The organism is Niveibacterium umoris (genome assembly GCF_014197015.1).
In the GTDB taxonomy this organism is placed as follows: domain Bacteria; phylum Pseudomonadota; class Gammaproteobacteria; order Burkholderiales; family Rhodocyclaceae; genus Niveibacterium; species Niveibacterium umoris.
Genome location: NZ_JACIET010000002.1, coordinates 1,022,036 through 1,076,286, shown reverse-complemented (window position 1 = coordinate 1,076,286; position 54,251 = coordinate 1,022,036). Strand labels below are relative to the sequence as shown.

At 66.6% G+C, this 54,251-nt stretch carries 59 protein-coding genes (1 of these 59 cut by a window edge); 37 read left to right on the top strand and 22 right to left on the bottom strand.

What is annotated here, in order from left to right:
* From GGR36_RS16960 to GGR36_RS16950, 3 genes are all read right to left on the bottom strand, one after another.
* A protein-coding gene (locus tag GGR36_RS16960; protein WP_183635965.1) for an MFS transporter crosses the window boundary here: on the bottom strand, nt 1-650 show its 5' portion. It extends 574 nt beyond the left edge of the window; only the first 650 of its 1,224 coding nucleotides appear in the window; the start codon lies at nt 648-650; its stop codon lies off the left edge, out of view.
* Between the two features lie 134 nt (nt 651-784).
* The gene (gene leuA / locus GGR36_RS16955; protein WP_183635964.1) at nt 785-2,467 is read right to left on the bottom strand and encodes a 2-isopropylmalate synthase; all 1,683 of its coding nucleotides are present in this window, start codon (nt 2,465-2,467) and stop codon (nt 785-787) included.
* Nucleotides 2,461-2,619, bottom strand: a complete 159-nt coding sequence (locus GGR36_RS16950) for a hypothetical protein (protein ID WP_183635963.1) — start codon at nt 2,617-2,619, stop codon at nt 2,461-2,463. Before GGR36_RS16950 ends, leuA begins: the two co-directional genes overlap by 7 nt.
* Nucleotides 2,620-3,016: 397 nt before the next feature.
* On the opposite strand from GGR36_RS16950, the gene GGR36_RS16945 reads away from it, so the two are divergent.
* Nucleotides 3,017-3,331 carry a c-type cytochrome gene (locus GGR36_RS16945; protein WP_183635962.1) on the top strand — a complete coding sequence of 105 codons (315 nt, stop codon included), beginning with the start codon at nt 3,017-3,019 and terminating at the stop codon, nt 3,329-3,331.
* Between the two features lie 61 nt (nt 3,332-3,392).
* Here GGR36_RS16945 and GGR36_RS16940 read toward each other — a convergent pair whose 3' ends face one another.
* Genes GGR36_RS16940 through GGR36_RS16930 form a run of 3 tightly spaced genes read right to left on the bottom strand, consistent with a single transcriptional unit; the run spans nt 3,393 to nt 5,800 of the window.
* On the bottom strand, nt 3,393-3,614 hold the full coding sequence (locus GGR36_RS16940) for a zinc ribbon domain-containing protein (RefSeq protein ID WP_183635961.1): 222 nt from the start codon (nt 3,612-3,614) through the stop codon (nt 3,393-3,395).
* Between the two features lie 11 nt (nt 3,615-3,625).
* Nucleotides 3,626-4,765 (bottom strand): EAL and HDOD domain-containing protein, encoded by a 1,140-nt coding sequence (locus GGR36_RS16935; protein ID WP_183635960.1) that lies wholly within the window; start codon nt 4,763-4,765, stop codon nt 3,626-3,628.
* A 12-nt stretch (nt 4,766-4,777) separates the two neighbouring features.
* Nucleotides 4,778-5,800, bottom strand: coding sequence for a CDP-6-deoxy-delta-3,4-glucoseen reductase (locus GGR36_RS16930; RefSeq protein WP_183635959.1), 1,023 nt, complete (start codon nt 5,798-5,800; stop codon nt 4,778-4,780).
* A 38-nt stretch (nt 5,801-5,838) separates the two neighbouring features.
* Between GGR36_RS16930 and GGR36_RS16925 the strand changes: the two genes are divergently transcribed.
* From GGR36_RS16925 to GGR36_RS16915, 3 genes are read left to right on the top strand one after another with little or no spacing between them, the layout of a single operon-like run.
* The gene (locus GGR36_RS16925) at nt 5,839-6,810 is read left to right on the top strand and encodes an NAD-dependent epimerase/dehydratase family protein (protein WP_183635958.1); all 972 of its coding nucleotides are present in this window, start codon (nt 5,839-5,841) and stop codon (nt 6,808-6,810) included.
* Nucleotides 6,807-7,250 carry a CopD family protein gene (locus GGR36_RS16920; protein WP_183635957.1) on the top strand — a complete coding sequence of 148 codons (444 nt, stop codon included), beginning with the start codon at nt 6,807-6,809 and terminating at the stop codon, nt 7,248-7,250. The genes GGR36_RS16925 and GGR36_RS16920 overlap by 4 nt, the downstream gene beginning before the upstream one ends.
* 10 nt (nt 7,251-7,260) lie before the next feature.
* Nucleotides 7,261-8,517 (top strand): THUMP domain-containing class I SAM-dependent RNA methyltransferase, encoded by a 1,257-nt coding sequence (locus GGR36_RS16915; protein ID WP_183635956.1) that lies wholly within the window; start codon nt 7,261-7,263, stop codon nt 8,515-8,517.
* A 6-nt stretch (nt 8,518-8,523) separates the two neighbouring features.
* Here GGR36_RS16915 and GGR36_RS16910 read toward each other — a convergent pair whose 3' ends face one another.
* Together GGR36_RS16910 and ilvA are read right to left on the bottom strand one after the other, a co-directional pair.
* Nucleotides 8,524-9,069 carry a hypothetical protein gene (locus GGR36_RS16910; RefSeq protein ID WP_183635955.1) on the bottom strand — a complete coding sequence of 182 codons (546 nt, stop codon included), beginning with the start codon at nt 9,067-9,069 and terminating at the stop codon, nt 8,524-8,526.
* 30 nt (nt 9,070-9,099) lie between these two features.
* Nucleotides 9,100-10,359 carry a threonine ammonia-lyase gene (gene ilvA / locus GGR36_RS16905; RefSeq protein WP_183635954.1) on the bottom strand — a complete coding sequence of 420 codons (1,260 nt, stop codon included), beginning with the start codon at nt 10,357-10,359 and terminating at the stop codon, nt 9,100-9,102.
* A 167-nt stretch (nt 10,360-10,526) separates the two neighbouring features.
* On the opposite strand from ilvA, the gene GGR36_RS16900 reads away from it, so the two are divergent.
* Together GGR36_RS16900 and GGR36_RS16895 are read left to right on the top strand one after the other, a co-directional pair.
* Nucleotides 10,527-13,016: a PAS domain S-box protein gene (locus GGR36_RS16900; RefSeq protein WP_183635953.1), complete on the top strand. Its 2,490-nt coding sequence runs from the start codon at nt 10,527-10,529 to the stop codon at nt 13,014-13,016.
* 100 nt (nt 13,017-13,116) lie between these two features.
* Nucleotides 13,117-13,722 carry a 1-acyl-sn-glycerol-3-phosphate acyltransferase gene (locus GGR36_RS16895; protein ID WP_207064480.1) on the top strand — a complete coding sequence of 202 codons (606 nt, stop codon included), beginning with the start codon at nt 13,117-13,119 and terminating at the stop codon, nt 13,720-13,722.
* Here the strand turns inward: GGR36_RS16895 and GGR36_RS16890 are convergent, their stop codons facing one another.
* Nucleotides 13,723-17,235 carry a transporter substrate-binding domain-containing protein gene (locus GGR36_RS16890; protein WP_183635952.1) on the bottom strand — a complete coding sequence of 1,171 codons (3,513 nt, stop codon included), beginning with the start codon at nt 17,233-17,235 and terminating at the stop codon, nt 13,723-13,725.
* 143 nt (nt 17,236-17,378) lie between these two features.
* Between GGR36_RS16890 and GGR36_RS16885 the strand changes: the two genes are divergently transcribed.
* The 15 genes from GGR36_RS16885 to GGR36_RS16815 all read left to right on the top strand — a co-directional run bounded on the left by GGR36_RS16885 (nt 17,379) and on the right by GGR36_RS16815 (nt 30,330).
* Nucleotides 17,379-17,996 carry a riboflavin synthase gene (locus GGR36_RS16885; protein WP_183635951.1) on the top strand — a complete coding sequence of 206 codons (618 nt, stop codon included), beginning with the start codon at nt 17,379-17,381 and terminating at the stop codon, nt 17,994-17,996.
* Nucleotides 17,993-19,090, top strand: a complete 1,098-nt coding sequence (gene ribBA, locus GGR36_RS16880; protein WP_183635950.1) for a bifunctional 3,4-dihydroxy-2-butanone-4-phosphate synthase/GTP cyclohydrolase II — start codon at nt 17,993-17,995, stop codon at nt 19,088-19,090. The genes GGR36_RS16885 and ribBA overlap by 4 nt, the downstream gene beginning before the upstream one ends.
* 39 nt (nt 19,091-19,129) lie before the next feature.
* Nucleotides 19,130-19,603: a 6,7-dimethyl-8-ribityllumazine synthase gene (gene ribH / locus GGR36_RS16875; RefSeq protein ID WP_183635949.1), complete on the top strand. Its 474-nt coding sequence runs from the start codon at nt 19,130-19,132 to the stop codon at nt 19,601-19,603.
* Complete coding sequence (gene nusB, locus GGR36_RS16870) at nt 19,600-20,076, top strand: transcription antitermination factor NusB (RefSeq protein ID WP_183635948.1); 477 nt, start codon at nt 19,600-19,602, stop codon at nt 20,074-20,076. Before ribH ends, nusB begins: the two co-directional genes overlap by 4 nt.
* The gene (locus tag GGR36_RS16865; RefSeq protein WP_183635947.1) at nt 20,073-20,648 is read left to right on the top strand and encodes a GNAT family N-acetyltransferase; all 576 of its coding nucleotides are present in this window, start codon (nt 20,073-20,075) and stop codon (nt 20,646-20,648) included. Before nusB ends, GGR36_RS16865 begins: the two co-directional genes overlap by 4 nt.
* A gap of 241 nt (nt 20,649-20,889) precedes the next feature.
* Nucleotides 20,890-21,504 carry a PEP-CTERM sorting domain-containing protein gene (locus tag GGR36_RS16860; protein WP_183635946.1) on the top strand — a complete coding sequence of 205 codons (615 nt, stop codon included), beginning with the start codon at nt 20,890-20,892 and terminating at the stop codon, nt 21,502-21,504.
* A gap of 132 nt (nt 21,505-21,636) precedes the next feature.
* Nucleotides 21,637-22,548, top strand: coding sequence for an ABC transporter permease subunit (locus GGR36_RS16855; RefSeq protein WP_183635945.1), 912 nt, complete (start codon nt 21,637-21,639; stop codon nt 22,546-22,548).
* Between the two features lie 4 nt (nt 22,549-22,552).
* Entirely contained in the window at nt 22,553-24,139 is a 1,587-nt protein-coding gene (gene malF, locus GGR36_RS16850) for a maltose ABC transporter permease MalF (RefSeq protein ID WP_207064479.1), read from the top strand.
* 137 nt (nt 24,140-24,276) lie between these two features.
* Nucleotides 24,277-24,819, top strand: coding sequence for a hypothetical protein (locus GGR36_RS16845; protein ID WP_183635944.1), 543 nt, complete (start codon nt 24,277-24,279; stop codon nt 24,817-24,819).
* On the top strand, nt 24,816-25,508 hold the full coding sequence (locus GGR36_RS16840) for an ABC transporter ATP-binding protein (protein WP_183635943.1): 693 nt from the start codon (nt 24,816-24,818) through the stop codon (nt 25,506-25,508). Before GGR36_RS16845 ends, GGR36_RS16840 begins: the two co-directional genes overlap by 4 nt.
* Nucleotides 25,505-26,734: an ABC transporter permease gene (locus tag GGR36_RS16835; RefSeq protein ID WP_221229596.1), complete on the top strand. Its 1,230-nt coding sequence runs from the start codon at nt 25,505-25,507 to the stop codon at nt 26,732-26,734. The genes GGR36_RS16840 and GGR36_RS16835 overlap by 4 nt, the downstream gene beginning before the upstream one ends.
* On the top strand, nt 26,727-27,476 hold the full coding sequence (locus tag GGR36_RS16830) for an outer membrane lipoprotein-sorting protein (protein ID WP_183635942.1): 750 nt from the start codon (nt 26,727-26,729) through the stop codon (nt 27,474-27,476). Before GGR36_RS16835 ends, GGR36_RS16830 begins: the two co-directional genes overlap by 8 nt.
* Nucleotides 27,473-28,693 (top strand): hypothetical protein, encoded by a 1,221-nt coding sequence (locus GGR36_RS16825; RefSeq protein WP_183635941.1) that lies wholly within the window; start codon nt 27,473-27,475, stop codon nt 28,691-28,693. Before GGR36_RS16830 ends, GGR36_RS16825 begins: the two co-directional genes overlap by 4 nt.
* Nucleotides 28,694-28,779: 86 nt before the next feature.
* Entirely contained in the window at nt 28,780-29,373 is a 594-nt protein-coding gene (locus tag GGR36_RS16820; protein ID WP_183635940.1) for a hypothetical protein, read from the top strand.
* A gap of 63 nt (nt 29,374-29,436) precedes the next feature.
* A complete protein-coding gene (locus GGR36_RS16815) occupies nt 29,437-30,330 on the top strand; it encodes a 3'-5' exoribonuclease (RefSeq protein ID WP_207064478.1) in 894 nt (297 codons plus the stop codon).
* A 182-nt stretch (nt 30,331-30,512) separates the two neighbouring features.
* On the opposite strand, the gene GGR36_RS16810 is transcribed toward GGR36_RS16815, so the two are convergent.
* A complete protein-coding gene (locus GGR36_RS16810) occupies nt 30,513-30,956 on the bottom strand; it encodes an Lcl domain-containing protein (protein ID WP_183635938.1) in 444 nt (147 codons plus the stop codon).
* A gap of 6 nt (nt 30,957-30,962) precedes the next feature.
* Nucleotides 30,963-31,778, bottom strand: a complete 816-nt coding sequence (locus GGR36_RS16805) for an outer membrane beta-barrel protein (RefSeq protein WP_183635937.1) — start codon at nt 31,776-31,778, stop codon at nt 30,963-30,965.
* On the opposite strand from GGR36_RS16805, the gene GGR36_RS16800 reads away from it, so the two are divergent.
* From GGR36_RS16800 to GGR36_RS16780, 5 genes are all read left to right on the top strand, one after another.
* Nucleotides 31,747-32,085 carry a hypothetical protein gene (locus GGR36_RS16800; RefSeq protein WP_183635936.1) on the top strand — a complete coding sequence of 113 codons (339 nt, stop codon included), beginning with the start codon at nt 31,747-31,749 and terminating at the stop codon, nt 32,083-32,085. The two genes, GGR36_RS16805 and GGR36_RS16800, sit on opposite strands and share 32 nt — an antisense overlap.
* Nucleotides 32,086-32,105: 20 nt before the next feature.
* Nucleotides 32,106-32,357 carry a hypothetical protein gene (locus GGR36_RS16795; protein WP_183635935.1) on the top strand — a complete coding sequence of 84 codons (252 nt, stop codon included), beginning with the start codon at nt 32,106-32,108 and terminating at the stop codon, nt 32,355-32,357.
* A 37-nt stretch (nt 32,358-32,394) separates the two neighbouring features.
* Entirely contained in the window at nt 32,395-33,084 is a 690-nt protein-coding gene (locus tag GGR36_RS16790) for a glutathione S-transferase family protein (protein WP_183635934.1), read from the top strand.
* 178 nt (nt 33,085-33,262) lie between these two features.
* A complete protein-coding gene (locus GGR36_RS16785; RefSeq protein WP_183635933.1) occupies nt 33,263-33,985 on the top strand; it encodes a phosphate signaling complex PhoU family protein in 723 nt (240 codons plus the stop codon).
* A gap of 49 nt (nt 33,986-34,034) precedes the next feature.
* Complete coding sequence (locus tag GGR36_RS16780) at nt 34,035-35,120, top strand: threonine aldolase family protein (RefSeq protein WP_183635932.1); 1,086 nt, start codon at nt 34,035-34,037, stop codon at nt 35,118-35,120.
* Nucleotides 35,121-35,129: 9 nt separating this feature from the next.
* Here GGR36_RS16780 and rlmF read toward each other — a convergent pair whose 3' ends face one another.
* The 4 genes from rlmF to GGR36_RS16760 all read right to left on the bottom strand — a co-directional run bounded on the left by rlmF (nt 35,130) and on the right by GGR36_RS16760 (nt 37,325).
* Nucleotides 35,130-36,089 carry a 23S rRNA (adenine(1618)-N(6))-methyltransferase RlmF gene (rlmF, locus tag GGR36_RS16775; protein ID WP_183635931.1) on the bottom strand — a complete coding sequence of 320 codons (960 nt, stop codon included), beginning with the start codon at nt 36,087-36,089 and terminating at the stop codon, nt 35,130-35,132.
* Between the two features lie 87 nt (nt 36,090-36,176).
* Entirely contained in the window at nt 36,177-36,560 is a 384-nt protein-coding gene (locus GGR36_RS16770) for a diacylglycerol kinase (protein WP_183635930.1), read from the bottom strand.
* Nucleotides 36,561-36,593: 33 nt separating this feature from the next.
* On the bottom strand, nt 36,594-36,842 hold the full coding sequence (locus tag GGR36_RS16765) for a hypothetical protein (RefSeq protein WP_183635929.1): 249 nt from the start codon (nt 36,840-36,842) through the stop codon (nt 36,594-36,596).
* Between the two features lie 21 nt (nt 36,843-36,863).
* Nucleotides 36,864-37,325 (bottom strand): hypothetical protein, encoded by a 462-nt coding sequence (locus tag GGR36_RS16760; protein WP_183635928.1) that lies wholly within the window; start codon nt 37,323-37,325, stop codon nt 36,864-36,866.
* 132 nt (nt 37,326-37,457) lie between these two features.
* Between GGR36_RS16760 and GGR36_RS16755 the strand changes: the two genes are divergently transcribed.
* Complete coding sequence (locus tag GGR36_RS16755; RefSeq protein ID WP_183635927.1) at nt 37,458-38,378, top strand: LysR substrate-binding domain-containing protein; 921 nt, start codon at nt 37,458-37,460, stop codon at nt 38,376-38,378.
* A 4-nt stretch (nt 38,379-38,382) separates the two neighbouring features.
* Here GGR36_RS16755 and GGR36_RS16750 read toward each other — a convergent pair whose 3' ends face one another.
* Together GGR36_RS16750 and GGR36_RS16745 are read right to left on the bottom strand one after the other, a co-directional pair.
* The gene (locus GGR36_RS16750) at nt 38,383-40,230 is read right to left on the bottom strand and encodes a glycoside hydrolase family 31 protein (protein WP_183635926.1); all 1,848 of its coding nucleotides are present in this window, start codon (nt 40,228-40,230) and stop codon (nt 38,383-38,385) included.
* A gap of 23 nt (nt 40,231-40,253) precedes the next feature.
* On the bottom strand, nt 40,254-40,724 hold the full coding sequence (locus tag GGR36_RS16745; protein ID WP_183635925.1) for a c-type cytochrome: 471 nt from the start codon (nt 40,722-40,724) through the stop codon (nt 40,254-40,256).
* A gap of 49 nt (nt 40,725-40,773) precedes the next feature.
* Between GGR36_RS16745 and GGR36_RS16740 the strand changes: the two genes are divergently transcribed.
* The 7 genes from GGR36_RS16740 (at nt 40,774) to GGR36_RS16710 (ending at nt 48,292) form a co-directional block, all read left to right on the top strand.
* Nucleotides 40,774-41,445 (top strand): DUF4337 domain-containing protein, encoded by a 672-nt coding sequence (locus GGR36_RS16740; RefSeq protein ID WP_242533282.1) that lies wholly within the window; start codon nt 40,774-40,776, stop codon nt 41,443-41,445.
* Between the two features lie 161 nt (nt 41,446-41,606).
* Nucleotides 41,607-41,762: a hypothetical protein gene (locus tag GGR36_RS16735; protein ID WP_183635924.1), complete on the top strand. Its 156-nt coding sequence runs from the start codon at nt 41,607-41,609 to the stop codon at nt 41,760-41,762.
* A gap of 19 nt (nt 41,763-41,781) precedes the next feature.
* The gene (locus GGR36_RS16730; protein WP_183635923.1) at nt 41,782-43,743 is read left to right on the top strand and encodes a sensor histidine kinase; all 1,962 of its coding nucleotides are present in this window, start codon (nt 41,782-41,784) and stop codon (nt 43,741-43,743) included.
* 46 nt (nt 43,744-43,789) lie between these two features.
* Nucleotides 43,790-44,287 (top strand): GNAT family N-acetyltransferase, encoded by a 498-nt coding sequence (locus tag GGR36_RS16725; RefSeq protein WP_207064477.1) that lies wholly within the window; start codon nt 43,790-43,792, stop codon nt 44,285-44,287.
* A gap of 57 nt (nt 44,288-44,344) precedes the next feature.
* A complete protein-coding gene (locus GGR36_RS16720) occupies nt 44,345-45,097 on the top strand; it encodes a LytR/AlgR family response regulator transcription factor (protein WP_183635921.1) in 753 nt (250 codons plus the stop codon).
* 87 nt (nt 45,098-45,184) lie between these two features.
* Nucleotides 45,185-46,399 carry a PQQ-dependent sugar dehydrogenase gene (locus GGR36_RS16715; RefSeq protein WP_183635920.1) on the top strand — a complete coding sequence of 405 codons (1,215 nt, stop codon included), beginning with the start codon at nt 45,185-45,187 and terminating at the stop codon, nt 46,397-46,399.
* A gap of 84 nt (nt 46,400-46,483) precedes the next feature.
* Nucleotides 46,484-48,292, top strand: a complete 1,809-nt coding sequence (locus GGR36_RS16710; RefSeq protein ID WP_183635919.1) for a sulfatase family protein — start codon at nt 46,484-46,486, stop codon at nt 48,290-48,292.
* A 181-nt stretch (nt 48,293-48,473) separates the two neighbouring features.
* Here the strand turns inward: GGR36_RS16710 and GGR36_RS16705 are convergent, their stop codons facing one another.
* From GGR36_RS16705 to GGR36_RS16695, 3 genes are all read right to left on the bottom strand, one after another.
* Nucleotides 48,474-49,934: an ATP-binding protein gene (locus tag GGR36_RS16705; RefSeq protein ID WP_183635918.1), complete on the bottom strand. Its 1,461-nt coding sequence runs from the start codon at nt 49,932-49,934 to the stop codon at nt 48,474-48,476.
* Nucleotides 49,931-50,659, bottom strand: coding sequence for a response regulator (locus GGR36_RS16700; RefSeq protein WP_183635917.1), 729 nt, complete (start codon nt 50,657-50,659; stop codon nt 49,931-49,933). The genes GGR36_RS16705 and GGR36_RS16700 overlap by 4 nt, the downstream gene beginning before the upstream one ends.
* A gap of 68 nt (nt 50,660-50,727) precedes the next feature.
* Nucleotides 50,728-51,117 carry an RNA-binding S4 domain-containing protein gene (locus GGR36_RS16695; RefSeq protein WP_183635916.1) on the bottom strand — a complete coding sequence of 130 codons (390 nt, stop codon included), beginning with the start codon at nt 51,115-51,117 and terminating at the stop codon, nt 50,728-50,730.
* Nucleotides 51,118-51,203: 86 nt separating this feature from the next.
* Here GGR36_RS16695 and GGR36_RS16690 point away from each other — a divergent pair, with 86 nt between their 5' ends.
* Together GGR36_RS16690 and GGR36_RS16685 are read left to right on the top strand one after the other, a co-directional pair.
* Nucleotides 51,204-51,659, top strand: coding sequence for a copper chaperone PCu(A)C (locus GGR36_RS16690; protein WP_183635915.1), 456 nt, complete (start codon nt 51,204-51,206; stop codon nt 51,657-51,659).
* Nucleotides 51,660-51,670: 11 nt separating this feature from the next.
* Nucleotides 51,671-52,186 carry a GNAT family N-acetyltransferase gene (locus GGR36_RS16685; RefSeq protein ID WP_183635914.1) on the top strand — a complete coding sequence of 172 codons (516 nt, stop codon included), beginning with the start codon at nt 51,671-51,673 and terminating at the stop codon, nt 52,184-52,186.
* Between the two features lie 11 nt (nt 52,187-52,197).
* Here GGR36_RS16685 and GGR36_RS16680 read toward each other — a convergent pair whose 3' ends face one another.
* Together GGR36_RS16680 and GGR36_RS16675 are read right to left on the bottom strand one after the other, a co-directional pair.
* Complete coding sequence (locus tag GGR36_RS16680; protein ID WP_183635913.1) at nt 52,198-52,548, bottom strand: RidA family protein; 351 nt, start codon at nt 52,546-52,548, stop codon at nt 52,198-52,200.
* A 19-nt stretch (nt 52,549-52,567) separates the two neighbouring features.
* Nucleotides 52,568-53,464 carry a PhzF family phenazine biosynthesis protein gene (locus GGR36_RS16675; protein WP_183635912.1) on the bottom strand — a complete coding sequence of 299 codons (897 nt, stop codon included), beginning with the start codon at nt 53,462-53,464 and terminating at the stop codon, nt 52,568-52,570.
* 173 nt (nt 53,465-53,637) lie between these two features.
* Between GGR36_RS16675 and GGR36_RS16670 the strand changes: the two genes are divergently transcribed.
* Complete coding sequence (locus GGR36_RS16670; protein WP_207064475.1) at nt 53,638-54,246, top strand: OmpW/AlkL family protein; 609 nt, start codon at nt 53,638-53,640, stop codon at nt 54,244-54,246.
* Nucleotides 54,247-54,251: the final 5 nt, after the last annotated feature.

Below are 54,251 nucleotides of genomic sequence, written 5' to 3'. Positions count from 1 at the left end.
CGCAGCGCATGCTGCTCGCGCGCAAAGGTGATCCAGCCGCGACCGCTCAGGTCGACCTTGGCACCGGTATTCGGCACCAGCCAGGCGAGCAGTGTCAGTGCCGGCAGCATCATCGCCGCCGCCACGACGAAGGGCACCCAGCCGCCGAAGGGCATCAGGAATCCGCCCAGCAAGGGGCCGACCAGCCAGCCGATGTAGAGCGCCGCATTGACCATCGAGAAGGAACGCGTCTTGTCGATTTGCGGGTGCAGGTCTGCGGCAATCGCCCGCGCGATCGCGGCATTACCCTCGCACAGACCGGTCGCGAAACGGGCCAGCGCGAAGAGCGGGTAGTTTTCGCCGAACAGGGCCAGCGCGCTCAGCGCATAGCCGGCGATCGCAAGCGTCAGCGTACCGAGCATGATGCGGCGGCGGCCGTAGCGGTCGGACATCGGCCCCAGCACGACGCTGCCGAGCAGGATGCCGAGCGGGTTGAGCGCGATCGCAATGCCGAGCAGCAGCTTCGGGTCCAGCCCCAGCCAGTGGGTAAAACCATTGACCGGGCCGTCGATGAAGAGCGGCGAGAGGATCGGATACGGCAGCGCGACGCCCACGGTGGACATCAGGGCAACGCTGCAAACCGCAAAAAGGACGAGGCGCGGGTGACGCATGAATGAAAAGCGCCACTTGTGGTGGCGCAGACTCAAGAATTGTTGAGTATTTTACTCAACAATTGCCGGTTTGGCGAGCCGGCCGGCGCCGCGCTTGTGGCGCGGGCACCGCCGTAAGTCCGGCACGCGGCGGATCACACCGGCGCCGGGACAGGTTGGTCGAAGGTGGAAAGTCTTTGCCGTGCGCGGGCGACCGCGCTGACCAGTGCGAGAATCGCCGCCGTCGTGACATTGCCGTGCAGACCGGCGCCAAAGGCGCTGCCGGCAACCCCATCCATGACGATTTCGACGAAAGCGACCGCTCGCGCATCCGAACCGGCCGACAGCGAGCGCTCTTCAAAGGACACGACGCGCACCGGCAGGCCCAACGCATGCACCGCGGCGTCGAGCGGGCCATTGCCGCGCCCTTCCCGCACCTGCTCGCCGGCCACGTCGCGGGTGGTAATACGGATGCCCTGCTGCTCGCCGGCCTCGAAGAGGTGGTGTTCGACGTAGGCCGGTGCGCCGCGCTCCAGATACGTCTCGCAGAAGATGCGCCAGAGTTCCTGCGCGCTGACCTCACGACCGACATCGTCGAGATGGCGCTGTACCTCGGCGGCGAACTCCACCTGCATGCGGCGCGGCATCGCAACGCCGTAGTGCTCTTCGAGCAGGTAGGCGATGCCGCCCTTGCCCGACTGGCTGTTCACACGGATCACCGATTCGTAGCTGCGGCCGAGGTCCTTCGGATCGACCGGAAGATACGGCACCTCCCAGATCGCGTTGGGGTCCTGCACCGCGAGACCCTTCTTGATCGCATCCTGGTGCGATCCGGAGAAGGCGGTGAACACAAGGTCGCCCACATACGGGTGGCGCGGGTGGATCGGCAGCTGCGTCACCTCTTCCGCCACGCGCGCGACGGCGTTGATGTCAGAGAAGTCGAGCTTCGGGTCGACGCCCTGGGTGTAGAGGTTGAGCGCAAGCGTCACGAGGTCGACGTTGCCGGTGCGCTCGCCGTTGCCGAAGAGGCAGCCTTCGATGCGGTCGGCACCCGCCATCACCGCGAGTTCGGCCGCCGCCACCGCGCAACCGCGGTCGTTGTGCGGATGCACGCTGAGGATGATGCCGTCGCGGCGTGCGAGCTTGCGATGCATCCACTCGATCTGGTCGGCGTACACATTCGGCGTGGCGCCCTCCACCGTCGCGGGCAGGTTGATGATCACGCGCTTGGCCGGCGTCGGCGCCCACACGGCGGTCACGGCGTCGACGATTTCCTTGGCGAATTCGAGCTCGGTGCCGGAGAACACTTCCGGGCTGTACTGGAAGGTCCAGTCCGTTTCCGGCCGTTCGGCGGCGAGTTGCTGGACGAGTTGCGCACTTTCTACGGCAATCGCCTTGGTGCCTTCGCGATCGGTGTTGAACACGATGCGGCGGAAGTTCGGCGCGGTGGCGTTGTAGAAGTGCACGATCGCGCGGCGCGCGCCGGCGAGCGACTCGAAGGTACGGCGGATGAGGTGCTCGCGCGCCTGGGTCAGCACGCCGATCGTCACGTCGTCCGGGATGTGGTCGCCTTCGATGAGCGTGCGGACGAAGTCGAAATCGGTCTGCGAGGCGGAAGGGAACGCGACTTCGATTTCCTTGAAGCCAACCGCGACGAGGGTCTTGAAGAGTTTGAGCTTGGCGGCGCCGGACATCGGCTCGAACAGCGCCTGGTTGCCGTCGCGCAAGTCGGTCGAGAGCCAGATCGGCGCCTCGGTGATCACCTTGTCCGGCCAGCGGCGGTCGGCAAGGCGGACAGGTTCAAATGCTCGGTACTTGGTGGCGGGCTGCTTCAACATCGTTTTCTCCTGGATGCGCTTTCGATACGTGGGTTTCGAGTCGCGGCGCGGGCCCCGATCAGGGACTCCCGGACTGCCAGGCTGCCGCTGTGCACGGCCCGGCAGTCGGTCAGCAGTCGTAGCGCAGAGAACAGGTGAATCAGGGTCAGCATGGGAGTCTCCTCGGGATCGGGGAAGCCGCCGGCGGACGCGCGAAGACGCACGAATCCCGCAAGGCGGACGGGCAAAACTCAACAGGAGGGGTTGGGATTTAGATGCGCGCGGGGCGCAGCAGTCGGCCCAGACCCAGGAACAGGGTCAGGGAGGTCAGGCTCAGCAGGAGCGAGAGGGCCGATTGCGGGAACATGGCTTCACCTTAACCGCCCTCGCTCGGGTGCGTCAACCGGGCCGAAGCGGTCAACGTGGCGCCTCGGGCCGGCGTTATGGTCTGCAGGGGTACGAAGATCGATGATTGACGATCGGCAGCCGCACCCCGGCCGGTAGTCATCCGTGCAGCGCTTGCGCTAGACTGCCCCGGCTGCTCCAACCATCGATGAGAGGACAAGGAACATGAAGCGAATCATGACTGCAGTTGCCGCGGTCGGTCTGCTTGGCGCGGGCGCTGCGTTTGCCGACGCGGGTGCGGATCTGGCCAAGGCCAAGAACTGCCTGGCCTGCCATGCGGTCGACAAGAAGGTCGTGGGCCCTGCCTACAAGGACGTGGCCGCCAAGTACAAGGGCGACAAGACGGCCGAGGCCAAACTGATCGAGAAGGTCAAGAAGGGTGGTTCGGGAGTTTGGGGCAACGTGCCGATGCCACCGAACCCGCAAGTGAACGACGCCGAACTCAAGCAGTTGGTGCAGTGGGTGCTGAGCCAGAAGTAATCCGGGCTCACGCTGATCGCAAGAAGGCCGACGCGAAGTCGGCCTTTTTCGTTTTCCGATGTCAGGCCGCGACCAGTTCCGTCTTGACCTTGGACTTGGATTTGAGCTCGTTGCAGCGATTGCACCACCAGTTGCTGGCGCCGCAGGCGGCGATCTTTTCCAGTTCCGAACCGCAATCGGCGCATTCGCCGCGCACCCGGTAGTTGGCGGCGCAGGTTTCGCAGTGCCACAGTTTCCCGCGTGATTCCATCGGCGTGGCATGGACCGGACAAAGGCGTTCCATCGCGATGCCCCTCAACCGAACTGCAGGCTGTCGGCAAATGCGACCGCCGACACCAATGCCTTGCTGACGTCTTCGGCACGCAGCTTGAGTTTGGCGATCTGCTCGGAGAGCGCACTCGGATCGAGCCGTTCGCAGGCAATCGCCAGATCGAGGAAGGGGCGATAGATCCCCTCGCCCCGCAGCAGCGCATCAATGATCGGTTCGGGCAGGGTCATCTCGCCCAGGACCGCTTCCGGCGTGGTGCCGAGCAGCACATGAATCAACGAGAAAGCGCCGGTGATAAAGAGGTTGTCGACTTCACGCTTCTCTACGAACGCCGCGCCGATCAGTTCCATGAAACGACCACGCGCGATCGCCGCCTGCATCAGTGCCGGCGCAAGCGGATCCTTGCTGGCCGAAACAAGCAATAGCGACAGCCACTTGTTCAGCTTGTCCATCCCGAGGATCGTCACTGCATGGCGGAAGGACTGCACTTCCACCATCAGTCCGAATGCCGGTGAGTTGATGTACCGCAGCAGCTTATACGACAGGGCGACGTCCAGTTTCAGTGCGGCCTCGATCTCTTTCACCTCGGCTTCGTTGCGCACCAGATTCAGAAGCCGGACGATCTGCGCGTGCGACGGCGCCAATTCCTTGGCCGCCTTGACGCCCTTGAAGAAGAACCAACCCGAGGCACCGTCATAGCCGTTCTTGACGGCGGTCGCGAAACCATCCAGATCAGCAAGCCCGGTTGCAATCGAGATTCCGGGAAAGCCGGCCGGGGTCGGCAGCTTGTTGGCGTCTGCCAGCACAAAGCGGAACTCCGCGCCTTCCGGCAATTGCATGCCAGGCTGGTACCAGGACAAGCACAGGTTGATGCCCGCCTCCTGCAGTTGCGGGATCAGCGCCTTGGTCTGCTCGTATGCCAGGGCAGGCGCCGGAATTTCGACCATCGTATTGGCGGGCATCTGCCAGCCCATCAGTTCGGCGGTCGGCACCAGCCGGCCGAGACTGACGAATACCGTGTGGTTGGCCGGCCAGTTTTCGGCCAGCGCATTGAGCGCCGCCACCGCGACCGGCACGCTGGGTGCGTGCACGACCAGGCGGTTGGCGGTAATCGACCGCTGTTTGTTGACGACCGGTTCGCGGGTGATCAGGACGGCTTGGCTCATGGCGGCGGTGTGTCAGGTTGGTGTGCTGTCGGAAGAAAAACTGAAGGCGTCGGCGTAGAACTCGTCCGCCGGCAACCCGCAGCGCCCGGTGAAATCAGCCCGCGCGGCGTCGATCATCGGCGGCGCACCGCAAGCATAGACCTGCACGCCGCTCATGTCCGGAAAGTCCGCCATCGCGGTCTGGTGCACCAGACCGACGCGGCCGTCCCAGCCATCCGGCAAATTATCGGATATGACGGGGACAAACTTGAATCCGGGCAGGCGGCTTTCCCAGGACCGGGCCAGTTCGTAGTGATACAAGCCGGCACGATCGCGCGAGCCCCAGTACAAGGTGACCGGGCGGTGATTGCCGGTGGCGATCATGTGCTCGATCAAGCCCTTCATCGGCGCAAATCCGGTGCCGCCGGCGACCATCACGATCGGCTTGGGGCTCTCGCGCAGATAGAAACTGCCAAGCGGGCCTTCGAAGCGCAGGATGTCGCGCTCCTTCATGGTGTTGAAGACATGCGTCGTGAAGCTGCCACCTTCGACCAGACGGATGTGCAACTCCATCTCGCCTTCATGCTCCGGTGCGTTGGCGATCGAGAAACTGCGGCGCTTGCCACCGGCGAGCAGGAAGTCGATGTACTGCCCGGCCAGGAAGCGGAAGCTGTCGTTGGCGGGCAGTTTGAGCGTCAGCACGATCACATCGTCCGCAGCCCGCACGATGCTTTGCACCCGGCAGGGCAGCTTCTTGATCGGGATGTCGGTGATACGGCGCACGTCGCGCACTTCCAGCAGCAGGTCGGACGTCGGCCGCGCGCAGCAGAAGAGCGCGAAACCGGTCTCGCGCTCGGCCACCGGAAGGGTCGACTCGGGCGACTTGCCGTGGTCGACCGTGCCTTCCAGCACACGCCCCTTGCAGGAACCACAGGCGCCATCGCGACAGCCATAAGGCAGCATCAGCCCGGCATCGAGCGCGGACTGCAGCACCGAAGTGTCGGGGTTGGCGGAAAAATCGAGACCGGAAGGTTGCAGCTTGACCTGATAAGACATGGAATTCGTTGGGTGCGAGGCAATGCGATAATCCGGGGATGGTAGCCCAACGCAACCCGAAACGCCGCCCCGCCCGTCCGCCCGCCGCCCGGCGCCCGTCGGGCCGCATTGCGCGGCAGCGGGTATTGATCATCGGCAGCGGCGACGTGGCCGCACGCGTGATTCCACTATTGGCGCCGCACGCAAAAGTGTTCGCGCTGGTGCGCCGCGCGGAGGCCGCGCCAGCGCTGCGCGCGCTGGGCGCCACACCGATCAGGGGCGATCTCGACGATCGGCGCAGCTTGCGCCGCCTGGCAGGCATCGCACCGCGCATCCTGCACTTTGCACCGCCGCCCGATCGGGGCGAGGGCGATCCGCGCAGCGGCAGGCTGGTCGCTGCGCTGGCGCGCCGCAGCCTGCCGACGCGCTTGGTGTACATCAGCACCACCGGCGTGTACGGCGATTGCCAGGGCAACTCGGTGCCGGAAACCCGCCCGCTGCGTGCCGGCACCGCCCGCGCCCGGCGCCGCGTCGCCGCCGAACGTACGCTGCGCGCCTTCGCCCGCCGCAGCGGCTGTCGTCTCGCGATCCTGCGCGCGCCGGGCATCTATGCGGCCGAAAGACTGTCACTCGCGCGGCTTCAGCGCGGCGACCCGGTGCTGCGCGCCGAAGAGGACGTATTCACCAATCACATCCACGCCGACGACCTCGCGCGGCTATCGGTCGCTGCGCTGACCCGCGGCGGCAACTGCCGCGCCTGGAATGCCAGCGATGACTCCGACCTGCGCATGGGCGAGTGGTACGACCGCATGGCGGACACCTTCGGCCTGCCCCGCCCGCCGCGTGCCAGCCGCCGCGAGATCGAACGCGTGCTGAGCCCGATGATGCTGTCCTTCATGTCCGAGTCACGCCGGCTCGACAACACCCGCCTGCACCGGGAACTCCGCGTGCGGCTCCGCTATCCCAACGTCGACGCCGGACTCGCGCAGGCGCGCGCCTGGTTCGACCTCCACAAGGAAAACTCCCGATGATGTACATGTGGCTCAAGGCGATTCACGTCTTCTTCGTCGTCAGCTGGTTCGCCGGCCTGTTCTACCTGCCACGCATCTTCGTCAATCTCGCGATGGTGCCGGCCGACAGTCACGCGGAGCGCGATCGCCTGTTGCTGATGGCAAGAAAGCTCAAGCGCTTCATGCTGCCGCTGATGATCGGCACCTGGGCCTTCGGCCTCTCGATGATCTTCTTCGGCGGCCTCGAAGCGGCCCATGCCTGGATGACGCAAGGCTGGCTGCACGCCAAGCTGTTCATCGTGCTGCTGCTGACCGGCTACGACGGTTACTGCGGCCGTTTGCTGCGCGACTTTGCCGCCGGCCGCAACACCAAGAGCCATGTGTGGTTCCGCGTCTTCAACGAAGTGCCGGCGGTCGCGCTGCTGTTCGTCGTGATCCTCGTGATCGTCAAACCCTTCTGAGCGCGCGCCGATGAGCGAGACCTTCTTCTCCCCCTGCCCGCGCGGGCTCGAGCCCCTGCTCGCCGACGAGCTGACCGCCCTCGGCGCGCAGTATGTGAAGCCGGTGCATGGTGGCGTTTCCTTCGCCGGCGACTGGGCGCTGTGCTGGCGGGTGAATCTGGACAGCCGCATCGCCACCCGCGTGATGTGGCGCGTCGCCGAACGCGGCTACCGCAGCGAAGACGACGTCTATGCGCTGGCGCGCGAGCAGGCCTGGGAGAAGTACTTCGCCGTCGAGCGCACGCTGCGGATCTACGTCACTGCGATCCGCTCGCCGCTGCGCAGCCTCAACTTCGTCACGCTGCGGGTGAAGGACGCCATCTGCGACCGCTTCCGCGACCTGCGCGGCCAGCGCCCGTCGATCGACACCGAGGCGCCGGACGTGCGGGTGTATGCCTTCCTGACAGCGGAAACCTGCACGTTGTACCTCGACACGTCGGGCGAAGCACTGACGCGGCGTGGTTTCAAGCGCGCCAAGCACGAGGCGCCGCTGAAGGAAAACCTCGCCGCCGGCATCCTGCATCTCACCGGCTGGCAGCCGGATCAGGCCCTGCTCGATCCGATGTGCGGCAGCGGCACCTTCCTGATCGAAGCCGGCCTGATGGCGCTCGATATTCCGCCCGGCGCCGAACGCAGCTTCGGTTTCGAAAAACTCGCCAGCTACGATCCGGTCGCGTGGAAGCGCCAACGCACGCTTGCCTTGCAACGCCGCCGCCCGGCAAGCGACGTACGCCTCTATGGCGCCGACATTGATATGCGCGCAGTAGATGCCGCGCGCTACAACCTGCGCGAAGCGGGGCTCGACGATCTGGCGCAGTTCCGCACCAGCGACATCCTGCAACTCGAGGCGCCGGAGGACCACGGCGTGCTGCTTTGCAACCCGCCCTACGGCGTGCGCCTGACGGCGCCACGCGCGGCAGCCGGGCGCCGTTCCGCCCCGCCGGGCGGCTATCGCGATGAGCCTGCGCCCGAAGCGGACGGCGCCGAAAGCGAACTCGCGGCCTGGTACCCGAAGCTGGGCGACCACCTCAAGCAGGCCTTCGCGGGCTGGCGCTGCCACTTCTTCAGCGGGGACCCGGCGCTGCCGAAGAAGATCGGCCTCAAGGCGAGCCGACGCACGCCACTGATGAATGGCGACATCGAATGCCGCCTGTTTGCCTACGAGGTCGTTGCCGGATCGAACCGGCGCCCGCGCGGGGCGTCGGCGGAGCACGAAGCCGAAGACTGAGGCGCTTCAGCCCGGTGCGGCCTCACGCGCCACCAGCGCCACCGAGGCCGCAGCCAGGCGCTCCGCGAGCGTGCGCCGACGGCGTACCGGCAAATGCTCATAGAGCAGCAATTCCGCCGGTTTCCACATCGCCACCCAGGCGAAGATGGTGAGGCTCTCGCGCACCGCGCGCCAGAAGCGTGACACGGTCTCGGGGTCGATCGAATTGGCGCCGCCCAGCAGCACGACCACCACCAGCAGGCCGGTCACCGTCGCGATGCGGCCGGCGCGAAAAATGCGCGCCCGTTCGCGGTCGGCGAGCAGCGCCAGGTCTTCGAAGTGGCTGCGCACGGCCGCGCTGACCCGCGCCAGATCGTCAGGAGCAACCCGATCGACGACAAACTCGATGCGCGGCGCCCCACCGATGCGCCGATGATCGGCCTCGCCGATCAGGCGTTCCGCAACATCCGGGTGCAAGCCTGGGCGCGCAAAAGGGGCGTCGTCTTGCGCCAGCAGCGCGTCGACCGAGCGCAGGTCCAGCCTCAGGATTTCCTGTGCAGCCACTTCAGTCATGCCAGCCTCCGGTACGGCGGTCAGAACGGGTCAGTCGGCCATCAGGTTGCGTACATGCAAGCCTTCGCCGGAAAAGGTCGCGATCAACTCGGCCTGGTGGGCGAAGTCGCGCGTTTCCATCTGCAGGATCACCTCGGTCTTGCCCACCGGCACATGCAGTTCGCCGCGCCGATGCTCCACATGGCGAACATTGATCCCGAGCGCGGCGACCGTCTTGAGCAGGCTCAAGAGGCGGCCGGGGCTGTCCGGAATCGTCACCGCCACGCTCATCAGCCGGCCGCTGGAAGCGAGGCCGTAATCGATGGAACGGCCGACCAGGGTCATATCGACGTTGCCGCCGGAAATCACGACAACCGCGCGATCCTGCGGCGCCAGTCTGACCTTGCCCGCCATCAGCGCCGCCAGACCCACCGCCCCCGCGCCTTCGGCGATGGTGCGGGTGCGTTCCAGCGTCGCAACGATTGCTTCGGCGATGGTGTTGTCATCGACGGTAACAATCTCGTCGACGTAACGCGCAATCACCGCCGAGGTGCAGACGCCCGGCGCCTTGACCTTGATGCCGTCGGCAATCGTGTGTGCGCCGGGGGCGCAGGTCTCGAAGCTGCCATCGAGCAGGAAATGGCGATAGGGCGCGACGGTCTCGGTCTGCACGCCGATGATGCGGATCTCCGGCCGCTGCAGTTTCAAGGCCAGTGCGATGCCCGAGAGCAATCCGCCGCCGCCCAGCGGCACCACCGCCACGGTCATGTCCGGGCAGTCTTCGAGCATCTCAAGCCCGCACGAGGCCTGGCCCGCGATCACGTCCCAGTCGTCATACGGATGCATGAAGGCGAGGTCTTGTTCGGCCGCAACGCGGTCGGCCAGTTCGCGCGCCTGTTCGAGGTTCTCGCCGTGCAGCAGGATCGTCGCACCCATGCGGCGGCAGGACTGGATCTTGGTGATCGGCGCGTTCTCGGGCATCACCACGGTCGCCGACACGCCGGCCGCCGCGGCCGCGCGCGCCACGCCCTGCGCATGGTTGCCCGCCGACACCGCGACAACGCCGCGCAGATCGGACCGCGCCGCCAGCAGGCGTCGCATCTTGTGCGTCGCGCCGCGGATCTTGAAGGAACCGGTGCGCTGCAGGTTCTCCATCTTGAGCCAGACCGGCGCGCCGAACTCCTCGGTGAGCTGGTCGTTCTGCCATTGCAGGGTCCGCAACACGGCGTCGGAAATCTCGCGGGCGACGGCCTGCAGGCGGGCGAGGTCGGGGCATTCGGGCGGCAGTGCGGGGTGCGCGTTTCGGCTCATGGCGGCTCGCGATGTGGGCGAGGGCACCGGGTAGGCGCCCCCTGAAGCGGCGGATTCTCGGCCTGCCGGCACGCACTCGGCAAGTCGTTCGTCCGCGCCGGCCGGTCACCCCGCCGCCAGTCATCGCAGATTAGAATGGCCGCATCCCCTCCCTCGAAGGCGCCTGAATGCAAGTCTGGCTGCTCGTCGCAATCCTGCTCGTGGCGCTCGCATTGACGCTGCATGCGCTGCAACGGACACGCCGGCAGCTCGAAGGCCTCAGCGGGGAAGAGGCCATGAGCGCGCGCGAGCTCGAACGCCTGCGCGACCTTTCCGCCTTTACCTCCGACTGGCAGTGGGAGCAGGACGCAGACCTGCGCTTCACCCGCTTCTTCGGCGGCACGATTTCGCGCCATCAGGTGCCGGTGGAGCACCTGATCGGGCACCGGCGCTGGGAAGTCCCCGGCCTCGTCTGCGACGCCGCGGCGATGGCCGAACACCGTGCCCAGGTAGAAGCGCACCAGCCGTATTACGACTTCGAGTACGGCGTGCGCAAGCCCGACGGCGACTTCCGCTGGTATGTCAGCAGCGGCACGCCGGAATTCGATGCGGATGGCACCTTCACCGGTTACTTCGGTTACGCACGAGACGAAACCCGACGCAAGCTTGCCGAACTTGCGGTGCAGGAGAGCGAACGCCGGCTTGCCGAGGTGATCGACGCCCTGCCGGTAGCGCTGGTGGTGCTCGGTGCCGATGGCCGGGTACAGCTCTGGAACAGCGCTGCGCAGCAACTCTTCGGCGTGCGCCGTGAAGACATCCTCGGCCGCACCGACGCGCGCGACAGCGCCAGCGCGCTGGCTGCGGCAGTGCTGCGCGAACGCCTGCTCGATCCGGTCGATGCCGGCAGCGCGGTGCCGCGCAGCGAGGAAATCCGCTGTGAAACGATCCGCGGCCAGTCGCTGTGGCTGCATGTGCTGACCGTGACCCTGCGCGATGAGGCGCAGCAGGTGAGCGGCACGATCCGGGTGGTGCAGGACATTACCGCGCGACGCATCGCGGAAGAAAAGGCACGGCGCGAACACGCCGATCTGGACGAAGCGCAGCGTGTCGCATCGCTGGGCTCCATGCGCTGGGTGCCCGGCGCGCGCCTTGCGCACTGTTCAAGCCAGTTGCTGAGCTTGCTCGACCTGCCACCGGGCGAAGTCGATCAGCCGATCCGCAGACTGCTCGGACGCATCGATCGCAGGTGTCGCCATGAGCTCATGGCGCAATGGCGGGCGCTGCAATCGAACGGCGTTGCGGTCGAAACGCGCTGCGCGGTGCAAAGCCAGCAGGGGCGCCACCTTTTGCTGCGCGGGCATCTGGAAATCACGCCGGAACAAGAACCGTTGTTGCGGGTCACCGCCACCGACGTGAGTGACCTCGAACAGGCCCGCGCCGCGGCCAACGCCGCGCGGACCCTGTTCGAAACGCTGTTCGAACACAGCCCGATCGCGCTCAGCCTGTCGGACATGGACCGCCGCACGCTGGTCAAGGTGAATTCGGCCTGGCGCACGCTGTTCGGCGTCGACGCCGACGAGGCGCAGGGCCGGTCGACCGAGGCGCTTGGGCTATGGAGCGACCCCGACGAGCAGAAGCGCGTACTCGACCTGATCGAACGTGAAGGTCGCGTGGTCGGGATGGAGGTACATGGCCAGCCGCGCAGCGGGCCGCCGATCATCTGCGAGTTGTCGGGCGTATCGCTGGAGATGGACGGTCGCAAGCTGTTCCTGTCCTCGGTCGTCGATGTCAGCACCCAGCGCGCGCTGCAGCACGAAGTCGAGACGATGAATCGCGAACTCGAATTGCGCGTCGCACGGCGCAGCGAAGAGCTGCGCGAGAAGCACGCCGAACTGGGTCTGGCGATGCAGCAACTGGTGCAGTCTGAAAAGCTCGCCGCACTGGGTGGCCTGGTCGCGGGCGTCGCACACGAACTCAACACCCCGCTTGGCAACACGCTGACGCTGGCGAGCAGCCTGCGCCAGCGCGTCACCAGCTTCGAGCGGACCTTGCAGGAAGGCAGCCTGCGCAAATCCGCGCTGGAAGCCTTCACCCGCGACGCGGCCGAAGTCGCCGCGCTGATCGAACACAGCGCCGGGCGCGCGTCGGAACTGATGAGCAACTTCAAGCAGGTTGCCGCCGACCAGACCAGCGAACGGCGTCGACGCTTCAATCTCAAGGACACCGTCGAAGGGGTGATCGCCGCGATGCGCCCGCGCCTTGCCCATGTGCCGCACACGCTCGAACTGGCGCTGCCGGATAACATCGAGCTGGACAGCTACCCGGGGCCGCTCGAACAAGTCATCACCAACTTCGTCAATAACGCCCTGCTGCATGCCTTCGACGATCGCGAGCACGGCCGCATGACGCTGTCGGCGAGTGCGCCCGACGCCGAGCATGTGCGCATCGTTTTCGAGGACGACGGCAGCGGCATGACGGCCGAGACCATGCAACGCGCGTTCGAGCCCTTCTTCAGCACCCGCGTCGGACACGGCGGTACCGGGCTGGGCCTGTACATCGTGCGCAATCTGGTCGAATCCACGCTGGGCGGAACGCTGCACCTGGAATCAAGCCCGGGCGCCGGCACCCGCCTGACGGTGGACCTGCCGCGCATGGCGCCTCAGGCCGAACGCAGCTGAACCGCTGCGCGACGCGACACGCTGGCTCGCTGCAGCGCAGCGTGGACGCTGGCGACACAAGCTGGGATAGTCGCGCACCCGAAGCAAGGAAGTCCCTGTCTTGAGCACCTTTTCACTCCCGTCGCCGCACCCCGCCGCACGTCCGCGCCGCTGGGCCCTGGCACTGTTGCGCATGGTCGGCTGGCGCATCGATCTGCCGCCGCCCTCCGATCCGAAAGTCCTGCTGATCGTGTATCCGCATACCTCGAACTGGGACTTCCCGATCGGGCTGCTGGCACGCTGGGCGTCCGGCTGGCCGGTACGCTGGCTCGGCAAGCACACGATCTTCGTCGGCCCCTTCGACCGCCTGCTGCGCAGCTGGGGCGGCATCCCGGTCAATCGTTCCGCGGCTGGTGGCTTCATCGACGCACTCGCGGCGGACATCCGCAACCGCGACGCACTGATCCTGGCGATGGCGCCGGAAGGCACGCGCCGCCGGCTCGACTACTGGAAGTCCGGTTTCCTGCGCCTGGCGCACGCCGCCGACATGGTGCTGGGGCTGGCCTACATCGATTTCGCCACCCGCACGCTGGGCATCCGCGAATACATCCGGCTCAGCGGCGACGAGGCCGCCGACATGGCCCGCATCGCGCGCGCCTATGAGGGCGTGGTCGGGCATCGGCCGGAACTGGCGAGCCCGATCCGGCTCAAGCCTCCGGTGGCCTGATCAGGCCGGCGGGTCGAGCGCGTCGAGCCGGGCCTTGAGCCGCTCGAGCGCCCGCCCCAGAGGCACGGTGAGCCGCCGGCTGGCGGCCGCATCGCCCCCCTTGGCGGCTACCTCGAGCGCCGCGGCCGCTTCGCCGACGCGCTCGAAGCCAGCGTTGCGCGCACCGCCCTTGATGCGATGGGCAAGAAAGCGCACTGCTTCGAGGTCCTCGATCTCCAGCTTCTCGCGCAGCGCCCGCAGATCTTCGGCGGATGCGGTGACGAAGCCGATCGCGATGCCGTGCGCACGCTCTGCCGAGCCGAGCAGCGCCGCCAGATGCGCCAGCGGGTTGCTGTCCTCGTCGGGAAGCGTCTCGGTCACCAGGCCCTGCGGCGGCATCGCCGGCGCGCAGCCCAGTTGCGTCAGCGCGGCGTGCAGGGTCTCCAGCGTCAGCGGTTTCAGCACCACTGCATCCATGCCCGCAGCGCGGCAGGCGCTCGCAGTGGTTTCGCTGCCATCGGCGGTGACCGCAGCGATCGGCGTGGCGTCGAGACCGCGATGGCGTTCGCGCATCCGCATGCGGCTGGCGAGGCTGATGCCGTCTTCGCCCGGCATGCGGTAATCCAGCAGCACCGCGGCAAAGCGCCGGCTGCAGAAGGCCTCGAAACCCGCCTGCGACTCGCCGGCGAGTTCGGCATCGAAACCCATCAGCGCCAGCAGTTCCTTCGCGACGCGCAGATTGAGGGGTTCGTCGTCCACCACCAGCACAACCCGGCTCGGTGCCGCTTGCCCCGCCTCAGCCACGGCCATCGGTGCCTCGACCGGCGTCGGGTCGAGTGCCTTGCTCAGGGCCTGGTGCAGCCGTGAGGGCAGCAAGGGTTCGGCCGCGAGCACCACGCGCCCGCCTTTGCCGCCGCGGACGCTGCCGCCCGGATCGCGCTGCAGCGTGACGCAGGGCTGGCCGGGCAGCGGCGGCGCGCCGTCGGACAGCGTGAGCTGGCTGAACTCGCGCGCGTCCGGCCCCACCGGGTGCGCGCCCCAGTTGCGCAGCCAGGCCTCGCACTCGGCGCGCCAGAACGGGTCGGCAATGACCACGCGCACGCAAATGCCGACAAAGGCGCGTTCGTCGCTGGAAGCGAGCAAGGCCGAATCGGCTTCGAGTGCGAACTCGAAGCGGCTACCCCCGTTTTCGCCGCGGGCGTACTCCAGCGTGCCCCCCATCGCGTCGGCGAGCGCACGACAAATCGCGAGGCCGAGCCCGGTGCCGGGCGATCCCGGGCCGCCGAGGGCTTCGAAGGGCTGGAACAGCCGATAGCGTTCAGACTCCGGAATGCCACGCCCACTGTCTTCGACTTCCAGTCTCAAGCGCCAGCGGCGGGTGGTCAGCGGCGCCCCGTCGAGCTTGATGCGGACGCTGCCGCGTTCGGTGTAGCGGATCGCGTTGGAGACCAGATTCGCGATCACCTGCCGCACCCGCAGGCCGTCGAGCACCAGCGGTGGCAGTTGCGGCGCACACGACAACTGCAAGGCCAGACCGCGTTCAGCCGCCATCGGTGCGAACAGCGCGGCGACGTCCTCGGCCAGCGCGCGCACGTCGGACGGTTTCTGGTCGAGCGCGAATCGCCCGGCCTCGATGCGCGCCAGATCGAGCGCGTCGTTGAGAATCGACAGCGCGACATGGGCCGAGCGCGACACCACGCCGAGCTGGAAGTGCTGGTTCTCGTCGAGCGGCGTATGCGCCAGCGCGTCGACCATGCCGGTGACGCCGTTCATCGGCGTGCGCATTTCGTGCGAGAGTGCGGCGAGGAAGGCAGCCTTGCGGTCGGCCGAATCGAGTGCAGCGTCGCGTGCTTCGGCCAGCGCCCGCTCGCTTGCGGTGCGCCGCTCGACTTCGCTGCGCAGGCGCCGGTTCCATACGATCACGATGCCGATCACCAGCACCAGCGCCGCCAGCACCGGCAACGCGACGACCATCACCTTCTGCCACGGCACCTCGAAGCGGTACTTGGGCACCAGCCAGCGCTCGGCCAGCGCGTGGTTTTCCGCCGGCGTCAGCGAGTCATTGGCGAGGCGCAGCACCGTCGCCAGCTCCGGCCAATCACTACGCACCGCGAAGTGCACTTCGCTCGGGGCGTCGACCCAGCTGCCGGCAACCTTGAGTACGCCGGCGTAACGTTCCGCCAGCCGCGGGGCCACCGTCGCCAGATCGTTGAAACTCGCCTCGGCCTCGCCACGCGCGACCGCATCGAGCGCCTGATCCAGTGTCGCGAATTCGAGGATGCGGATGCCCGGATAGTTGCGCCCGAGTCGCGGCACGAGAAAATGCCCGCGCTTCATCGCAACCGGTTTGCCGAGGTATTGGCCGGGGTCGTGGAAGAAATCGCCTTCGGCCCGCGTCACCGCGACCGTGGCGGTGGTCAGCAGGGGCCCGACGAAACGCGCGTATTCCTCGCGCTCGACGCTGCGCGACAATCCCAGCGCGATGTCGATCTCGCGCGCCGCGAGCGCCCGCTGCAACTGGGCCAGCGTGAAGGCGCGCGGGGGATCGATGCCAACCCCCAGACGCCGCGCGATCAGGTCGAGCTTGTCGGCGAACAGCCCGCGCATGCTGCCGTCGGCGGCGCGCTCGGTGAAGGGGGCGTAGTCGGCGATGTAGCCAACGCGCAGCCGCGGGTGGGCACTCAGCCAGGCACGCTGCGCCGCGTCCAGTTGCAGCGGCACCGCAACGGGCGCGAGCTGCAGCGCCACCGGCGCCCAGCGCCGCACCACGGCATCACGTTCGCCCGCGTCGAGAGAAGCGATGGCACGATCAAGCAGGGGCGCCAGCGCACTGGCGTGCAGCCCGACGCCCAGACGCAGACCGGAATCGATCTGGATCGGCCCACGCACCGCGAGGTTGGCGAGCAGATCCCGCTCGACCACGTACTGCGCCGGGGCGAGGGCGCCGAAGTAGGCGTCGGCGCGACCCTCTGCCACTGCACGCAGCGCAGCGGCGGTATCCGGCAGTTTCAGCAGGCGCGCACGCGGATAGCGCTGTGGCACCAGCTCGGCCGCCGCGAAACCTTCCTCGACGGCGACGGTGCGGCCTTCCAGTGCAGCATCGGGCGTCAGTCCGCTGGCGTCGCTGCGCGCGACCATCACCACCGGGGTATCGAGATAGGGCTGCGAGAAGGCCATGTAACGCTCGCGCGCGCCGGTTCGGCCGATCGTCGGCACGACGTCGATCTCGCCCGCGCGCAGCTTCGCGAACAGCGTCGCCGCATCGCGCTCGACCTGGATTTCGTAGGTCATGCCGATGCGCCGCGCGATCAGGTCGAGCATGTCGGCGGACATCCCGGTGTAGCGGCCCTCGGGGCTGAACTGCTCGATCGGCGTCCAGTCCTGCCTCGCGACGCCGACACGCACAACCGGATGCGCGGCCAGCCAGGCACGTTCGGCCGGCATCGCGTCCACGGGGGCGGCCAGCGCGGGCAAGCCGAATGCCGCCAACGCACACAGCGCGGCGCCGAACAGGAGGGAGCGGATGCGCAACATGGCACGATGATAGCGGCGCCGCGCCGGCTTGGGTCGCAACGCCGTCTTTGCCGATGCCCGTCCGCTCGCCGCCGCGACCCGTCGCAATCGGCGTGCGGCAAGGCGATCGGCTAGAATTGCGGTTTTTGCAGACGGAGCGAAGCATGTTCTCCGGAATCGTGGCCGCAATCGGCCGCATCGTCGAAGTCGCCCCGCTCGAACAGGGTGTACGCCTGACCACCGACGCGGGCGACTGGGATGTCTCGGACGTCGCGCTCGGCGACTCCATCGCCCACAACGGCGTATGCCTGACGGTCATCGCCAAGGAAGGCGCGCGCATGCAGTTCGACGTGTCGGCCGAATCGCTGGCCTGCACCGTGGGCCTCGGCGCGCCGGGCGAAGTCAATCTTGAAAAGGCGCTGCGCCTGGCTGACCGCATTGGCGGCCACCTGGTCAGCGGCCATGTGGACGGCGTCGGCGAGGTACTCAAGTTCGCACCCATCGGCGAGAGCCATGAACTGGTGATCCGCGCGCCGCGCGCGCTGGCCGGGTACATCGCCCGCAAGGGCTCGATCGCGGTCGATGGCGTGAGCCTCACCGTCAATCGCATCGAGGGCACGGATTTCTCGATCAACCTGATCCCGCACACCGTCGCCGTTACCACGCTCAAGCGCCTGTCGCCGGGCGCGAAGGTCAACCTCGAAGTGGACCTGATCGCGCGCCATGTCGAGCGGATGCTGGCATGGGAAAAGGAATCGCAAACCGGGGAATTGCAAGCATGAGCGTGCTGTCACCGATCACCGGCATCATCGAAGACATGCGCGCCGGACGCATGGTGGTCCTCGTCGACGAAGAGGATCGCGAGAACGAGGGCGACCTGGTGCTCGCCGCCGAACATGTCACGCCGGAAGCGATCAACTTCATGGCCAAGCATGGTCGCGGCCTGATCTGCCTGACGCTCACGCAGCAACGCTGCAAGCAGCTCGGGCTGGGCCTGATGGTGAAGGACAACCGCTCACCTTTCTCGACCGCCTTCACTACATCGATCGAAGCCGCCGAAGGCGTCACCACCGGCATCTCGGCGCAGGATCGCGCGGTCACCGTGAAGGCGGCCGTCGCCCGCAACGCGACGCCGGAGTCGATCGTGCAGCCGGGTCACATCTTCCCGCTGATGGCGCAGCCCGGCGGCGTACTGGTGCGCGCCGGGCACACCGAAGCTGGCTGCGACCTGGCGCAACTTGCCGGCTGCGAGCCGGCCGCGGTGATCTGCGAGATCCTCAAGGACGACGGCACGATGGCGCGCCTGCCGGATCTGCTCGAGTTCGCCAAGGAACACGGCCTGAAGATCGGCGCGATCCGCGACCTGATCGAGTACCGCGCGCAGGCTGAAGTGCTGGTGAAACGCGTCACCGAAAAGACCGTCGAGACCGCGCACGGCCCCTTCCAGCTCTGTGCCTTTGCCGACCGCGTGTCGGGCGAAGTACACCTGACGCTGTCGCGCGGCGACATCCGCCCCGACGTCGAAGCGCTGGTGCGGGTGCATGAGCCGGTGTCGGTGCTCGACTTCATCGACCCCGCCGGCAGCCACCACAGCTTCGGCATCGACGACTCGCTCGCCCGCATCGCCGCCCACGGCAACGGTGCGATGATCCTGCTGCGCCGTCCGGAAACCGGCGAGGATGTACTCGCCAAACTGGCCCCGGACGCAGGCAGCCGCCATGCTCAGAAATGGGACCCGCGCATCTTCGGCATCGGCGCGCAGATCCTGCGCAACCTTGGCGTCGGCAAGATGCGCGTGCTCGCCAGCCCGCGCAAGATTCCGAGCATGACCGGCTTCGGCCTTGAAATCACCGGCTACGACTCGCCGGCCGCCTGACCCCGCACGACGCGCCGCGCGCGTCAGCAAGGAAACGACATGCCCCGCTTCGAAAACATCCACGAATTCGCACCGAACCTTGACGGCACCGGGCTGCGCATCGGCATCGTCATGAGCCGCTTCAACCAGTATGTGTGCGAAGGCCTGCTGTCGGCCGCGACCACCGAGTTGCTCAACCGCGGCGTCGCCGCCGACGCGATCCAGATCGCAACCGTGCCGGGCGCGCTGGAGATTCCGCTGGCACTGCAGACGATGGCGCGCAGCGGCCGCTTCGACGCCCTCGTTGCGCTCGGTGCGGTGATCCGCGGCGAGACCTACCACTTCGAGCTGGTCTCGAATGAACAGGGTGCCGGCATCACCCGCGTCACGCTCGACGCGTCGATCCCGATCGCCAATGGCGTTCTGACCACCGAAGACGACAACCAGGCGGAATTCCGCATGCATCAGAAGGGCCTCGAAGCCGCGCAGGCGGCGATCGAGATGGCCAACCTCCAGAAGGCACTCCGCGCATGAACACGCCGACCCCGAACAAGACGCCGCGCCGCCTGGCGCGCGAACTGGTGCTGCAGGGCCTGTACCAGTGGCACCTGACCGGCAACTCGATCCCGGTCATCGAAGAGCACCTCGAAGTCTCGGAAGAGACGGCGGGCGACTGGCTGCGCTCCGACCGCATCCTGCTGCGCGCGCTGCTCGAAGGCACCGCCGAACATGCAGCCGAACTCGAAGCCGAGTTCGTGCCGCACATCGACCGCCCGGTTGGCGAGCTCTCGCCGATCGAACGCGCCATCGTGCTGCTGGGCGTGTATGAACTCAAGCACTGCCCGGAGACGCCCTACCGCGTGATCCTGAACGAGGCGATCGAACTGGCAAAGAACTTCGGCGGCACCGAAGGGCACCGCTTCGTCAATGGCGTGCTGGACAAGTGCGCCGCGCGGCTGCGCGCGGTCGAGGTCGAGCACGCGAAGAAGACGCCACCCAAGAAGTGAGCGAAGAGCCGCTGCTCTTTGACTTGCCGGAGCAGATCGAAACCGGCCGCCTGATCCTGCGTCCGCCGCAAGCGGGCGACGGCGCGGCGACACATGCCGCAGTCTGCGACAGCCTCGCCGAGTTGCGCGCCTGGCCGGCCAATCTGCCGTGGGCAGTGCCCGAGCCCACGATCGCGGCGAGCGAAACCTTCTGTCGCAAGGGCCAGGCGCAGTTCCTGCTGCGTACCAGTCTGATCTTCCTCATCTTCGAGCGTCTCACCGGGCAAATGGTGGGCGTCTGCAGCCTGCACAAGATCGACTGGCCGACGCGGCGCTGCGAAGTCGGTTTCTGGGGTCGCAGTGGCACGCACGGCCGGGGCTATCTGAGCGAGGCCCTGCGCGCGCTGACCGCGCTGGCCATCGCACCACCGATTTCGGCACGACGACTGGAACTCTTCACCGACGCCCGCAACCACCGCGCCCGCGCACTGGCCGAGCGCGTTGGCTTCCGCTTCGAAGGCGTGATGCGCGACTACTGCGTCGAACCCGACGGCACCCGCCGCGATCTCGCGGTCTATGGCCTGGTGCCGTGACCCCCTGAGCCCGCGCTGTCAAGACACGGGCACCCACATGCAATTTGGCGTTGTCCATCGCGGCCTGCGATAGGGCCCTCGAATTCGCACAGCAACCACACCTCGTGGGCGTGGCATCCATCACGCCGCGCTTTCATTCCCCTCGCATATCGCAATTCCTGACAGCGTTCGCCTTGCCAAGCGGCTTAGAATCGCACCGATTTCTTTGTCATAACCCTTTGGAATATTCCGGGCGAGATCCATGAAAAAGGCAATACTCTCTTTGGCACTGACGTTCCTTGCATCCGCGGCGTTGGCCGACACGCCGGCAAGTCTCGTCACCAATGGCGGCTTCGAAGCCGGCAGCACCGGATGGACGGCGCGCGCGGAAGGGATTGCCGACGGTTTCAGCATCAGAGCCAACGGATTTGACTTCGACGGCACCACGTTCTTGGCCGCGCCGGAAGGCACCCACTGGGCATCGTTGTTCTGTGTCGGCTACGGCGCGTGCGGGCTGGGTCAAGAGTTCGGTACGACGATCGATCAGAAGCTCTCGACTGTCGCTGGCGCGAACTACAGTCTGACCTTCTCGCTCGGAGCTGGCATCTGGGGCGCTACTGGCGTAGATGTCTACTGGAATGGCGCCAAACTGCTCGATAACGCTTCCGGATTCTCTGGCTGGAAGACCTTCTCTGTTTCCGGCCTCAAAGGGACTGGCAGCGACACCCTGAGCTTTGGCACGAACGCAGACGGTTATGGCTACGCCTATCTGGATGCCGTCAAAGTGACCGCTGCGGTGCCAGAACCCGAGACGTATGCCATGTTTGCCGCAGGTCTGCTCTTTGTGGGCGCGCTGGCGCGAGGTCGCAACAGCTAAGGGCGGACATGCCGTGAAAGGGGGCTTCGGCCCCCTTTTTTATTGAGTCGTCGCACCGCCGTCGCAATTCACGACAACTCCCGCCGATCTCTGCGCCGCTAGAATCCGCCAATAAGTACAAGGGAGACACGCATGCCGATGGTCACTGGCCGGCACACCCGCTGGCGGCGTCATGTCGCGCACATCGGCATCATCCTTTCACTGGTGGTGGTGCTGTATCCGTTCGCGAACATGCTGTGGCAGGCGGTAACCGCGTATCCGGAGGCCGGCAGCGCAAGCCACTGGCCACGCTTCACCACCGAGCACCTTCGGCTGATGATCGGCATGCGCGACCAGATCGATGAATACGGCCGCCGGGTCGCCGGGCGTGTCGAGTTCTGGTTGTGGATGTGGAATTCGCTCAAGGTCGCCGCCACGACGACCCTGCTCGCAACCGCGCTCGCGCTCACCACCGGCTACGCGTTTGCCCGCCTGCGCTTCAGTGGCCGCGCGACACTCGACAACCTGCTGTACATGAGCCACTTCTTCCCCGGCATCCTGCTCGGGATCGCCTACTGGAGCATCTTCGACCGCATTGGCGACAGCTTTCCGGCGATCGGGCTCGACACGCATGGGGGCCTGGTGCTGGCGCTGACCGGGCAAGCCACGCTGGGCATGGTGTGGGCGTTCAAGGGTTACTTCCAGCAGTTACCGCTCGAAATCGAAGAGGCGGCGCGGATCGACGGCGCCTCGGACTGGCAGACCTTTCGCCTGATCGCCTTGCCGCTGGCCCGCCCGATGATCGTGGTGATGGCTCTGCTGCTGACAACCAGCATGATGTACGAACCGGTGCTGAGTAGCGCGCTGCTGACGGCATCGGAAAACGCGACCTTGCCACTCGGTCTGCGCGTCTTCTTTTTCGCCACCGATGGCGCCGGCGACAGCGCAGTGGCGCTGCACGAATTCGCTGCCGGGGCGCTGCTGGCCTCGCTGCCCGGCGTGATCGTCTTTATCCTCGCGCAGCGCTGGATGGAGCAATCCACCACCGGCGCCATCAAGGGCTAGCCGGATGAACACACAGTGCGATGTCGCCCTGCCCCCGACGCCTGCCAGCCGACTCATGACGCGCGACGCCGCACCCTGGCTGCGCCTGCTCACCCGCAGCGCGCCGATCGCGCTGGGCCTGGTCAGCGTGCTGCTGGGGCTGCTGGTCACGCTGCGGCTGTATGCCACCGGCCAACTGCTGTTCGCCCTGATCGCGCTGGCGGTCGTGGCGGCGGGCGTATTCGTTTATGCGCACGCGAAGGCGACAGCCTGGCGCTTCCTTTTCCCGGGCCTGCTCGGCGCGACGCTGTTCGTCGTCCTGCCGATCGCCTACACCATATCGCTGAGCACCTCCAACTATGCCTCGCAGAATCTGCTCACCTTCGGCCGTGCGACGGAATTCCTGCTGACCCAGCGCTACCTTCCGGAAGGCGCGCAACGCTACGAGTTCGCGCTGCTGCCCGACGGCAAGAAGCATCGTGCCCGACTGGAAAGTGAGACCGGCGAGGTCTTTCTCAGCGAACCTTTCACGCTGGGTCACTCAACCGCGCCGGTCTGCGTCAGGCCAGTCCCGCAGGCAGACACCACCGGCGCAGCCGACACTGCCACCCTGGTGCGCGAAGTTGCCGCGCTCAAGACGCTGACGCTGCAGTTGCCCAACGGCAGCGTGGCGCAGATGTCCGGCCTCCGCAGCTTCGATGAGAGCCGCCTGCTCTACCGCCGCAACCCCGACGGCTCGCTCACCAATCAGCAGGATCAGTCACGGCTGCACGCGAACAGGCAGACCGGTTACTACGAAACCGACACCGGCGAACGGGTGGCGCCCGGTTTTGCGGTGTGGGTCGGTGCCGCGCAGTACCTGCGGCTGCTCACCGACGCGGGCCTCAGCGAACCCTTTCTGAAGGTCTTCGCCTGGACCTTTGCCTACAGCCTGCTCACCGTCGGGATTTCCTTCGCAATCGGCTTGCTGCTGGCGTCGCTGCTGAGCTGGCAAGAGCTCGCCTTCCGCGACACCTACAAGCTGCTCTACTACCTGCCCAACGCGGTGCCCGGCCTGATCGCAACCCTGATCGTCCGGATGATGTTCTTCACCAATACCGGCGAAGTGAACGCGGTACTCGACACCGTCTTCGGCATCCGGCCGGAGTGGTACGCCACCCCTGCGCTCGCCCGCACAATGGTGCTCATCGTCAGCATCTGGTTGTGCTTCCCGTACATGATGATGGTCTGCCTCGGACTGATCCGCGCGATTCCGCAGGATCTCTACGAAGCCTCGGCGCTGGCCGGTGCCGGCCCGATCGCGAACCTCCGCTACATCACGCTGCCCTTGATCGCGCGCCCGGCCCTGCCGCTGCTGATCGCGTCCTTTGCCTTCACCTTCAACAACGCCGGGCTGATCCTGTACCTCACCGATGGTGGCCCGAGCTACCTCGATACGCGCGAACCCATCGGCACGACCGACCTGCTCTCGTCCGCCGCTTATCGCATCGCGTTCACCGGCGGCAGCAACTTCGGGCTCGCGGCGGCCATCAGCGTGCTGCTGTTTGCAATCGTCGCAGTGCTCGCCTTTGCCAGCCTGAGACTGAGCAAGTCCGGCGAGCTGACCGACTGAGCTAACCCCCGCGGCGACACTCACGCCGCACCGCTGCATTTCGCCGCCCTTCGCCGTCGATTCGTCCCTTCGCTGCTGCCCGGCTTGAACGGCCGCGCAACACTGGTGCCATTCCCGCTCACCTCAGGAGTCGCACCATGAAAACCCGCCTTCGTTCCACCCTGTTCGCCGTCGCCCTGGCCAGCAGTTTCATCGTCCCGCCCGTGTTCGCGTACGACACCGCCGCGTGGCAGGCCGCGCAAGCCGACTTCCAGCGCGCCAATGCCGGTGAATCGGGTGCTGCGGCCGATGCCGCCGAGAAGTTCGCCAAACTGGTCGCGGCGGAACCCACCAACCCTCTGCTGCTCGCTTACCTCGGTTCGTCCGAATCGATGCAGGGGCGCGATGCAATGTTCCCGTGGAAGAAGATGAAGTTCGTCGAGACCGGCCTCGCCGATCTCGACCGCGCGCTGGCCCTGCTCAAGCCCGAGCATGCGCAAGCGCCCGCTGGCGGCGTGTCGGTCGCGAACGAAGTAAAGCTGACCGCGGCGAGCACCTTCCTCGGCCTGCCGGGCTTCTTCAACCGCGCTGATGCCGGCACCAAGCTCGTCAATGAACTGGCCTCGCAACCGGGCTTCGCGACGATGCCTGAGCGCTATCGCAGCGCCGTGCTCAAACTCACCGCCAAGGCCAAGTCATGAACACCACCCTGCGAGACAGTACCCCGGTGGTGGCGATGCGGGGGGTGAGCAAAGCCTACCGGCTCGGTGCCGTGCAGGTGCCCGCGCTGCATGCCGCGGATGTGGACGTGCGCAGCGGCGAAATGGTCGCGCTGACCGGCCCTTCCGGCAGCGGCAAAAGCACGCTGCTGCACATCGCTGGGCTGATCGACACCGCCGACGCGGGCAGCTACGCGCTGGCTGGCACCGCCACCATGCAGCTTGACGAAACCCGCCGCACACATCTGCGGCGCAATGCGATCGGCTTCGTGTTCCAGAGCTTCAACCTGGTGCCGGTAATGACGGTGGCCGAGAACGTCGAGTACCCGCTGTTCCTCGACGGCATGCCACGGCGCGAGGCACGCGACCGCGTTGCCGCGATGCTGGCGCGCGTCGGCCTTGCCGACCGCGCGAAGCACCGCCCTGACGAGCTCTCGGGTGGCCAGCGCCAACGTGTGGCGATTGCCCGTGCGCTGGTCAAGCAACCACGCCTGCTGATCGCTGACGAGCCGACCGCCAACCTCGACTCACACACTGCGGACGAAGTGATCGCGGTGATCCGCGAGCTGTGCCACGAAGCCGGCACCGCCTGCCTGATCGCCACCCACGACGACCGCCTGACGGCGCACTGCGACCGCGTGCTCGCGCTGCGCGACGGAGCCATCCAATGAGCACCTCACTGATCCGCTGGGCCAGCTTTGCGCTGCGCAACACCTTGCGCAACCGCCGCCGTTCGCTCGCCACTGTCACGCTCACCGCGCTGGGCAGTGCGGCGATCCTCATCGGTGGCGGTTTCGCGCTCTACACCTACGAATCGCTGCAGCAAGCCGCCGCGCGCGACACCGGCCACCTGATCGTGGCAACCAGGGATTTCTTCGACCGCGAGGAAGACACGCCGATGCAGTTCGGCATCGAACACTTCGACATACTGCGCGACACGCTGCTGGCGCACCGCGAAGTGCGCTACGTGCTGCCGCGGCTGAACTTCTCCGGCCTCATCAGCAACGGCGACAAATCGGTCGTGATGATAGGCAGCGGCATCGACCCGCAGGCCGAGTTCTCGGTGCGCGGCCCCTTCCTGCAACTCAAGTCAGGCAAGCTGCTGAACGAGGATTCCGCCAAGGGGCCGGATGTGCTGATCGGCGCCGACCTGGCGAAGAGCCTCAAGGCCGAGCCGGGCAGCGCGCTGACGCTGCTCGGCTCGACCACCGGCGGCGCCCTCAACGCCATCGACGTGAAGGTGCGCGGCATCGTCAGCAGCGGCGTGCCGGACATCGACAAGCGTCTGGTGCTGACCAGCCTTGCGACCGCGCAGGGTCTGCTTGTCACCGACAAGGTCAGCAGTGTCGGCGTGTACCTTGCCGACATGGAACAGACCGCCACGATGCGCGCGACGCTGACACCACAACTCGCCCCACTGGCGATGAAGACATGGGAAGAAGAGGCTTTCTTCTACAAGGCGGTGCGCGGGCTGTACGACCGCATCTTCGGCGGACTCGGTCTGGTCATCGGGCTGATCGTGGTGGGCGTCGTGGCGGGCGCAATGGCGATGGCCATCGTCGAGCGCACACGCGAGATCGGCACCCTGCGGGCAATGGGCACCTCCCCACTCCAGCTGGTGCGCGCCTTCGCGATCGAAGGCGCAGCGCTGGGCGCTGCCGGTGGTCTGCTGGGTGCGCTGGTCGCGGGCGGCGTCACGATCGCGCTGATGTTCGCCGGCCTGCAGATGCCACCACCGCCGGGGCGCTCGGTCGGCTACCCGCTGTTCATCACCTTCTCGCCCGAGCTGGCTGTGATCACGCTGGCGAGCGTGAGCCTGCTTGCGATGCTGTCGGCCGCCGTGGTCGCACGTATCGCCGTCAAGAAACCGATTGTGGAGGCACTGGGCCATGTTTGATCTGAACCTCATCCAACGCGGTCTGCTGCTGGGCGCGCTGGCCCTCTGCGCGAACGCTGCGCATGCCGAATCGCCCGAAGCCCTGCTCAAGCGCGCCGATGCCTGGCGCCTGTCGGCCGACAACATGAAGGTCGAGACGCGCATCGAGGTGATGAAGAACGGCGCGCTGGAGAAGGAACGCGACTACCTCGTCTTCCTGCGTCCCGGCCGCGAGTCGCTGGTGCTGATGCAATCGCCGGCCGAGAAGGGCCAGAAGGTGCTGATGAAGGCCGACGACTTCTGGATGATCCTGCCCGGCAGCCAGCGCCCGATCCGCATCACGCCGACGCAGAAGCTGATCGGCGATGCCGCGGCTGGCGACGTGGCGACGCTGTCATGGTCGGAGGACTACGCCCCCGCCCAAGCCGAAGCAGAGAAGTGCGACAGCGTGGCCTGCACCCACCTCACGCTGAAAGCAAAACAGGCGTCGGTCACCTACGCGCGCATCGAACTGTGGGTGGACACGAAGACCGCGCAACCGCTCAAGGCCGATCTCTACGTCGTCTCCGAGAAACTCGCCAAGCGCGCCAGCTTCGAGATCGGCACCCTGTATGGCAAGCCGCAGGTGACCAGCATGGTCATCGACGACGAGATCCTCACCAACCGCCGCACCGTGCTGCATTACCGCAGCCGCACCGCGTACGAAGCGCCGGAAGCGTGGTTCAACCCGATGTACCTGACACGCAACACGGTCACGCCATGAAGCGCCTGTTCCCCCTGGCGTCGCTCCTCGTCATCGCGAGCGCAAGCGCCACCGAATCGCCCGACACCACGCTGGACTGGACGCTGCGCGCGCAGGCCGAAACGCGCAGCGCCAACCCGGATTCGTCGCTCGCGCCGGCTGCGACGCTGCTCGGTGCAGGGCGCGACTGCGGCAGCGGTGAAGTACGCCTGCGCGGCCACACCGGGCCGGTCGGCTTCGCGGGCCAAGCCTGGGCCAGCGCCTGCGACCCCGGCGGCGCCGATCGCGATGGCCGCGTCGACGAACTGTTCTGGGAAGGCGAGGCCGGCCCGCTGCACTTCACCTTGGGCAAGAAGGTGGTGAGCTGGGACGTCGGTTTCGGCTTCCGTCCGCTCGATGTGGTGCAGCGCGAGAACCGCCGCGCGCTGATCGACCAGCAACTCGAAGGCGTGCCGGTGGTGATGCTGGAGCACTTCAGCGCACGCATGGCATCGACCCTGGTGTTCGCCAACCCCGGCAAGAGTGACGAAGCGCTGCGCCGCGACGAACAGGCGCTCGCGTGGCGCGGCTTCGCGCAAACGCCGGTCGCCGACCTCCACCTGCTCGGCCGCTGGGGAGCGCAGGAACGCGCGAGCCTGGGCGCCGGATTCTCGGCCGTGCCGCTCGATTCGCTCGAAGTGCATGGCTCGACCCGCTGGGGTCAGCGCGCCACGCGAACCCTGGCCGAATGGCCGGCAGGCGCTCCGCTCGTGAGCACTTCGCCATGGCACGATCAGGTCGGTGGTGCGTTCTGGCAGACGCTGGTTGGCGCGCAATGGACCGGCGAGAACAAGGTCTCGCTGCTCGCGGAACTGTGGTACGACGGCACAGCGCCCACCGCATCGGACTGGGATGCCTGGCGCGCGCGCAACGCCGCAATCGCCGGCTTCGCCTACGCGCCTGACTCCGCCCGCGCCGGCAACCTCGCGTGGAACGCACAGGCGCTCGGCCAGGTGAACCTGCAGCGCACCAACCTGCTGCTGCGCGCCGCCTACGGCGGCGACACCTGGCAACCAGAAGTCGACTGGCTGCTGACCGCCGCCGACGGCGGCAGCGTGCTCAGCGCATCGCTCGCCTGGCAGGGCGACCGGCTGCGCATCGAAGGCGGCCTGCGCACCTACCTCGGCCCGGTCGATGCGATCTACCGCCAACTTCCGGATCGCGGCAACGCGTATCTGATGGCGACGCTGCCGTTCTGAGGCGCGGCCATCCACTGGTCTGTGCTCGGTCAACCACGGAAACACGGAATCGAGTACACATCGCAGACCTGCAGATGGAACCGCCGATGAGTGCATACCCCAAGACCTCGCGAGTCGAACCCACGAACCACCAGGACATCGCCACGACGCCGGCGAACGCGGTTCGCAACCTTTATGCCGCACCATCGGTGCGGGTAACGGACTCCGACGAGCCTGTCCGCAATGTCCCCCGGACGGGCCCGACAATCGCGCAGCGGATCGTCTTCCTCCTCATCGCAGCCTACAGCGCGTTGATGGTGGCAATGGTGGGCTACTTCTTCGCCAGGCAGCTCGCCACCACGACCACGCTGCCGAGCTTGCTTGGCAAGCTCTTCGGCCTCTGGATCGTTTGTTCGGCCTACTTCTATCCGCTTCGGTCGGTTTGGCGCGCAATCAAGGGCAGCTTAAATGGCTCTCGCAACGGGGCATTGAAGGCCTGTGGCTTGGTTGTGGGGTCACTCGCGCTTTTCGTCGCTTGCGGCAAAGTCTTGGACCCCCAAGGCGAGGTTCTCAACGTAGCCCTGGGCTTCGTGATCATGACGATCCCGCATATCGTGGCAATCCTGATGCTTTGCTTTTCAAGGGTGCCCGATCCTCGCAGGCTGCGATGGATCGAACCCTCCGAACACTTTCCGCATTGATCTTCATCGCCAGATGGATCGGGTCGTGCGGCGCCGTCGCAAACAATCATCCTGAGGTTGCCAATGCGGGACATCCTTGCACGTCTGCTGTCGGCAGGCTCCAGATCCGTGCGCGATAACAGCGGGCCTGACGTCACGCCGCAGCGCCCGGAAACACGACCGCCTGGTGGCACCACGCAGCGCTTCTCCACACCGATCCACCTGAGCGATCCTGGCTATGACAGGGCAAACGCATTCCGCGTTTTCTTCGACACAGAGTTCACCCAGCTGCGCGACGGACAACTGCTGTCGATCGGCGCCGTAGCGCAGAACGGGAGCGAGTTCTACTGCGAGATCAGCAGTGCGGCGCTTGAGGCGGCATCGAACGCGTTTGTCCGCGCGCACGTCTTGTCGCAGTTTGGCCGGGTGCCCGGCGCGTCGGTTCCGAACCTTGCCGATCTGGGCACGCGCCTGGGCGAGTGGCTCGATCGCCTGCCCGCTTCGCCTGTGATCCTCTGCTATGACTACAAAACCGACTGGCGACTGCTCGAAGAGGCGCTGCAGTGGGCCGGCGTTTGGCCACGCGTGAGCGCCAAACTCAGAGCGGACGATATTGCCGACGACGCCTCGCACCCGGCATGCCGCGCTCAACGCGAGCAAACAGCCGCGGCAATGGAGAAAGCGGGCGACCTGAAACTGCATCACGCCCTTTTTGATGCGCGCTTGCTTCGGGCCGCATTCGAAGCGCTGCCTTGGGCCTCTGCCGACCTGGAGGCCGAGGTTTGCAGGCAGCTCGCGTGGGAGCGCGCGCAGACAATGTCACCAAGGGATTACCTTGCGGTCTCTGACATCCGCACACTACTCGCCAGCCTGCCCTCGGCGCGCTGGCGGGACCGACATCTGGACTGGTGGCTCAACCAGGTGGCTCAGCTAGACGCTGCACGTCCGCAGTCATCAGAAGCGCCTGAGCTGAAGTGAGCCCAGAACGGCACTGACACCCCGGGCATGCCCTCGCCCTGCGAGAAGAGATCCCCCTGAATCTGCAGCACGCAGCCGCCTGCGGGGTGCACATTCAGCATTGTTGCGCTTCGACAATCATCATCGCCCGACCGATCGGCGCATTCACGGCGCGCTGCACACCAGCAGGCCACGAACGACCGTCACCCTCCCCGCACGCACAGCGCACGGCCGTAACTGCCACCCGTGGTCGCGCTCAGATCGCGCCGACCGATGTCGAGGTTGTAGCCCCAAGCCTGCGACGTGCCGCTACGCTCCCCGCTCCAGAACCAGCCACCGCTGAGCACGAAGACTGACGCGGCATGGCAGAAGTTTCCGCCGCACGCGACGGACTCGGCCGGGTCGTACAACGCTTCGAGTTCGTCGATGGACGGAAGCCGCCATCCATCGCCACGCGCAGCACACTCGTTCACAGCATCGGGCCAGGAAATCTCGGTGCCGTTGTCACTTTGGCGCCACGCCAAGCCGCTGCGCGGGTCCGTCACGATGCCATCGTGCAGGGCGTAGCGTTCCGCAGACGCCACGTTCGCGAACCCCAGGCAGGCGATGAACAGCGCCCCGCGCAGCGACCACTTCCCGTGTCTCACGACAGATCAGAACGGCACCGACACCCCGAGCATGCCCTCGCCCTGCGAGAAGAGATCCCCCTGAATCTGCAGCACGCAGCCGCCTGAACAAAACAAACCACCACTGCTGTTGATCAGCGTGGAATAGAAGCGGCCTTCAAGGCGCAGCGCGGCGTGCTTGCCAAGCATGAACTGGTAGCCCAGACCCACGTTCATCGACGGTCGTAGTTCGTTGCCATAGCCCTCGCCGTCCAGCGCCAGCAGCGTGCCACCGATGCCGCCGACCACATAGGGGCCGCTGCCAACCGGGCCTTCGAAGAAGTAGGTGCCGCCAAGATGAAAGTAGGTGACAGACAGCGGCAAGGTTGCGGCGGTCTTTGGCGCTGCGCTTTGCGTGTAATCGAGATGGGAGCGCTGGTGCGACAGGAAGAGCTGCAGCTGCCGATTGCCGTCATACGGCAAGTCCAGCGCGATTGCGCCAGTGCCGGAACTCTCCACTTTCAAGTTTTCACCGGTGGTGGCGTTCTGGAAATCGCCGCCGCTGCGGAACGCGCCATACGCGGTGATGGCACTGTCGGCCGCGCGAGCAGGGGCTGCCAGCGCGAGCACAGCCAGCGGCAGGATGCAGGAGAGTCTGATCTTCATGATGTTGCCTGTCAGCGCGGCCATTCCGCAGCCGGATTCTGCCGTGCGAATCGCATTGCTGGCGAGCGCGAGTAGGCCCGCCTTGCGCCAACCCAAATCCAGCGCTCGCGCCCCTTGCCCCACGGCCCTAGAATGCAGCGACCTCTTCGCTACAGGAAGCATCGCCATGCGCCTCGCCCTTCGCACCTGGATCGCCATGCTCGCCGCACTTTGCCTCGCGGCCGCATGCGTGAGCAACCCGGCACCGCCGGCGCCGTCGAAGTACGAGCGTGCCTGGAATGCCGCGTTGGGCGGCGTGCAGGATGCCGGCGTGACGATCATGCACGCGGAACCGAACAGCGGACTGATCCGCGGCACGAAGAACGGGATCGACGTAACGGTGACCGTCACGCGCCTGCCCGATGGCGCGGTGAAAGTGCAGTTCGACAGCCAGGGCGAAACAAAGAACGACCCGCAACTGCCGGATCGTTTCGCGCAAGCCTACGAACGGCGCATGGGCCGCTGAGCACACGGACTGGCGCACCGATGCGACGCCCGGTCAGCATCGTCACCGCCCTCTGCGCGCTGGCGGCCGGCGCGTGCGCGCGCAACCCGGACGCGGATCTGTGGGACTGCCAGTTCGCCGTGCAGAAGGACAACGCCGGCCGCTCGGCCACGGATATCGCCGAACGCGAACAGAGCATCGCCGCCTGCATGAGCGAGCGCGGTTACCACCTCGATCCACGCTACAGCGCCTGCACTACGGGGTCCGTCACCCCGCATTGCTATCAGAAGTAGCCACGATTCACACCATCGGAACGCGAGCCCCAAGCACATGATCACCGTCCACCACCTTGAAATGTCGCGCTCGCAGCGCATCCTCTGGCTGCTGGAGGAACTTGGCCTGCCCTACAAGATCGTGCTGTACGAACGTGATCCGAAGACACGCCTCGCACCGCCGGAACTCAAGGCAGTGCATCCGCTGGGCAAATCGCCGGTCATCACCGATGGCGATCTGACGATCGCCGAATCCGGCGCGATTCTCGAATACCTCGTCGAGCAATACGGGCAGAACCTGACCGGTGACCTCGCCGCGCTGCAGCCCGCCGCGGGCACCGAAGCGCGGCGCCAGTGCCGCTTCTGGCTGCACTACGCGGAAGGCTCGTTGATGAACTGGCTAGTGATGAAGCTGGTCTTCATGAAGATCCCGACGCAGCCGATGCCCTTCTTCGTACGACCGATTGCCCATGCGATCTGCGCCATGGTGCAGAAGAAGCTGGTCGACCCGAACGTGCAGACCGCGCTTGCCTTCATGGAGGCGCACCTTGCGCACAACACCTGGTTCGCTGGCGAAAACCTGAGCCTTGCCGACTTCCAGATGAGTTTTCCGGTCGAAGCGGCGCTGGCGCGCGGTGGCGACGCGTCGCTGTACCCGAATCTCGTGGCCTACAAGGCCCGCGTCGAAGCGCGGCCCGCCTACCAACGCGCAATCGCAAAGGGCGGACCGGTTCTGCTGACCGACTGATCCGCGGAAGCCTGCATGCCGGGGCCAATCCCAAGCCTGATCTGCGGGTATCGGAGCTCGCCCCTGGCACGCGCCACCTGTGGCCTGTCAGGTCCGTAGCGCCGCCGTCACACAAATCCGCGACGCGCACTGGATAGAATGCAAAGACCATTCGCGGCACGACTCCAGCACCTGATACATGGCCAACCACATCCTTAAAAAGTTCGACGCCGACCTTGGTGCGTTGATCGCGCGCCTTTTTGAACTTGACGACCTGGTCGCCGCGCAGTTCGAACACGCGATGACGCTGCTGGTGAAGTGTCACCGCGAGCATGGGCCAGAGGTTATCGCGCTCGAAGAGCGGATCAACGCCTTGCACCTCGCGATTGACAATGATGCCGCGCAGCTGATCGTGCAGCACCAGCCGAACGCGAGCGACCTGCGCGTCGTGCTTGCCACCACGCGCATCGCGGCCGAACTCGAGGAGATTGCCAATGCGATCACCCGACTCGGTGGGTCGGCAGACCGCATCCATCGCGCCGGACGCAAGGACATTCGTCACCTCGATAGCCTCGACGCCCTGCGTACTGCGGTGCAGTCGATGCTGCAGGACTGGCGCGCCGCGTTCTCTGCCCGCGACGCTGCGGTGGTCGCAAAGTCGGCGCGGGCGTGCGCCGCAGCGCAAGAAACGTGGCAGGAACTGGAAGCGCTGCTGGTCGAGAGCCTGCATGTCGCGCACACCGGCCTGGGCCCACATCTCGGTGTCGAAACCCTGCGCATCGCCGAAGCGCTGCGCGAGATCGCGGAACGCGCTGCGCTCATCGCCGCTCACGTCGCCTACATGGCGCGTGGTGAAGACTATCGTCATCGCTCACCCGAGCAACTCGATCAGATCTTCCCGGCTGCAGTACCTGGCGCCTGACGCCCGCGTTCGCACACGCGCGCCTGAAACCCACACCCTCGAACCAACGATGCCCACACCTGAAGCGCACTACACCAACATCCTCTCCGGCGCCGGACCGCGCCGCGCGATGCGCGACGTGCTGCATGAAATCGCCGATTCACTCGATGACAGCGCCTACCTCGACAACTACGGCGAGGGCGAATACCTCGCCGCTTTCGAAGCGGAGGTCGCCGAGCTGTTCGGCAAGGAGGCGGCCGTCTTCCTGCCCTCCGGCACGCTGGCGCAATTGATCGCACTACGGGTGTGGTGCGGGCGGCGCGGCAACTTCAGCGTGGCGATGCACCCGAGCGCGCATCCGGAGTTCGCCGAACATGGCGGCTATCACTTCCTGCACGGCATGCACCGCTTGCAGTTTGGCGCGCCGGAATTCGCAGCCGAGCGCATGCCCACCGCCAAGGATTTCGAAGCCCTCGGCCAGACGCCCGGTTGTGCCTTGCTGGAACTGCCCTGCCGGCCGCTAGGGGGTCAGCTGCCGCCGTGGGACGACCTCGTCGCCACTCGCGACTGGGCGCAGTCGCGCGGGGTGCCGCTGCATCTGGATGGCGCACGGATCTGGTCCTGCCGCCCGTTCTACGGCAAGACCTACGCCGAGATCGCGGCGCTCTTCGACAGCGTGTACGTCTCCTTCTACAAGGATCTCGGCGGCCTCAGCGGCGCGATGCTGCTGGGCAGCGCGGATTTCATCCGCGAGGCGCGGGTGTGGCAGGTACGACACGGCGGCCGGCTGCGCACGCAGGGGCCATTCGTGGCGGCGGCGCGCACCGGCATGCAGCGGACGCTGCCGCAGATCGACCAGTGGGTGGCCCGCGCGCAAGCGGCGGCGGATATCCTCTCGCGCTTCGACGCGATCACGATCAACCCGACCGTGCCGCAGGTGAACTTCTTCCAGCTCTATATCCGTGGCGACGCCGCCGCACTCACCGAGCGACACCATGCGCTGGCGAAGGAAACCGGCATCTTCCTGTTTCACGCGCTATCGCCCACCGTGGTGCCCGGCCTCGCGCGCACCGAGATCCACTGCTGGGCGCCGGCAATGGACTTCGACCTCGACCGCCTGGCGCCCTTCGTCGAACGCCTGTTGGCGGCGGACTGAGCGGCCCGCTCAGGCGCGCCGCTCGTCCTCGTCGAAGTAAGTCCAGGCGAGGATGCGGCTGCGCTTCTGCCCTTGCGCCATCTCGATCACGCGGTGCTCGCGCGCACCGACCGCGCGCAGCGCCCGTTGCGCCACCGGGATGGTCGTCGCCTTCGAGACGAGCGAGCTGAACCAAAGGCACTGTTCGCTGTAATCAGCGCTCTCCGCAATCATGCGGCGGATGAAGCCTTCTTCGCCGCCGGGGCAGTGCAGTTCCGCGCCGTGCCCGCCGAAGTTGAGTCGCGGCGCAGCACCAGCCGGATCGGCCTTGCCAAGGTTGCGCCACTTGCGTTCGCTGCCCGCACGCGCTTCGGCCAGCGAGGCATGGAAAGGCGGGTTGCACAGCGTCAGGTGGAAGCGTTCGCGCTCGCCGATCATGCCGCGGAAGATCGCGCGCGCGGTCGGTTGAAAGCGCAGTTCGATCGCGTCGGCGAAAGTCGGGTTCGTGTCCAGCGTCGCCTGCGCGCAAGCCAGCGCATCGCGATCGATATCGAAGCCGACAAACTGCCAGCCGTATTCGCCATGGCCGATCAGCGGGTAGATACAGTTCGCACCGACGCCGACATCGAGCACCCGCACCGCGCCGCCAGTGGGAATCTCGCCAGCATGACGCTCTGCCAGCAGGTCTGCGAGGTAGTGCAGGTAATCGGCGCGGCCGGGAATTGGCGGGCACAGGTATTGCGGCGGCAGATCCCAGCCGGCGATGCCGTAGTTGAGCTTGAGCAGCGCACGATTCAGCGCGCGCACCGCGGCCGGATCGGCGAAGTCGATCGAATCGTCGCCATACGCGTTGCGGGCGACGAAGCGGGCCAGATCCGGGCTGCACCCGATCAGCTGCGCAAAGTCGTAACGGCCGCGCTGGCGGTTGCGCGGGTGCAGGCCCTGCTTGCTGGCGGGCAGTGGAACAGAAGCGTTGGACTTTGAAGGCATAGGCAGACCGGGATGTTCCGCCTTGCGGCGGCAAGCCGGCATGGTAAAGCACGCAGCAGCCGGGGCCGATGCACGCCTGCATGCGTTTCAGAGCCGCGCCCAGATGCGGGTGGCCTCGAATGCAATCACCAGTGCCCACATCACGATGCTCACGCCCACCGCCGCGGCAGCGATGTCTTTGATGATGCCGATCTTGTCGTTGTGCCGCGCTTCGACGAAGTCGCACAGCGCTTCGATGGCGCTGTTGAACAATTCGGCCATCAGCACCAGGCCCGTCACCAGGAGGATCAGGACGACATCGACCCAGTTGCGCAGCAGGAAGGCGCCCACCAGCACGACGGCCGACAGCACCAGCTTGTAGGCGACGCTGAAGTCGTAGGCCACCGCGTAGCGCAAACCGGCGACCACCGTGCGGCATTTGCGCAGCGGGTGGTAACCCGGCTCACCGGTGCCGAGGAACTTGTTGCGCATTGCGATTGCCCTGCGAAAGCGACGCGCCCTGCTTCAAAGCTGCGCGATGTCGCGATAGCTGCGCAGGCGCCGGTCGAGCACGCGCACCTCGTCGCGCGGTGGCGGTACCGCGGCGGCGCGGACGGCATCGCTGAAACTCACCCGGAACGCCTCCTCGATCTCCGGCGCGTCCGCACGTTCGTCGCGCGGGATGCGATCGCGACGGATCGCCAGATCCCGCAACCACGGGGATCGGACCAGGCCGGGGGTGACGAGTCCTGGCGGGCGATCCGCAACGTTCATGGGCGTCAGCGCCGAGCCAGGTCAGTGAGGAACCGCCGGCATGGTCGAGGTGCCGCGATCAAGGCGGCGCCAGTGAGCCGTGTTGGCGACGTCGTACAGATCGAGGCCCCAGGACGCCATCGCATGGCTCACCAGAACCGCCTCGCCTTCAGCCAGGCGGCCATCCGCATTCACGATGTCGAGCACCGCACGCAGCATGCGCTTGCGAATCTGCGGGTCACGGATGTCGTCGAGGAGCGCGTCGATCGTCTCTTCATCCAGCTCCACCTGGCCGGACGGGCCTCGGTTCGCAGACACCAGCATGTCTTCGCAGAACTCACGCACGACCCGGTCAAAACAGGCCTGGTCGAGCCCGAGGCGGGTCACCACCTCGTGGCGTTCGAGGGCTTCAATCTCGTTGAGGTCAATGGCGCCGTCGGCGAGCAATGCAAGGGCGACAAGGCGGGCTTTGGCTTCAGGGCTATCAACGGCGTAATGGCGCATGAAAAGTCTCCAATGGTTGGCGTCACGGCCAGGGCCCGGCTCACGGGCACTGCTTGGGGACACAGCATGCCCAGTACGCTCCATTACATCCAATTAAACAATTTGTGCTATTTCATTTGCTATTCTTAATACATGCCACGTCGCCGCATCACCTTTCGCCAGCTTGAGAGCTTTGAAGCGGTCGCCCGCCACCGCAGCTTCACCCGCGCCGCCGATGCCCTGCATCTGACCCAGCCCGCGATCTCGATCCATGTGCGACAGATCGCCGACGTCCTTGGCTTGCCATTGTTCGAGCAGAACGGACGCGAGGTATCGCTGACCCCCGCGGGCGAAGAGTTGCTTGAAACCGTGCGCAGCCTCGACGACGTGTGGAACCGCTTCGAGTCGGCGATCGACCAGCTCAAGGGATTGCGGCGCGGCGTTCTGCGCGTCGCGCTGGTCACCACGGCAAAGTACTTTCTGCCGCGAATGCTGGGTGCTTTCTGCCAGCGCTACCCGGACATCGACATCCAGCTTGAGATCGCGGGCCGCGACCAGATCGTGGCGCGCCTGCGCAACAATCTGGACGATCTGTACGTGATGTCCCACCCGCCGGCTGATCTGGATATCAAGGCTTACCCGTTTCTCGACAACGAGTATGTGGTGATCGCCCCCCACGACCACTGGGCGGTCGGGCAAGCGGTGAGCCTGCGGGCACTCGCGAACGAACCCTTCCTGCTCCGCGAGGCCGGGTCCGGCTCGCGGATCGCGATCGACGAGCATGTGCGGGGCGCAGGCCTGACACTGAAAGTCCGGCTCTCGCTCGCAAGCAACGAGGCGATCCGGGATCTGGTCGCAAGCGGCCTTGGCCTGGCGGTGCTGTCGCGCCACGCGCTCGGCGATTCAGGCAGTCAGCCCGGAATCGCCGTGCTAGCGCTGACCGACTTCAACCTCAGGCGCCCCTGGAGCGTCGTGCACCTGCGTCACAAGGTGTTGTCGCTGCCGGCCCAGGCCTTTCTCGACGCGCTGCTGCACACCGGGCTGAGCGCGACACCCGCGCCCCCGACGACCTGAACCCTCAGCCCTGTCGCTCGAACATCGGCAGCGCATCGAGCGGCGCAGGGTAGTCGCGCAGCCAGCCGCCAGCGAATTCGGCTTCGCGCCAGTAGTCGCGCCAGCGGCCGGGCGGCAGCCAGATGTCGCGCGCCGTCTGGCCCTCGCGCAGCACCGGGGCGACCAGCAGATCGTCGCCGAGCAGGTACTGGTCGGCGATCGCCGCGGCTTCGGCGCGATCCGGCGCGGCCCAGATCATCGGCCGGATCGGTGGCGTGCCATCCAGCGTCGCTTGCCGTGCGGCGGCAATTCGGCGCGGGGCGAGCGCGACATGCAGGTCGGCATAGCGCCGGCAGATCGCGTCGACAGCCTCGCCCAATTCCCAGGGCGGGATCGAGAACTGGATCGCCAGCATTGGCGCACAGGCCTGGGTCCAGCGAATCATCAGCTCGGGCGATACGGTGTTGCCGTAGGCGTTGCCGCCCACCATGTCGGGCAGCACGAAGGGGTAGCCGACCAAGCCCAGCGCGAGGGCCTGCGTGACGACGGAGGCCAGGCCGTTGTCCTCACCCCAGGTGCTGAACTTGTCCCACTGGCGGTAGAGGATCGCGTTGCGCTGCCCGCGCCAGCCGCAGCGGGCTTCGCCGTAGGGGAAGTGTTCTGCGGCGAAATCCGCCCACAGCCGGCTGTAATCGCTGCGCTCGATCGGTGTATGGGTGACTGCATCGGCGGGGAGAAAGTTGGCTTCGCCGGCGTCGAACTTGTAGCCCGCGATGCCGGTGGCGGCCTGCAGCGCCTTGAGCTTCGCCGCCCACCAGTCGCGCGCAGCAGGGCTCGTCAGATCGAGCAGGCTGGCTTCGCCCTGCCACCAGCGCACCCGGTAAGGCGCACCGTCGGCATGGCGTACCACATGGCCCAGCGCTTGCGCCTCCGCGGTGTTCGCGGCGCCTTCGGCAAGGAAGGGTGTGATCCACAGCGTGGTTGCGAAGCCCAGTTCGCGCAGTGTGGTGACCAGCCTAGCCGGGTCGGGGAAGCGTTGCGGGTCGAAGTCGGTGGCGCCGTAGGCGGCCTGCCAGCGGTCGTCGATTTCCAGCGTCGCACCGGGGTAGCCGTGGGTGCGGATCGCGTGGGCAAACTCCAGCACACGCTCGGCGTTGATGTCGGCCTTGTACTTCGCCCAGGTGGTCCAGATCGGCGCGGCGAGCAAGGGTTCGGCCGGCGTCACCGCAGGGTGGCCGATCACGACCAGCGCCTCGCGGTAAGCAGACGGCAGGTCGGCGGCGGCGATCAGGCGCAGCCGCGTCACCTGCGTGGCGTGCAGCACCAGCCGGCGCACATCGGGGTCGGCCGCCAGCGCCGGCCGCGCGCCGTCGGCCTCGAACACCGAGACCCACTCGCTGCGGCTCGCGACGCCACGCGGGTTGATACCGGCGTGCAGGGATTCGCTGAGCGACTCGGCCTGGATCGCAATGCCGTTGGACGCCAGCCACAGCGCCTCCTGAATGCAGCCGTGACCGGCGGGGCCGTTGTCCCAGCTCATCAGCGGCGCGGGTTCGAGGCTCACACGATCGAGCGGAAAGGCCTGCCGCACGAAGCTGCCCTGCCCGTACCAGTGGGCGTGCGGCGGCAGGTCGATCGACAGGCCGGCGCCGGCAGGCAGGTGCAGCGTCCAGCCCCAGGCTTCGCGCTGGCCGCGGATCGTGAAACCGCCGCCGTGCAGCGCAAAGGCCTCGTCATCGGTCGATTCGGCCGAGGCACTTTCGCCCGCCGCAAACAACTCGGCCAGCGGGCTCGCGTAACGGTAGAGCGTGCAGAGCGCGCCGTGCAGGCGGACAACGACAGCATCGGGAATCGATGCGGGCGCAGGTTGCATGGCGCCTCCTCAACTCATGAACGTCAGGACTGCCGGAACTGGTCGTGGCAGCGGGTGCAGGTCTGCTCCAGCTTCTTCGTCGCCGGCTTCAGCGCGTCGAGCGAGCGTTGGTGCGAGGCAGCCACCAGCGCATCGGCATCGTCCTGAACCTGCTTGGCGAGCTGGTGGAAGGCTTCCGGGTTTTGCCACACCGCATCCTTGGCTCGGCCTGCGTCGCCCGTCTTCATTTCGGGGAACCAGGCCCAGGGCTGGCGGCTGAGACGCTGCAGGGTCTCCGCCTCGCGGATCGCGGTGTCGGCGTCGTAGTCCTTCTTCGCCTTCACGTAGTCCATCAGGTGTTCGCGGGTCTTGGTCATCTCCTTGAACACCTTGCGGCGCTGGGCGACAGGCGAATCGGGGTCGAGCCGGTTGCAGGCGGTCAGCGCGGTCAGCGCGGTCAGCGCGGTCAGCAGGGTCAGCAGCAACAGGGCAAAACGCAGCGGTGAAACGGACATCGGGAAACTCCGGAAACGGGCGGGCCGGAAAGGCGGCATCGAGCGCGCCATGATGCCAGCCGCCACGGCGCGCCGCCGACGAAATCCGCTCAAAGTGTTTCTGCCCGCCCCGCCAAACGGAATCAGCCGCTACCATGCCGCCCGCCGCCGCATGGGCGGTCTGTACGAACCCGACACTGGATCAGGCACGATGACCGAGGAAAAGAAGGAACCCTGGCTTAACCACATGGCGCTGGCAACCGTAGTGCTGGCGGTCTGCGCAACGCTGTCGACCTTCAAGGGCGGCGGCTTTTCGACGCAGAGCGTGATCAACCAGACGCTGGCCTCCGACCAGTGGGCCTTCTACCAGGCCAAGAGCACCAAACAGCACCTCTACCAGCTTCAGCTCGAACAGCTGCAACTGCAGAAGATGCTGGTGCCCGCCGGCAGCCCGGCGGTCGAGGCCTTCGACCAGCGCATCGCCGATTACGCCCAGCGCATCCGCACCTACGACACCGAGCGCAAGGAGATCGAGCAGAAAGCCCGCGCACTGGAGGCCGAACGCGATGAGGCCAAGCGCCACGGCCGGCCCTTTGGCCTTGCGGTGATGTTCCTGCAGGTCGCGATCCTGCTCAATTCGATTGCCGGCCTGATGAAGCGCAAGCGGATCTGGTGGGCGGCGCTGCCGGTCGGTCTGGTCGGCATCGTGTTCTTCGCGGACGGATTCCTGACCTTGTTCTGAGCCAACGCGGGCGAAAACCGGGCACCGATCAGCCCCGGTTTTTGCAGTTCAGCCCCGCCGGGCTGCAGTTCGTCGCAGCCCGGCTGCACCGCGTCCGGGCCCCGCCTAGAGTGCGCCTCATCGGCTGCTACCCGCCGCCGACACCCGAAACGAGGCCCACCATGAACGGCTCCACCCTCTTCGCCCTGCTCGTTGCCGCGGCCATCCTGCTGCTGGTCAACGTCGCCTTCGGCAGCCCGCTGCCGCCCTTCCCGGGGACGCACTCGGGTATCGTCGCGGTCTCGGCCGCCCCCATCCTGGCCCACAAGGCCTGCTGAACCCTCCACGGAACACACCATGACCGACCCCAAGGACACTCGCGCCGCCGACGCTCACAAGCGCGTGGAAAGCTGGATCAGCCGTACCACCTGGAGTTCGCTGCTGCTGCTCGGCTTTGGCTTCCTGATCCTGCACCGCATCATCGGCGTCGCGATCGGCATGCGCGCCGGGTTCTCGGTGTTCGCAGCCGTCTCGGTGACGGTGGCGCTGTTCGGCTGGAAGCTGTGGCTGGTCGGCCCCGAGAGCCTGAAAACCGAATTCCGAGAACGCTGGCAGCGCCTTTCGGAGTGGCTGGCGGTCGTCGGCTGGTGGCGGCTGATTTTCGTCAGCATCTTCGTTTTCGCCGCGGCGGGCATCGCGGCGGATTCCCTGACCGGCAAAGGCGAAGTCGTCGGCATCGTGATGTCCGCGATCCTGATACTGATTGCCGCCAAGATCGCGCGCGGCGCAAAACCCCGCAGCCAGGGCATGCCGATCCACGTCGAGTCGGGCGCAAAACAGGTCGAGGTGGGGTCGCATGGCATAGAAGTGACCCGCCGCAACAGCGACGGCATCGTCACCAAACAAGTGAAGATCGGTGTCGACGGCATTTCGGCCAACCGCGGCACGCCGGACAGCTTCGAGTCCCCGATGCCACGCGCAGGTGAGCCTGTTGGCGTCGCCGCGACGCGGTCACACACCTGGCTGCAGGGGCTGACCTGGGGCCGCCTGTTGCTGCTCGGCCTGCTGCTGCTGATCGCCGCCGGGGTGGCGAACACCCTCGTCGCACCGGACAAGCGCGACAAGGTCGTGACCGTCATCCGTGGCGATCACAGCATGAAGAAACCGGCGCTGCCGCCCTTGCCGCCGCTGCCCAAGGCCGGGGAGTCCGAGCCCGTCATGCCGCCGGAGCTGGCGGGCACGCCCGATATCGATGGCAGCGCCCCGCAGGCGGGCCAATCTGCCCCCCAGTCCCGGCACGGCAAAGCCGCGCAGGACGTGAAAGTCGGGCCGCGCGGTATCGAAGTGGTCGAGCGCGACGAGAACGGCAAGGTCTCGCAGCATGTGAAGATCGGCCTCGACGGCATCAAGGTCACCGACGGCGAAGACAATACCGACGTCGAGATCAACGTGCCGGAGCTGCGCGGCGTGCCGGGCATCTCGCCGGAAAAGGCGCAGGAAATTGAAGACCGCATTCGCGACGAGATCGAAGCGGCGACCGAACGCGCCCAGGAAACCCAGCGCAAATTCGACTTCGCACCGCTCGCCTTCCTCGTCATCGTCAGCCTCGCGATCATGAAGCTGCTGGCGGGCGGCAAGCGCCGCGCCGAACTCGATGCCGGCAGCGCCCGGATCGCCGCCGACATGGCCCGCCTTGAACGGGAAGCGGCCGACGCCAAGCTGCACGCGATGCAGGCGCAGATCGAACCGCACTTCCTGTTCAACACCCTCGCCTCGGTCGACCAGCTGATCCGTACCGATCCGCAACGCGCCTCGCAGGTGCAGAAGACGCTCATTCAGTACCTGCGTGCGGCGATTCCGCAGATGCGCGACGACGCCCAACGCAGCACGCTCGGCCGCCAGGTGAAGATGTCGCAGGCCTATCTGGAGATCATGCAGGTGCGCATGGAAGAGCGGCTCGCGTTCAGCTTCGATGCGCCGGAAGGCCTCAGCTGCGCGGAGTTTCCGTCGATGATGCTGCAGACGCTGATCGAGAACTGCATCAAGCACGGCCTTGAACCGAAACCGGAGGGTGGCCGTATCGACGTGAAGGCGGAAGTCGCCCGCGGCAAGCTGCGCGTGAAAGTCAGCGACACCGGTGTCGGCTTCACCGCAGATGCCAAGGACGGCGTCGGCCTCGCCAACATCCGCGAGCGCCTGCGCCTGCTGTATGGCAACACCGCATCGCTGACGCTCACACCGAACGAAGGCGGCGGCACCGTCGCCACGATCGAATTGCCCTACCGCGACGACGACGCACAGCAGACGAAGGTTTGCTGACACCACCGGCCCACCCGAAAGGGTGGGCCCCATGAATCAAGCCACGATGCCCACAGCGCCCCAACTCGAACTCGTCGCCGCAGGCCCGGACGACGTTGAACGCATCGAAGCGTTGATGCAGTTCTACAACTACGATCTGAGCGAAACCTGCGAAGTCCGCTTCAGCGAGGCGGGCAGCTACGCGATCCGCCCGAAGCGCGATTACCTTGCGCAGCCCGGCACCAGCGCCTACCTGATGCGGGTTGACGGCGAGCTTGCCGGCTTCGCCATCGTCGATGCGGAATGCGAACATGCGGACAGCGACTTCAACCTCGGTTACTTCTTCATCGCTCGGCGCTTCCGCGGCCGCGGGCACGGCAGCGCCGCCGTGCGCCAACTGTTCCGCCTGCACCGGGGCAACTGGGAGATCTATCACCTCGCGGCCAACCACGCTGCCGGCGCCTTCTGGCAACGCGTGCTGGCGGCCTGTGCGGTGGATCGACTGGAATCTTCTGCCAGGACGATCCATGGCGAAGCCTGTGTCCTGTTCCGCTTTAAGGTGTGAGCGCTCTCCGCGATAATTCTGACCATTCCCGACTGCCTCACCGACGAGAGTCCAACCATGCCCACCGCCCTGATCGCCGACGACGAACGCCTGATGCGCGACCAGATCCGCCTCGCGCTGGCCGAGGCCTGGCCCGAACTGCAGATCGTCGGCGAAGCCAAGAACGGCGACGAAGCGGTGGAGATGGCCGAGACGCTGAAGCCGGACATCGCCTTCCTCGACATCCGCATGCCCGGCCGCACCGGCCTGGAGGCGGCACGCGAGGTGTGCCAGCACGCCCATGTGGTGTTCGTCACCGCCTACGACCAGTACGCGGTAGAGGCCTTCGAGCGCGGCGCAGTCGATTATTTGATGAAGCCGGTGGAGCAGGATCGACTCGCACGCACCGTCGAGCGCCTCAAGGCGCGTCTGGTCGAGCCGCCGCCCGACCTGAACCAGATGCTGGTGAAGCTCGCCGCAAGCATGAACGGCGGCACGCAGAAAAGTTACCTGAAATGGATCCAGGCCAGCGTCGGCAATGCGATCCGCATGATCGCCACGCGCGAGATCCTGTTCTTCACTTCGGACGAAAAATACACCCGGGTGCAGACCGAGGAATTCGAGGCGCTGATCCGCAAACCGATCCGCGAGTTGGTGGCCGAACTCGACCCGGACGAGTTCTGGCAGATCCACCGTGCGACGCTGGTGAAGGTGGATGCGATCTCGGCGGTGACCCGCGACGAGCGCGGCCATCTGATGGTGTCGGTGCGCGGCAACCCGGAAAAGCTTGAGGTCAGCCGCAGTTTCGGACATCTGTTCAAGCAGATGTAGAACAAGCGCGTATTGTCGGGGGCAGCGCGGCGGTGCAGGATCGCCGCTCGGGCCGCATCGTGGCCCGCCTGCCGGAGGCCAGACGCAATGACCCGACATTCGCCCGCCCTGCCGTCTGAGCGCCTTGAAGCGCGGCTCTGCCTTGCAGTGCTGATCGCCTGCGCCTGCAGCGTCGTTGCCTGTTGCGGTGGTGGCGGCGACGCCGCAACGCCTGTCGTCCCCGCGCCAACTCCTACACCGACGCCGACGACGCCGCCCAAGACGGTGCTGCTGAACAGCGCGCTCGCCTCGCCCTGGGGCCTCGCCTTCCTGCCCGACGGCCGCATGCTGGTGACACAAAAGGCCGGCACGATGGTGATCCTGAGCGCCGACGGCGCGACGGTGCAGGCCACCTTGAACAACCTGCCGCCCGTCATCGCCGACGGCCAGGGCGGCTTGCTCGACGTGGCACTCGACCCGGACTTCAACACGACACCGTGGGTTTACTGGACTTACTCCGAACCGGGCAGCGGCGCCGAAGCCGGGCTGGCCGGCACCGCCGTGGCACGCGGCAAGCTGGTCGGCGACACACTGCAGGAGATCGCGGTGATCTACCGGCAGGTGCCCAAGGTCAGCGGCAGCGGGCACTTTGGCTCGCGCCTGGCCTTCCGCAGCGACAAGACGCTGTTCGTGACCCTCGGCGAGCGCCAGAAGGGCAGCCCGGCACAGGATCTGACACAGAGCCTCGGCAAGGTGATCCGCATCAACCGCGACGGCAGCATCCCGACCGGCAACCCGGTCTTCGCCAGCGCCGGCGCGCGGCCGGAAATCTGGAGCTACGGCCACCGCAACCCGCAGGGCGCTGCAATCCACCCGACAACAGGCGAGTTGTGGGAAACCGAGCATGGCCCGCAGGGCGGTGACGAACTGAACCTGATCCGCGCCGGCAACAACTACGGCTGGCCGATCCGCAGCTACGGCTGCAACTACGGCGATCCGGTGGGCGACGCCTGCCGCATCGGCGGCGGCACCCACGCGCCCGACTACACCGAGCCGGTGAGCTACTGGGTGCCGATCTCGGTCGCACCGGCCGGGCTCACCTTCTACACCGGCAGCAAGTTCCCGGAATGGCAGAAGAGCGTTTTCTTCGGCGCCCTCGCCGGCACCGCGTTGTGGCGGGTCGAGCTCAACGGCAATGTCGAAGCCTCAAGAGAAAAACTGTTCGCCGCGCTCGGACAGCGCATCCGATGCGTCAAACAAGGGCCGGACGGCTGGCTCTACCTGCTCACCGATGGCGGGCAACTGATCCGCATCGAGCGATAAGCGCAACCGCATTCAAACCGTACGCCACGCCAAAGGGCGTGCGCCGACCAGCCATGCATGACCAACAGAGAGAAGGGATCTGCCATGACGGAGAAGAAGAACCAGCCTGCCCAACTGACGCGACGAGGCTTCCTGGGCCTGACCAGCGCGAGCGTCACTGCGCTCGGGCTTGGCGCGGTCGGAGGCGCCATCAACCCGGCCACGGCGGCAAGCGAGACCTCGCCCACGCCGCCGCGGCGCACCCGCGCCGCCGGCCCTTACAACATCCTGTTCATCCTGACCGATCAGGAGCGCTTCTTTCGCCCCGGCGAACTGCCGGTCGGGTTCAGCCTGCCCGCCCATGAACGGCTGGCGCGGCAGGGAACGACCTTCACCAACCACCGCATCAATTCCTGTGTGTGCACGCCATCGCGTTCGGTGCTCTACACCGGACAGCACATCCAGCACACCCGGATGTTCGACAACACGAACTTTCCCTGGATCAACAGCATGTCGACCGAGATCCGCACGCTCGGGCACATGATGCGCGATGCCGGGTACTACGCCGCCTACAAAGGCAAGTGGCACCTGACGAAAGAATTCGAGACCGTCAACAAACTCGGTTCGCTGACAAAGATCTTCACCGAGGAAATGGAGGCTTACGGTTTCTCGGACTATATGGGCGTGGGTGACATCATCGCGCACCATCAGGGCGGCTACCTGCACGATGGCGTGACGGCGGCCATGTCCGCGAGCTGGTTGCGCGGCAAGGGGCGCGAGCTGGCGGCGCAGGGCAAGCCCTGGTTTCTGGCCGTGAACCTGGTCAACCCGCACGACGTCATGTTCTTCGATACCGACGAGCCCGGCGCACCCCACCAGGCCACGCGCGCGCTGTCACATGTCGAGCGTGCGCCGAACGATCCGCTGTATGCCAAGCAATGGCGTTTCAATCTTCCGGCGAATCATGCGCAACCGCTGGACGCACCCGGGCGCCCCCCGGCGCACCGCGACTTCCTGCGCTCGCATGATGCGCTGGTAGGTGAGATTCCGAATGAAGAAACGCGCTGGCGCCGGCGGCACAACTACTACCTCAATTGCCTGCGCGACGTTGATCGCAATATTGCAAGCGTGCTCGCCGAACTCGACGCTGCCGGACTCACCGATCGCACCATCGTCGTTCTCACCGCAGACCACGGGGACATGGACGGCGCCCACATGCTGCACGCGAAGGGCGCAGTGTCCTATCGCGAACAGAATCACGTGCCCTTGATCGTGGCGCATCCCGCCTACGCCGGTGGCAAGCAATGCCGCACGCTCACCTCCCACGTCGATCTGGCACCAACGCTGGTCGCATTGACCGGCGTGACGCCGGAGAAGCGCACCGCCATCACCAAAGATCTCCCCGGGAAGGACTTTTCGAGCGTCCTCGCCGCCCCCGAACACGCCGCCGTCAACGCGGTGCGCGACGGGGCGCTGTTCAACTACAACATGTTCGCCTACCTCGATGGCGACTACCTCTACAAGGCCGTCGCCCACATCAAGCAGGGCGGCGACCCGAAAAAACTCAAGGAAGCCGGGCTCGTCCCGGACATGAGCAAGCGCGGCGCGGTGAGGATGGTGTATGACGGCCAGTACGTATTCGCGCGCTATTTCTCGCCGAAGCACCACAACCGACCCGCAAACCTGGAAGAGCTGCTTCGCTTCAACGACGTCGAACTCTACGATGCGAAGGCCGACCCCCTGGAGATGACCAACCTCGCAGCGGGCAGCAAGCCCCAGCGTGATCTCATGGTCGCCATGAACGAGAAGCTCAACCGCCTGATCGACGCAGAGGTCGGCGAAGATCGCGGGCAGATGCTGCCAGGCGGCATCGACGCAGGCTGGGAGGTGACACCGGAAACGATGGCGCCTTGAGACGTCGACCGCTCACCGGGCGTGGGCGGCACTGCACGGCAATCTCGAACGCGGTCAGTGTGAACCTGGTCCCGGGCGCGAAGCGGGACCGCCGCAGCAGGCGCCAAGACGCGCTGTGCTGCGGCCCGTCGCCCGGGCCTGCAGTTGCAGTCGCAATGGCGCTGACGCAAGCGGCATCGGACTAGTCGGCGTTCGGCGCCGCGCGCGGCAGCCGCAAGCGCGCGCACAGGCCGCCCTGCGGCGGGCTCAGCAGTTCGAGCTGGCCGCCCATGTCGCCGATCAGGCGCTCGACGATGGCGAGACCGAGTCCGCTATGGCCGCTGCCGCCACGCGCCGGATCAAGCCGCGCGAACGGCCGCCGCGCTTCATCCAGGCGATCTGCCGCGATGCCCGGGCCTTGGTCGCGCACTTCGATACACACGTGGTCGGCCTCCGCAACGAGTTGCAGCACCACCGGCGGCGCCCCATACGCGAAGGCGTTGCCGAGCAGATTGCCGAGCGCGCGCCGCAGGGCCGCAGGGCGAACCCGCGCATACACCCCGTCTTGCAGTGCCAACTGCAGGCCCTGCGCGCGCCACGGCTCGGCCACTTCCTCCAACAACAGCGCGAGTTCCCGCATCTCCATCGGCTCGCCTGCGGCGCCACCGGCGAACAGGCGAAACTGGTCGATGATCTCGCCGAGCTGATCGAGTTCGCGCAGCATTGCGGCCTTGCGTGGCGCGTCGATTCCCTGCGCGCCGGCGGCGAGTTCGATCTGCAGTTGCAGCCGCGTGAGCGGGGTGCGCAGATCGTGCGCGATGCCGGCCAGCATGGTCGTGCGGTCACTTTCGAGCCGGCCGAGACGCGCCAGCATGTCGTTGAAGCGGCCGGCCAGCAGGCGGATCTCGTTGGCACCGCTGAGCGCGAGCGGCTGCGGCGCGCTGGCGGAACCGACCTCTCCGAGCGCATCGCCCAATCGGCGCAGGGGTCTGTTCACCTGCACGACGAGGAACAACGCTGCAACGAAGGCGACGATGAAGCCAAGCACCGGAATCAAGGGCACCAGTTCGAAGCGTCCGAGCGGTGCGAGCATCGGCAGACTCGAAGCGGGCACCCATAGCCATCTTGGCGTGTTGCCGGCGAGGCGGATCCAGAGCCCGGGCCCCTCTCCGCGCACGCCTCCCGGCCGCAACTCGACCACACGGCCGAGTTCCCTGTTCAGCGCAAGATCAAGCTGGGCCAGTGGAAACACGCGCGGGTGCAGGTGGCCGAATCGTCCCCGCGCGTCGGCGTCGCCCGGCGGCGGTGCCGACGGCCCGGGCGGGTCGTCGGGCGTTTGCCGGCGCATCGGCGGCGGCGCGTCGCCCTCTGGCGCCGGCGGGCCATGCCGCCAGCTGCCACGCTGGAACCCTGGCGGATCCTCTGCCTCGACGATGCGCTGGCCGGGGCCCGTCGCAGCGGCGTCCTCCGGCCGCGCCGCGAGACGGGCTTCCGCATCACGCACCCGGCCGGCAAGCACCTCCGCCGCGTGGCTGATCCGCAGATCAGCGACCCGAGTCTGCAACAACCACACCATCAACGCGTAGCTGCCACCCAGGGCGAGGAAGAGAATCAACGCAAGCCGCAGGTTGAGCGAGCGAAACCAGCGCTGGAACAGGTTCATGCGGAAACGGCGTCCGGCGGCTCCGGCACGAAGACGTAACCGACGCCCCACACGGTCTGGATGTGGCGCGGCCGCGAAGGATCGGGTTCCACAAGGCGCCGCACGCGCGAAATCTGCACGTCCATGCTGCGCTCGAAGGTTTCCGATTCCGGTCCGCGGGCGATCTCGATCAGGCGTTCGCGGGTCAGCGGCTGGTGCGGGTGGCGGGCGAGCGCGGCAAGCAGCGCGAATTCGCCGGTCGTCATCTCGATCCGCTCGCCGCGCCGCCACAGGCTGCGCGATGCGAGGTCGAGGCGGCACTCGCCGAAGCACACCGCCTCTTCTTCCGGAATCGGTGCGCCGGCGCGCGGCGCCTGGCGCCGCTTGAGCACGGCGCGGATGCGGGCCGACAATTCACGCGGCAGGAAGGGCTTGCCAAGATAGTCGTCGGCCCCCATCTCGATACCGACGACGCGGTCGATCGGGTCGTTGCGGGCGGTCAGCATGATGATCGGCACATCGTCGCCGGTCGCACGGATGCGGCGGCACACCGAGAGCCCGTCCTCGCCCGGCATCATCAGGTCGAGCACCAGCAGGTCGGGGCGCTCGCGCGGCAAGCGGCGAATCGGGTCGGCCGCGTCGGGAAAGACGCGGGTATCGAAGCCCTCGCGGTCGAGATATTCGGCGAGCAGGGCGCGGAGGTCGGGGTCGTCGTCGATCACCCAGATAAGCGGCAAGCGTTCCATGCTTTCACTCTAGCGCGGGTGGCGCGGGCTGAGGGCTCACGTTTCTTACAGAATGCGACCGGCGCGACTCATTCGCGCCAGCGATCGTAGTCGCGGCGTTCGCGCTTGGTCGGGCGGCCGTGGCGTTCAGCGGCCGGCTCCACTTTCAGGCGCCGCGCATCCGCCGCGGCCTCGCGCGCGGCAATGCTCTCTGCGGTCTCCTCGTACAGCTGCTGGGCCAGCGGCGCCGATCCGCGCTTGTCCGAAATACCGCGCACGATGACTTCGCGCGCGACGGGGCCGTTGCTGAAGGCGACCCGGTCACCCGGTCGCACGTCCTTCGCCGGCTTCACGCCCAAACCGTTGATGCGCACCTTGCCGCCCTCCACCGCCTCGGTGGCAAGGCTGCGGGTCTTGAAGAAGCGCGCCGCCCAGAGCCATTTGTCGATGCGCGTACGTGCGCCGGGATCCTGATCCATGCAGGGTCTCCTTGCTGGTGAGGCGATCAGCATAGCGCGGGGCTAGAATCAGCGCCTCGGTATCCCACAACCCACAAGGAGTCCTCATGCGTTCGCTGCTTCTCGCCACCCTGCTCGCGCTCGGCGCCGCCAGCGCAGGCGCAGCCGACCTCAAGATCGAAGGTGCCTGGGTGCGCGGCACGACGCCATCGCAGAAAGCCACCGGCGCTTTCATGACCCTGACCAGCACCGGCGACGCGGCGCTCGTCGGTGCAGCTTCCCCGGTTGCCGGCAAGGTCGAGATCCACGAGATGAAGATGGTCGGTGACACGATGAAGATGGGTGCCATTGCGAAGCTGCCGCTGCCGGCGGGCAAGCCGGTCGAGCTCAAACCGGGCAGCTATCACGTGATGCTGCTGGACCTCAAAAAGGAAATGAAGGAAGGCAGCAAGGTACCGCTGACACTGGAGATCGAGACCGGCGGCAAACGCGAGCAGGTGGCGGTGGAAGCCGAAGTGCGCCCGCTTGGCGACGCGTCGGCACACAAGCACATGCAGCATTGAACGGGCCGCGCTTGCGCCGTGCCGGCGCGCCCGACACCGCTGCGATTGCGCGGCTGCACGCCGACAGCTGGCGCGCGGCCTATCGCGGGCTGCTCGACGATGCCTACCTCGATGAAACGGTCTTCGCCGAACGCGCGGCGCTGTGGCACGCGCGGCTTGTGGAAGGCCGCGATGCCCCTTTGGAAGCATGGGTGCTGGAGGACGCGCGCGGTCTGCGTGGCTTCGCCAGCCTCTGCCCGCTTGCCGACCCGGCGTGGGGACCACTGATCGACAACCTGCATGTTCGGCCAACGCTCAGAGGCGAGGGGCTCGGACGGCAGATGATGGCAGCGCTGCAGCAGCGCATCGGCGATCTGGGCGCGCCGCGCTACCACCTGTGGGTGCTCGAGGGCAATGTGGCCGCCCGTCGCTTTTATGCGCGCGTGGGCGGTATCGAACAGACGCGCGAAATCCACGACATGCCGGATGGCGGGCGCTACCCCTGCCTGCGGGTCGTGTGGGCCCAAGACGCGAGTCCCGGCCCCTGAGACCTGAGGTCTCAGCCGACCGCCGCCGACACCACGACTTCGACGCGCCAGCCAGCGCGCGCCAGCCCCGCGACCTTCACGCAGGCGCGCGAGGGCGCACATCCGGGCGCAAGCCAGGCGTCCCACACCGCGTTGAAACCGTCGTAATCGGCCATATCAATCAGGTAGATCGTCGCAGTCAGCAGTCGGTGCTTGCCGCTGCCTGCGCGTTCTAGCGTCGCGGCCAGCACTTCGAGCAGTGCGCTGCTCTGGCGGGTGATGTCGCCTTCCTCGCTCGGGGGCACTTCGACGGCGTGAACGACGCCGTTGTGCACCACGGCGTCTGCATAACGTGGCGTGAGGCCGATGCGCTGAATGTCCATGTGTGAGTCCTGTCCGGGTTCAAGGGGTTATGAGTCGGCCTTCGCCGATGAAGACTGCCTGGCCCCCGACGCGCACGGCGGCGATCGCCCCCCCTTGGCGCGATGCCGAGAGATCGATGCGGCTCGGGCGACCCATGTCTTCGCCCTGCGAGATCTGCCAGCGCAGTTCGGCCGTATCGCGGGCGTCACGCGATGCCAGCAAACCACCGAGCGCTGCGGCGGCCGAGCCGGTCGCCGGATCTTCGCCGATGCCGAGTCCGCGCGCGAACATGCGAGCGTGCAGCAGATCGGGGTTCTGCCCATCGTCGCAATACAGATATACGCCGCTCGCAAGGCCGTCGAGCCCCTGATGCATCGCCGAGCCATTCGGCACGGCGCGCGCAAGCTGGGCACGATCGCGCAGCGGCACGCAGAGGAAGGGGACGCCGCATGAGGCGACGCCACTGCCGGGCAGGATCGCATCGTCCGGTAGCCCGAGCATCTGCGCGATCAACGCGTCAGGCGGCGCGGGCTTGAATTGCGGGGCCTGCGCGGTGTTGAACTCCGCCCGCAGGGCTTCGCCATCCTGCATGGTCACCCGCACCGGCACCGGACCAACGCCCTCTTCGAGCACCAGCAGATGTTCGCCGTCGGGCAGCGCGTGTGGCGCGAAGCTGGCGAGCAGCAGCGCGGTGCCTATCGTCGGGTGCCCGGCAAACGGCAGTTCGCTCGCCGGGGTGAAGATCCGCACCCGCGCGGCATGCGCCGGATCGTCCGGCGGCAGCACGAAGACGGTTTCGGAGAGGTTCAGTTCGCTGGCGATCGCCTGCATCATCGCTGGATCGACCAGATCGCCGTGCGGAAACACCGCCAGCGGATTGCCGGCAAACGCCTGCCGGGTAAAGACATCAGCCAGCCAGTAGGGGTGCGAAGTCATGCGTGTGCTCATTGATGGGAAGGGCAATGCCGTTGCGGCGATGCGACACCTGTGTCGCTTCTGGCCACATACGAATTGGAACACTTGATTGCGATCAAGCGCCAGCGGGACATGAAAACCACACTGAGCGTGCAGTCTTTCTGCACAGCACCAATTCATTAATCGGGGGATTTATGTCCAGCATCATCAAGGCTGCGATCGCGGGGGCGATCACGGCAGGCATGTTCATGGCAGGCACGGCAACGGCCGCCGACGGCAACTGGCTGGTTCGCGGCCGCATCGTGAGCATGACCAACGACAACAGCAACGAGAACAACCTGCTCGGCGCGGAAGTCACCGCCAGCGACAAGGTACTGCCGGATCTCGACATCAGCTACTTCTTCACCGAGAACATCGCGCTCGAAGTGGTCCTGTCGATTCCGCAGACGCATGACATCGAGCTTGGCGGCACCAAGATCGGCGAAGTAACGCAACTGCCGCCGCACTTCATGCTGCAGTACCACTTCCCGATGGGCGCCTTCAAACCCTACGTCGGCGCGGGCATCAACTACACCCGCTTCTGGGATGTGAAGCTGATCGTGCCGGGCGTGGACATCGAACGTTCGAGCTGGGGCGGCTCGCTGCAGGTCGGTATGGACTACGAACTGAGCAAGCAGTGGTACCTCAACGCCGACGTCAAGAAGACGTGGATCGCAACCGATGTGAAGGCCGGCGACACCGTCGTCGATACGCTGCACATCGATCCGTGGCTGATTGGCGTAGGCGTCGGCTACCGCTTCTGAGCAGC

Bases quoted from the DNA above. Each gene is read 5' to 3' on its own strand.
- GGR36_RS16740 (WP_242533282.1), top strand. From the start codon at position 40,774: ATGATGCCAGCCGCCACGGCGCGCCGCCGACGAAATCCGCTCAAAGTG.
- GGR36_RS16920 (WP_183635957.1), top strand. From the start codon at position 6,807: ATGATGTACATGTGGCTCAAGGCGATTCACGTCTTCTTCGTCGTCAGC.
- GGR36_RS16825 (WP_183635941.1), top strand. From the start codon at position 27,473: ATGAAGCGCCTGTTCCCCCTGGCGTCGCTCCTCGTCATCGCGAGCGCA.
- GGR36_RS16720 (WP_183635921.1), top strand. From the start codon at position 44,345: ATGCCCACCGCCCTGATCGCCGACGACGAACGCCTGATGCGCGACCAG.
- GGR36_RS16855 (WP_183635945.1), top strand. From the start codon at position 21,637: ATGCCGATGGTCACTGGCCGGCACACCCGCTGGCGGCGTCATGTCGCG.
- GGR36_RS16830 (WP_183635942.1), top strand. From the start codon at position 26,727: ATGTTTGATCTGAACCTCATCCAACGCGGTCTGCTGCTGGGCGCGCTG.
- GGR36_RS16800 (WP_183635936.1), top strand. From the start codon at position 31,747: ATGCGCCTCGCCCTTCGCACCTGGATCGCCATGCTCGCCGCACTTTGC.
- GGR36_RS16730 (WP_183635923.1), top strand. From the start codon at position 41,782: ATGACCGACCCCAAGGACACTCGCGCCGCCGACGCTCACAAGCGCGTG.
- nusB (WP_183635948.1), top strand. From the start codon at position 19,600: ATGAACACGCCGACCCCGAACAAGACGCCGCGCCGCCTGGCGCGCGAA.
- rlmF (WP_183635931.1), bottom strand. From the start codon at position 36,089: ATGCCTTCAAAGTCCAACGCTTCTGTTCCACTGCCCGCCAGCAAGCAG.
- GGR36_RS16760 (WP_183635928.1), bottom strand. From the start codon at position 37,325: ATGCGCCATTACGCCGTTGATAGCCCTGAAGCCAAAGCCCGCCTTGTC.
- GGR36_RS16845 (WP_183635944.1), top strand. From the start codon at position 24,277: ATGAAAACCCGCCTTCGTTCCACCCTGTTCGCCGTCGCCCTGGCCAGC.
- GGR36_RS16930 (WP_183635959.1), bottom strand. From the start codon at position 5,800: ATGTCTTATCAGGTCAAGCTGCAACCTTCCGGTCTCGATTTTTCCGCC.
- GGR36_RS16805 (WP_183635937.1), bottom strand. From the start codon at position 31,778: ATGGCGATCCAGGTGCGAAGGGCGAGGCGCATGGCGATGCTTCCTGTA.
- GGR36_RS16890 (WP_183635952.1), bottom strand. From the start codon at position 17,235: ATGTTGCGCATCCGCTCCCTCCTGTTCGGCGCCGCGCTGTGTGCGTTG.
- GGR36_RS16670 (WP_207064475.1), top strand. From the start codon at position 53,638: ATGTCCAGCATCATCAAGGCTGCGATCGCGGGGGCGATCACGGCAGGC.
- GGR36_RS16780 (WP_183635932.1), top strand. From the start codon at position 34,035: ATGCCCACACCTGAAGCGCACTACACCAACATCCTCTCCGGCGCCGGA.
- GGR36_RS16690 (WP_183635915.1), top strand. From the start codon at position 51,204: ATGCGTTCGCTGCTTCTCGCCACCCTGCTCGCGCTCGGCGCCGCCAGC.
- GGR36_RS16705 (WP_183635918.1), bottom strand. From the start codon at position 49,934: ATGAACCTGTTCCAGCGCTGGTTTCGCTCGCTCAACCTGCGGCTTGCG.
- GGR36_RS16680 (WP_183635913.1), bottom strand. From the start codon at position 52,548: ATGGACATTCAGCGCATCGGCCTCACGCCACGTTATGCAGACGCCGTG.
- GGR36_RS16785 (WP_183635933.1), top strand. From the start codon at position 33,263: ATGGCCAACCACATCCTTAAAAAGTTCGACGCCGACCTTGGTGCGTTG.
- GGR36_RS16860 (WP_183635946.1), top strand. From the start codon at position 20,890: ATGAAAAAGGCAATACTCTCTTTGGCACTGACGTTCCTTGCATCCGCG.
- GGR36_RS16700 (WP_183635917.1), bottom strand. From the start codon at position 50,659: ATGGAACGCTTGCCGCTTATCTGGGTGATCGACGACGACCCCGACCTC.
- GGR36_RS16735 (WP_183635924.1), top strand. From the start codon at position 41,607: ATGAACGGCTCCACCCTCTTCGCCCTGCTCGTTGCCGCGGCCATCCTG.
- GGR36_RS16820 (WP_183635940.1), top strand. From the start codon at position 28,780: ATGAGTGCATACCCCAAGACCTCGCGAGTCGAACCCACGAACCACCAG.
- GGR36_RS16840 (WP_183635943.1), top strand. From the start codon at position 24,816: ATGAACACCACCCTGCGAGACAGTACCCCGGTGGTGGCGATGCGGGGG.
- GGR36_RS16765 (WP_183635929.1), bottom strand. From the start codon at position 36,842: ATGAACGTTGCGGATCGCCCGCCAGGACTCGTCACCCCCGGCCTGGTC.
- GGR36_RS16835 (WP_221229596.1), top strand. From the start codon at position 25,505: ATGAGCACCTCACTGATCCGCTGGGCCAGCTTTGCGCTGCGCAACACC.
- GGR36_RS16815 (WP_207064478.1), top strand. From the start codon at position 29,437: ATGCGGGACATCCTTGCACGTCTGCTGTCGGCAGGCTCCAGATCCGTG.
- GGR36_RS16710 (WP_183635919.1), top strand. From the start codon at position 46,484: ATGACGGAGAAGAAGAACCAGCCTGCCCAACTGACGCGACGAGGCTTC.
- GGR36_RS16750 (WP_183635926.1), bottom strand. From the start codon at position 40,230: ATGCAACCTGCGCCCGCATCGATTCCCGATGCTGTCGTTGTCCGCCTG.
- GGR36_RS16715 (WP_183635920.1), top strand. From the start codon at position 45,185: ATGACCCGACATTCGCCCGCCCTGCCGTCTGAGCGCCTTGAAGCGCGG.
- GGR36_RS16745 (WP_183635925.1), bottom strand. From the start codon at position 40,724: ATGTCCGTTTCACCGCTGCGTTTTGCCCTGTTGCTGCTGACCCTGCTG.
- GGR36_RS16675 (WP_183635912.1), bottom strand. From the start codon at position 53,464: ATGACTTCGCACCCCTACTGGCTGGCTGATGTCTTTACCCGGCAGGCG.
- malF (WP_207064479.1), top strand. From the start codon at position 22,553: ATGAACACACAGTGCGATGTCGCCCTGCCCCCGACGCCTGCCAGCCGA.
- GGR36_RS16695 (WP_183635916.1), bottom strand. From the start codon at position 51,117: ATGGATCAGGATCCCGGCGCACGTACGCGCATCGACAAATGGCTCTGG.
- GGR36_RS16940 (WP_183635961.1), bottom strand. From the start codon at position 3,614: ATGGAACGCCTTTGTCCGGTCCATGCCACGCCGATGGAATCACGCGGG.
- leuA (WP_183635964.1), bottom strand. From the start codon at position 2,467: ATGTTGAAGCAGCCCGCCACCAAGTACCGAGCATTTGAACCTGTCCGC.
- GGR36_RS16755 (WP_183635927.1), top strand. From the start codon at position 37,458: ATGCCACGTCGCCGCATCACCTTTCGCCAGCTTGAGAGCTTTGAAGCG.
- GGR36_RS16790 (WP_183635934.1), top strand. From the start codon at position 32,395: ATGATCACCGTCCACCACCTTGAAATGTCGCGCTCGCAGCGCATCCTC.
- ilvA (WP_183635954.1), bottom strand. From the start codon at position 10,359: ATGAGCCGAAACGCGCACCCCGCACTGCCGCCCGAATGCCCCGACCTC.
- ribH (WP_183635949.1), top strand. From the start codon at position 19,130: ATGCCCCGCTTCGAAAACATCCACGAATTCGCACCGAACCTTGACGGC.
- GGR36_RS16935 (WP_183635960.1), bottom strand. From the start codon at position 4,765: ATGAGCCAAGCCGTCCTGATCACCCGCGAACCGGTCGTCAACAAACAG.
- GGR36_RS16925 (WP_183635958.1), top strand. From the start codon at position 5,839: ATGGTAGCCCAACGCAACCCGAAACGCCGCCCCGCCCGTCCGCCCGCC.
- ribBA (WP_183635950.1), top strand. From the start codon at position 17,993: ATGAGCGTGCTGTCACCGATCACCGGCATCATCGAAGACATGCGCGCC.
- GGR36_RS16915 (WP_183635956.1), top strand. From the start codon at position 7,261: ATGAGCGAGACCTTCTTCTCCCCCTGCCCGCGCGGGCTCGAGCCCCTG.
- GGR36_RS16725 (WP_207064477.1), top strand. From the start codon at position 43,790: ATGCCCACAGCGCCCCAACTCGAACTCGTCGCCGCAGGCCCGGACGAC.
- GGR36_RS16795 (WP_183635935.1), top strand. From the start codon at position 32,106: ATGCGACGCCCGGTCAGCATCGTCACCGCCCTCTGCGCGCTGGCGGCC.
- GGR36_RS16910 (WP_183635955.1), bottom strand. From the start codon at position 9,069: ATGACTGAAGTGGCTGCACAGGAAATCCTGAGGCTGGACCTGCGCTCG.
- GGR36_RS16900 (WP_183635953.1), top strand. From the start codon at position 10,527: ATGCAAGTCTGGCTGCTCGTCGCAATCCTGCTCGTGGCGCTCGCATTG.
- GGR36_RS16945 (WP_183635962.1), top strand. From the start codon at position 3,017: ATGAAGCGAATCATGACTGCAGTTGCCGCGGTCGGTCTGCTTGGCGCG.
- GGR36_RS16885 (WP_183635951.1), top strand. From the start codon at position 17,379: ATGTTCTCCGGAATCGTGGCCGCAATCGGCCGCATCGTCGAAGTCGCC.
- GGR36_RS16950 (WP_183635963.1), bottom strand. From the start codon at position 2,619: ATGCTGACCCTGATTCACCTGTTCTCTGCGCTACGACTGCTGACCGAC.
- GGR36_RS16770 (WP_183635930.1), bottom strand. From the start codon at position 36,560: ATGCGCAACAAGTTCCTCGGCACCGGTGAGCCGGGTTACCACCCGCTG.